The organism is Ruegeria sp. YKSE079, assembly GCF_059612845.1.
The window spans coordinates 1-51,153 of the sequence record NZ_JBXWRJ010000029.1 but is presented as its reverse complement, the minus strand read 5'-3'; the positions used below and the strand labels follow the sequence as shown (position 1 = coordinate 51,153).

Below are 51,153 nucleotides of genomic sequence, written 5' to 3'. Positions count from 1 at the left end.
CTGGCTGGCAATCTCCAGCAGGTATTTTGCGTTGAACCCGATCTCCAGCCGTTCGTCTCCATAGGCGACGGCCAGTTCTTCCTCTGCCGCGCCGCTGTCAGGGGCATTGACCGACAGGATCAGCTTGTCACCGTCCAGCTGCAGCTTGACCGCACGCGAACGCTCCGACGACACGGTTGCGACCCGATCCACAGCCTGCGCGAATTCAGCGGCATCCACTTCCATCTTGCGGTTGTTGGCCTGCGGAATAACGCGGGTGTAGTCGGGGAAGGTTCCATCGATCACCTTCGATGTCAGGGTGATGTCCGGCGTCGCAAAACGCACCTTGGTCTCGCTGACCGAAACCGCGATGTCCATGTCATCGTCTTCCAGAAGCTTGCGCAATTCACCCACGGTCTTGCGCGGCACGATCACGCCGGGCATGTCGGCGGCGTTTTCCGGCAGGTCGGCATCGATCCGCGCCAACCGGTGCCCGTCCGTTGCCACACAGCGCAACACTTTGCCGCCCTCGGAACCGTCAGCCACATGCATGTAGACGCCGTTCAGATAATACCGCGTTTCCTCGGTCGATATGGCGAATTTCGATTTGTCGAACAGGCGGCGCAGCAACGCGGCGGGGGCCGAGAAATTCGACTGGTATTCCGATGACGCCATCACCGGGAAATCTTCCTTGGGCAGGGTCGCCAGCGAAAAGTTCGATCGCCCCGCCTCGACTGTCAGGCGGCCTGCGGCGCTGTCGGCAGTCAGCGTGACCAGCGCCCCATCAGGCAATTTCCGCACGATTTCGTGCAGGGTGGTGGCTGCAACGGTGGTCGCCCCGGCACGTTCCACCTGGGCAGGCGCCTTGTCGACAACTTCTATATCCAGGTCGGTGGCGCGGAACTGCACCTGATCGCCGTCGGCTTCGATCAGAACGTTCGCCAGAATCGGGATGGTGTTGCGACGTTCCACAACGGACTGGGCCTGCGACACGGCCTTGAGCAATGTGCCGCGTTCGATGCTGATCTTCATACCCTCAATTCCTCTGACATAAGCCGGGATAGGCAAACTAGCGGTTTACCCCTGCGGCACAAGGTTTTTTTACGGATTTCTCGGCTGGAATGCACAAACCGTCAAGGGGCAGGTGACTTGCAGGGCACACATCTGTTGCAACCATGAGTCTATCCGCACAAAAAAACGCCCCGGAGCAGAACTCCGGGGCGCAAACCGAACCGAAGGTGAGCGGTGCTCAGGCTTCCAGCGCCCGGCGCAGCATTTCCACGTCTTCCGCGATCTGGCCGTCGGTCACTTTCAGCTCCTCGATGCGTTTGACACCATGCATCACCGTGGTGTGGTCACGCCCGCCAAAGCGGCGGCCAATCTCGGGCAGGGACCGGCTGGTCAGCTGCTTGCACAGGTACATCGCAACCTGGCGCGGGCGCGCATAAGACCGCAGGCGCTTGGGCCCGATGATGTCGCTGAGGCGGATGTTGTAATAGTCAGACACCTTGCGCTGGATTTCCTCGACCGTGATCTTGCGTTCCGAAGCCCGCAGCACATCGGCCAGGCAATCCTGAGTCAGTTCCATGTCGATCTCGCGCCCGACCAGCGAGGCAAAGGCAAACAGGCGGGTCAGCGCGCCTTCAAGCACGCGGACATTGGTCGAAATGCGATGCGCCAGGAATTCCAGAACACCATCGGCAATTTTCAGGTCGGGATATGTTGCGCGATGCATCTGCACCTTGTTTTGCAGGATGCCCAGGCGCAACTCATAATCCGTCGGGTGCAGATCCACGACAAGGCCGCATTGCAGGCGCGATTTGACCCGGTCTTCCAGATCCTTGATTTCCCCCGGCGCGCGGTCGGCCGAGATGATGATCTGTTTGTTCTGATCCACCAGCGCGTTGAAGGTGTGAAAGAACTCTTCCTGGGTCGAATCCTTGCCGGCGATGAATTGCACGTCATCCACCATAAGCACGTCGACGGAACGGAAGAGATGTTTGAAATCCATCATCCGGCGTTCGCGCAGGGCCTGCACAAACCGGTACATGAACTGTTCGGCGGACAGGTAAAGAACGTTCAGATCGGGCCGCTTGGCTTTCAGTTCCCAGGCGATGGCGTGCATCAGGTGCGTCTTACCAAGGCCCACACCGCCATAAAGGACCAGCGGGTTGAAGGTGACCGGCCCGCCTTCGGACACGCGGCGCGCGGCAGCATGGGCCAGTTCGTTCGGTTTACCCACCACGAATGTGTCAAAGGTAAAGCGGGTATCCAGCGGTGCGGCCTGCAGCGAATCCGCGACTGGATTTGCGATGCCATTGAATGCCGTTTGCATCTCTTCCTTCGCGACAGCAGGCTCTTCTTCAGGACTTGCAGGGCGGGCCGGGAAATTGGCCGCAACGCGAAACGCCAGACGCTTCACTGCGGCGCCGGCTGTATTCAGTTCATAAAGAATGAGGTCGGCAAAGTTCTGGCTGACGTAATTGCCCATGAAATTCGTCGGAACAGAAAAAACCGCAACCCCATCCTGCAGCTCCTGAAATTCCAGCGGTTCGATCCACGTGGTATAGTTGTTCTTTCCAACCGCCTTCAGCAACTTGTTGCGAAGCTGTCCCCATTTCTCTTGTGTCATCCAGCGCCTCACGCATCCCAATTGTTGGCTTTTCGCCTTATTCATCATCTTGTCCCCAGCGTTATGGGGTGGATTCACAAGCACAACAGTACCGTTTCGCCGAACAGGATCGGCGAAGATACCCTCCGGGTACGCAATAGCGCAGGCCGAATACTCCGACTACAACATCAAAAACACGAGTTGTGCCCGGAACTCAGGCCAACAGCTACTATCACAGTCTTAGACAGGGCTTGAATTCCGGTTTCCCGAAACTCCAAGCAGACCGGACCCGGCTTTGCGCCAGTATCCGACATTCGCTTCCGTCCTAACCTGATGCCCGTCAGGTTCGCCCGAAAACAGCCTGTCCCCCCAAGCGAGTGAATCGCTGGAACAGTGGTAGCAAGCCGAGGCGCGCGGCGGCAACGAAACTCTGGTATTGACTCGGATTTTTGTCGGAAAGAATCTCTGGGTTTCCTGAGGGCGCGGCTTTCCGGCAACAGCACGAAAAAAGGCGCCGCAGAATCGCGGCGCCCTCAAACTGAGAATCGTCAAAAGTTGACGCAGCGTTAGCCCAGCGCTTTGACGCGGGCCGACAGGCGCGACATTTTACGCGACGCGGTGTTCTTGTGGAAAACGCCTTTGGAGACGCCGCGCATCAGCTCGGGCTGAGCCGCGCGCAAAGCGGTGGTTGCGGCATCCTTGTCACCTGACGCAATTGCTTCTTCGACCTTGCGCAGGAAGGTGCGGATGCGCGAACGACGTGCTTTGTTGATTGCGAAACGCTTTTCGTTCTGACGAGCGCGTTTCTTTGCCTGGGGCGAATTTGCCATGTGTCTCTGACCTTTCGGTTCGGTTTGTCTCGGGTCGCGCACGGCAAATGCCGCACCGGGTCAGGGATCACGGGTGTGATTCTGGCCAAAGCGGGCCGCACGCGCATGTATAGCGGCGCTGACTATCCAAGTTTCCCCGGTTTGCCAAGTCGATTCTTGGGAAAACCGACCAAACATGAAAAAGGCGGGCCGTGGCCCGCCCGAATCGCCGATGACGGGTCTGTTATTTATCCCGGAACTGCGCGGTGCGTTTTTCCAGAAACGCGGTCATGCCTTCCTTTTGGTCCTCGGTCGCAAACATCGAGTGGAACACACGGCGTTCGAACAGCATGCCCTCGCTCAACGGCAGTTCATAGCTGCGGTTCACGGCTTCTTTCGCCGCCATCGCCGTCAGCATGGATTTCTCGGCGATCTTCTGTGCCGCGCCAATCGCTTCTTCGACGAGTTTTTTGGCAGGCACAACGCGGCTGACAAGTCCGGCGCGCTCGGCTTCTTCGGCATCCATGAACCGGCCCGTCAGGTTCATGTCCATCGACTTGGACTTGCCGACAAACCGGGTCAGGCGCTGGCTTCCGCCCATACCAGCGATGACGCCCAGATTGATCTCGGGCTGACCGAACTTGGCGGTGTCCGCGGCAATGATGAAATCGCACATCATCGCCAGTTCGCAACCGCCGCCCAGGGCATACCCGCCAACAGCCGCGATGATCGGCTTGCGGATCGCGGTGATCCGGTCATTGGCATCGGCAAACAGGTTGGTGGTGTAGACATCCACAAAACTCATCTCCGACATTTCCTTGATGTCGGCGCCCGCGGCAAAGGCCTTGTCCGAGCCGGTAATGACGATGCAGCGCACCTTGTCGTTGGCGTCAGCCTCTTCCAGAGCGGTGCACAGCTCTCCCAGAAGTTGGGTGTTCAAGGCGTTCAGCGCGTCCGGGCGATCCAGTCTGATCAGAGCAACGTGTTCGTCGATTTCGACGATGATCGTCTCAAAGGCCATGTGGCATATGCTTTCGGTTGTTCCGTTCAGGGATGATTCCTTACCACGCGAGAATGCGGGATCAAGCTATCTTTGGCATTGCGCGCAGTAAAAGGACGATCGGCCGGATTGGGTGATTCTCTTGATTTCACCGGTGCATTCCGGTGTCCGGCAGGGCAGTCCCTCGCGCCCATAGACATCAAAGCTGTGCTGAAAATATCCAAGCTCTCCATCAGCTTGCCGGAAATCGCGCAGGGAAGATCCGCCCGCCTCGATGGCCTCCTGCAATACCTGCCGAATGATCGGGACCAGCGCCGCGACGCGATCCTTGGAAATTTGCCCGGCCTTGCGACGTGGCGATATCCCGGCGCGAAACAATGCCTCGCAGACATAGATATTGCCCAGCCCCGCGACGATTCCCTGATCCAGAAGGGCGGATTTGGCCGGTGTGTTCTTGTTGCGGAACGAGTCGACCAGGTGCTGCTCGTGAAAGTCGTTGCCAAGCGGTTCCGGGCCAAGAACGGCCAACAGCTTGTGCGCCTCCGACTTCGCAGTCGGCATCAGGTCCATCGCCCCAAAGCGGCGTGGGTCGTTAAAGGTGATCCGCGCGCCGTTGGCCATGTGGAACACCACGTGGTCATGTTTTTGCAGTGCGGGATGATCATGCGCGAATTGCCCCAGCGGATCGCCCGAGACCGTCATCCGGCCCGACATGCCCAGATGGATCAGCAGCGTCTCGCCGCTTGCCAGATCGGCCAGGATGTATTTCGACCGCCGCCGCAGTCGTTCTACCCGCTGCCCGCTCAGCCGTTCGGCCATCCGTTCGGGGAAAGGCCAGCGCAGATCCGGCCGGTTCACATCCGCCTTTTCGATCACCACGCCCTCCATCGCAGGGCTCAGGCCGCGTCTTACTGTCTCGACCTCGGGCAGTTCAGGCATCTTGGATCGCCCTTTTCGGCTTGTTGATCATTCGCAACATCATAGCCAATTTAGGATCTTTCTGCGCCAACTTCTCCAAAAGCTGCCCATAGCCTGACATCCGAGAAACTACGCGGATTTTCTGGCCATCCCGAAATTCAAGATACACGCCCCCTGCAATGGTCTTGCTGATCGGTCGAACCTTGCTCAGCTTTGACAATGAAGCAGACACAACGGGGCGAAACAGCGCACGCTTTTCGATGGTTTCGCCGTCATACTTAATGCGCGTAAAGGAAAACATGATGAGCCACATGCTCATCAGGCTGAACATCACACCCGCGATTACTGAAACCCATGCTCGGGCGTCCTGCAGTCCTTTGGATGCAACGAATATGGCCCCGCCACCAAAGAACACCAAACAGAACAATGCTATGGGAATGACCTTTATCGGCCGCATGATCAGAATTTCTGTATGGCCGATTCCCGTAGGATGCGAGCGTTTTCCCCGCTTGGCCGCAATTTCCCATCCAGCATAGTTCTGTTTCTGAGATCGATTCAGCCCATGTCGGATCAACCGGTACTTCATCCAGGTTATTAAAAGCCCAACAAGAAATATCCCTGTGAACAGCTTCGGATTCGACTGAAAAGCCTGCTGAATGGAAAGAAGGCTCTGCCCAAAGTTTTCAAACATATGACCGCGATGTTTTGTGCGTTTGTGAATCTGAGGCGGACGCTATATCTGGGGCACAAGTGAATCAAGGTGCCCGACATGTCAGAAGACAAGACCACCCATTTCGGCTTCGAAACCGTCCGCGAGGCCGACAAGGCCGGGCGCGTGCAGGGCGTGTTCAACTCGGTCGCCTCGAAATACGACGTGATGAACGACGTCATGTCGATGGGCATCCACCGGGTCTGGAAGGACGCGATGATGGATTGGCTGGCCCCACGCCCCGGACAGCGCCTGCTGGATGTGGCGGGGGGTACCGGCGACATCTCCTTCCGGTTTCTGAAGCGTGCGGGCCACGGACATGCCACCGTTCTGGACCTGACCGAACCGATGCTGGTCGAGGGTCGCAAGCGCGCCGAGGCCGAACAGATGGTGGCAAGCCTTGACTGGGTGGTGGGTGACGCGATGGCGTTGCCCTTCGACAACAACACATTCGATGTCTACACGATCTCGTTCGGCATCCGGAACGTCACCCGCCCGCAAGACGCTCTGAACGAGGCCTATCGCGTGTTAAAGCCCGGTGGCCGCCTGATGGTGCTGGAATTCAGCCAATTGCCCAATGATGGGCTGCAAAAGCTCTACGACCTATACAGTTTCAACGTCATCCCGCGCATGGGCAAGCTGATCGCCAATGACTATGACAGCTATCAGTATCTGGTGGAATCGATCCGCAAATTCCCGGATCAAGAGACCTTTTTGAACATGGTCCGCGCAGCCGGTTTCGAAAACGCCAAGTACCGCAACCTCAGCATGGGTATCGCCGCGCTGCATTCGGGCTGGAAGATCTGACGGATGCGCGGCCCTCACAACATCATCCGCCTGATCCGGACAGGCGCCACGCTGGAGCGCACCGGCGCCATGAACGTCGTGCTCGACGCGTTCGAGGCCCCACGCGCCATTCGCATTCTGGCCCATACGCTTGGCAAGCCGTTCCAGTGGCTGGGCTACAAGGGCGACCCGTCGATGCCGCCCGCAACCCGCGCGCTAACCGCGCTGGGCCCGGCCTATATCAAGTTCGGTCAGGTGCTTTCGACCCGGCCCGACGTAGTTGGCGTCGAACTGGCCGATCAGCTGCGCGTTCTGCAGGACAAGCTGCCACCATTTTCGCGCGCCGAGGCAATGAAAGAGGTCACCAAGGAACTCGGCCGTTCCACGGATGAACTGTTCTCGGAATTCAGCGAACCGATCGCCGCCGCCTCGATCGCGCAGGTCCACAAGGCGAAACTGGCCGATACCGGAGAAGAGGTTGCCGTCAAGGTCCTGCGCCCCGGTATCGAGCGCGCGTTTCGCAAGGATGTCGACGCCTTCTATTTCGCCGCGCGGATTGTCGACCTGTTCGCGCCCGGTGCCCGCCGTCTGCGCCCGCTGGACGTGATCGAACATTTTGACGGTGTCGTTCGTGGCGAGTTGGATTTACGCCTGGAAAGCGCCGCGGCTTCGGAATACGCGGCCAACACCAAGGATGACAAAGGGTTTTGGCTGCCGCCGGTGCTGTGGTCGCTATCGGCACGACGGGTGATGACGCTCAGCTGGGCCGACGGCATCGCGCTGGGCGACAATGACGCGCTGGATGCCGCCAATCACGACCGTGCGGACCTGGCCCGCAGGGTGCTGCGCATGTTTCTGTCGCACGCGCTGCGCGACGGCTTTTTTCACGCCGACATGCATCAGGGCAACCTCAAGGTCGCCGCAAATGGTGACATCATTGCTTATGACTACGGCATCATGGGCCATATCGACGAATATACCCGCCGGGTCTATGCCGAGATCCTGTTCGGGTTTATCCGCCGCGATTACAAACGTGTGGCCGAGGTGCATTTCGAAGCCGGCTACGTCCCTGCCAATCAGGATGTCGACGAGTTTGCCCGCGCCCTGCGCGCTGTGGGCGAGCCGATCTTTGGCATGGACGCCACCCATATCTCCATGGGCCGGTTGCTGAGTTATCTGTTCGAAGTCACCGAACGGTTCGGAATGGAAACCCGGACCGAGCTGATCCTGCTGCAGCGCACAATGGTGGTGGTCGAAGGTGTGGCGCGCTCGCTCGATTCGCACATCAACATCTGGGAAGTGGCCCGGCCCGTGGTCGAGGACTATATCAAACAGTCCATTGGCCCCCGTGCCATGGTCCGCGACCTGGGGAAAACAGCGCTGGTGCTGGCCCGTTTTGGCCCGCGCCTGCCCGGTCTGGTCGAAAACGCGCTCATGGCGCAAACCCAATCGGAAGAAAACAACAAGCCCGGCATCGGCGCGATACTTTGGCCCGCGCTGATTGGTGCCGTCGTCGGTGGCGGTCTGGTGCTGGCGATCAGCGCGTTGATCTGACCGCCGCGCGGGGGCTTGGCGCCCCCGGCGTTTCTTGCATCAAAGCCGCTCGATGGCGAGGGCAATTCCCTGACCGCCGCCGATGCACATGGTGATCAGCGCCTTGGAACCGCCGGTGCGTTCCAGCTCATAAAGCGCCTTGACGGTGATGATCGCACCGGTCGCCCCGACCGGATGGCCCAGCGCGATCGCGCCACCGTTGGGATTCACTATGGCCGGGTCCAGGCCAAGCTCCTTGTTCACGGCCACGGCCTGCGCTGCGAATGCCTCGTTGCTTTCGATCACGTCGAAATCGCTGACTGACAATCCGGTTTTGGCTAAAAGGTTCTGAACCGCAGGCACCGGTCCGATGCCCATCACTTCGGGACGTACGCCCGCAAGGGCATAGCCCAGAATGCGCGCCTTGGGTTTCAATCCCGCCTTTTCGGCAGCACCCGCCGTCGCCAGCACCAGTGCCGCCGCGCCGTCATTGATGCCCGAAGCATTCCCCGCCGTCACCCTGCCATCCTTCTTGAACACGGCTTTCAGACCGGCCAGAGCCTCGGCAGTGGTTGCCTTGGGATGTTCGTCGACCTTGAAATCGACCATGTCGCGTTTGACCTTGACCTGCACCGGCGCGATCTGGCTGTCGAAATAACCGGCTTCGATTGCGGCAGCGGCGCGGGTCTGGCTGGTCAGCGCAAATGCATCCATCTGTTCGCGGCTGACCTGATGTTCATCGGCGACATTCTCGGCGGTGACACCCATATGCCCTGTCCCGAACGGGCAGTTCAGCGCCCCCAGCATCATGTCCAGCGATTTCACGTCACCCATTTTCGCGCCCCAGCGGGCCTGTGTCATGAGGAACGGGCTGCGCGACATGCTTTCCGCTCCGCCGGCAAGCGCGAAATCGGCGTCGCCCACCATCAGGGCCTGCGCCGACGACACGATGGCCTGAGCACCCGACCCGCACAACCGGTTCACGTTCATCGCCGGTGTGCCGTTCGGAATGCCCGCCTGCATTGCAGCGACGCGGGATAAATACATGTCGCGCGGCTCGGTATTGATCACATGGCCGAACACGACATGGCCAATCTGCGCCCCCTCGACGCCCGCGCGTTCCAGCGCCGCCTCGGTCGCGACGGTGGCGAGGTCAATTGGGGCGGTCGAGGCCAGCGCCCCGCCAAATGTGCCGATGGCGGTGCGTGCGCCATCCAGGATTACGATGTCGGTCATGTCTCACTCCTCTCGATTCCGCGCCATTATGCACCTGCAGCATTGCCCTGTCTCATGGGACGTACCGTCACAGCCTGAATTGACAAATGACGCTCAAGGGCGCACAGAATCCGCAATGACGGAAAATACTGACGATATACTGACGCGCCTTCCTGCCCGCCTGAAAGAGGCCCGGCGCGCCCAAGGCCTGTCGCTGGAGGCCGTGGCCAATCTCAGCGGTGTGTCCCGGTCGATGGTCAGCCAGATCGAGCGGGGCGAAAGCAGCCCGACCATCGCGACGCTGTGGAACCTGACACGTGCCCTACAGGTCGATTTCGCGGGATTGCTGGAAGAGACCGATGCAAGCGATCAGATCGAAGTGCTGCGCCACACTGACGTTCCCAGCATCGACAACATGGGGCAGGGGTGCCGCATCAAGATCCTGTCCCCACCCGAAGAGGCCGGCGGGCACGAAGTTTATGACATCTTCTTTGAAGCGGGGGGCAGTTTGCGCAGCCAACCGCATTCACGCGGGTGCCGCGAGCAGCTTACGGTTCTTGATGGGATCGTGACCGTCAAGTCCGGTACTGCAGATCAGAAGCTGGCCGCCGGAGACACGGCGAGATACGCGGCGGATGTTCCCCATTCGATAACGTCGGTCGATGGGCCTGCACGCGTCTTTCTGATCGTGAAAACCGGCTAGAGGTTGTCCGGTCGCTCCGTGTCGGGAAGCGACCGGCAAAAGGTTACTTGCCGCGGTCACCATCGCGGTTGGAAACCTGACCAGCACCTGCGACGCCGCTTTGGCTGCCGACATTGCCCCAACCACCATTGCCGCCGCCACTGACGGCCGAGGCAGTTCCCTTGCCCGGCCCGCCCAGCGCATCGCCAAGCGTGGCGTTGCCGCCGGATACCGACGCCGCCATTCCCTGTGCCAACCCGCTGTTGCCGTTGCCGGTGTTGCCCTGACCGGGACCTGCAAAGGCGATCGGGACGATCATCATGGTAACCGCTGCGGCAGATAGTACGACTTTCAACATTTCATTGTCTCCCTGACTAACAATGCAGTTTCTACGCAGCTGTATGCCTTCCGGATCAAAATTTATTGGGAATGCTTCGGAGTGCGCCAGGTTTTCCTCAAATGGAAATTCGCCAAAAATCGCGCGATATTAAGGCCTTGCATGCCACCAATGTGCTCAAAGCGCATGCCGAGGAAGTGCGCGATACCATCCCTGCGGATCGGCTGTTGGTCTATGAAACCTGCGGCGGTTGGGAGCTGGTGGGCAATTTCCTGGATGTTGGAAATCGTGGCGACCTCTGTCCCCGCACGAACAGCACCAAACAGTTTCAGGAAGACGGCGCGGTATCAAGGCAATAGCGTTCCGTGTTGATGACAAGCACCAAAGCATATTCCGTTATCCGGGAAAATTTTCCGCGATATCGAATTCTCTTATTTCGGAATCAAATCCGTTATGATAGACAGCACGAAAGCGAAGGAGGATTCGATGTCCCAAGATTTCCTGACCCATGTCACCGACACGCTCGCCCAGATCGAGGCCGAAGGGCTTTACAAGCGCGAGCGAATGATCACCTCGCCCCAGGGCGGCGAGATCACGGTTGGCGGGCGTCAGGTCATCAACCTGTGCGCCAACAACTATCTGGGGCTTGCCGATCATCCGGATCTGATTGCCGCCGCCAAAGGCGCGATGGAACCGCGCGGGTTCGGCATGGCCTCGGTCCGGTTCATTTGCGGCACGCAGGATATTCACCGTGAGTTGGAGCAGCGCCTGGCAAAATTCCTGAACAAGGACGACGCGATCCTGTTCGCCGCCTGTTTCGACGCAAATGGCGGCTTGTTCGAACCCCTCCTGGGTCCCGAGGATGCCATCATCTCGGACAGTCTCAACCACGCCTCGATCATTGATGGCGTGCGGCTGTGCAAGGCCAGGCGCTATCGCTACCTGAACAATGACATGAACGACCTCGAAGCCTGGCTGAAACAGGCGCGGGCGGATGGTGTGCGGCATATCATGATTGCCACCGACGGCGTGTTCTCGATGGACGGCTACCTCGCCAACCTGCCCGCAATCCGGGCGCTGGCCGACAAATACGATGCGGTGGTGATGGTCGATGACTGCCACGCCACCGGCTTCATGGGGCCGAACGGTGCGGGCACACCGGACCATTTCGGCGTTGATGTGGACATTCTGACGGGAACCTTGGGCAAGGCACTTGGGGGGGCAATCGGCGGCTACATCGCCGGGCCGCAGCCAGTGATTGACCTGCTGCGGCAGCGGGCGCGGCCCTATCTGTTCTCAAACTCGCTGCCGCCTGCCATCGTCGCCGCCGGATTGGAAGCGATCCGTCTGGTCGAAGAGGGCGACATGCTGCGCTCAAAACTTTTCGGCAATGCCAAGTACTGGCGCACAGGTTTGGAAAAGCTGGGTTTCGACCTGCTGCCGGGCGAGCACCCGATCATTCCGGTCATGCTGGGCGAGGCCACGCTGGCACAGGACATGGCCGCGCGGCTGTTTGACGAGGGCGTTTATGTCTCGGGCTTCTTCTTTCCCGTCGTGCCGCGGGGTCAGGCGCGGATCAGGACCCAGATGAATGCGGCGCTGACCAGGGACGAACTTGACCGGGCACTGGCGGCCTTTGGCAAGGTGGGCAAAGAACTGGGGGTAATCTGATGCGACCCAATACAATGAAAGCCCTGGAAAAATCCAAGCCCGAGGAAGGGCTGTGGATGGTGCAGGCCCCGGTGCCCGAGATCGGCCCGGATGAGGTGCTGATCAGAATAAACAAGACCGGCATCTGCGGCACCGACATCCATATCTGGAACTGGGATGAGTGGGCCGCGCACACGGTTCCGGTACCGATGATCACCGGCCATGAATTCGCGGGCGAGATCGTCGAGCTTGGCCGCAATGTCACCGATCTGAAAATCGGCCAGCGCTGCTCGGGCGAGGGGCACCTGATCAAGACCGACAGCCGTCAAAGCCGGGCCGGCAAATTCCACCTCGACCCCGGCACGCGCGGGATCGGGGTGAACGAACAGGGCGCCTTTGCCGAATACCTCAAACTTCCCGCCTTCAACGTGGTACCGCTCCCCGATGACATCCCGGACGAGATCGGCGCGATCCTCGATCCCCTTGGCAACGCCGTCCACACCGCGCTGAGTTTTGATTTGTTGGGAGAGGATGTGCTGATCACCGGCGCGGGCCCCATCGGCATCATGGCCGCCGCCGTCGCACGCCACGCGGGCGCCCGTCACGTGGTGATCACCGACATCAACCCCGACCGTCTGAATCTGGCGAAACACGTGGTTCCGTCCGTCAGAACGGTCGATGTGACCAACGAAGACCTGCGCGACGTGATCCACCAGCTTGGCATGAGCCAGGGTTTCGACGTGGGGTTGGAAATGTCAGGCTCGCAGGCGGCGCTGGATCAGATGGTCGAGTCGCTGGTGATGGGCGGCAAGATCGCTTTGCTGGGCATCCCGCCGGGCAAATCCCCGGTGGACTGGAGCCGCATCGTGTTCAAGGCGATCACCATCAAGGGCGTCTATGGCCGCGAAATGTTCGAGACCTGGTACAAGATGATTGCCATGCTGCAAAACGGCCTCGACGTCAGCCGCGTCATAACCCACCGGTTCAAGGTCGACGAATTCCGTCAGGGCTTTGCCGCCATGAAATCCGGACTGTCCGGCAAGGTCGTGCTGGACTGGACCTGACAGACAGCGGCTGTGACCATTGCTTAGGCCGTCTCTCTGGCTGAGCAGGCCATGGACCTCTTTTTTGAATGGTGCGGTCAGTTGCCAGAGCAGCACCGACTTTGAAAAACGGCGAGGTTGGCCTCAATCATTGCCGTGATTCGCAAGCATCAATGTGTCGCCACCCTCTCAGGCCTTCTTCCACTTGGCTCTGGTTGTTTCCTTGATCGGCCACTCGCATTTCTTCAGATCAAAGTGATGACAGGCGACCTTGCCGCTGTTGGTTTCGCGCAGGTGATTCAGACAGGTGGCCAGGGCCGCAATCATCCGTTTGTCGGTTGTCAAAGCCACATCAACGGCGCTGCCGGTCAGGTGGTACGAGACCTGTTTCCAGTCGGCCTTCTTCATCATCGTTTCAATAAAGGCCTTCTCGTCACCGCGCTGCCGGATGCCGTCCAACTCTTCCCTTAGCTTCTGGTTTCTGGCCAGATAGTAGTAGTAATTGCCGCGCTTCAGATGCCCGTTCCAACCTTTGTACATGCACTCGGCCTGATATTTCTTTGACCGCAGGCCGGACACAACAAGGATGGGCTTGTCGTAAAAGGCGGAAACCTCGTTGAGAACATCCAAAAGCCGTTTCTTCACGCCCTTGGTCTTGCCGGTCACCTTGCCCTTGGCCTTGGGTTCCGGTTTCTTTTCCGCTTCCTTGGCGGCAACCTTGGCCTCGTCCGCCGCCTTTTTCTGCGCCTCCTTGATCACCTTGTCCGCGATCTTTTTGGCGTCTTCGGGTGTGGCTTCGGCCTTTTTTTCGAACAGGTTCAGAAAGTCGTCATACAGCTCATCGGCATAGGATTCGACCTTGTCAAAGATGTCGCCCCAAATGCTCTTTTCCAGCTTTTCGGACTTTGCCGCCTTTTCGGCGTTCTTGACCGCCTGTTTCAGCGCGCTTTTCTTGGCTTCGACCTTGGCCTGTTCCACCTTTTTGGCATTGGCCTTGGCTTTGGCCGGACCCGCAACAAGCGTCTTGATCGTCGTCTTGCCCGGCGAAATGACATAGTCGGGTTTGAACTTGCACACCCTGAGTTGAAATGCCCCGATCGCGGCCGCAGTCTTCTTGCCGTATTTTCCGTCAACTTTCAGTTTTGGAAACCCGGCGGCCTGAGCAAACGGATTCAACAGGGTCTGAACCTGTTTGACATCCTCGGAATCGTTCGCCTTGTTCTTACCCACAGGCGCCGAAATACCTTTGGCCATGTCCCCCTCCGCCATAAGTATTATGTTCAGAATAGCTCAAAAAAGAGATTCGTGAAAACACGCCCCTTGTCGCGCTGCGCGAAACCTTTTGATCTTTGCCGACTTTCCTATATAGAGGCGCATTCCGTTCCAGAATCCGCCGAGTCCCTGCCCATGTCCGCCAAAGCGCCGATCACTCATGACGTCCTGACCATCCCCCGCAAGCTGCCTGCCGAGGGGAAGGTCAATATTGTGGGCCTCACCCGCGACCGGCTGCGCGAGGTTCTGATCGAACATGGCACGCCCGAGAAACAGGCCAAGATGCGGGTCAACCAGATCTGGCAATGGATTTATCAATGGGGCGTGCGCGACTTTGCCGAGATGACGAACCTCGCCAAGGCCTATCGCGCGCAACTGGCCGAGGCGTTCGTGATCGAAATCCCCGAGGTGGTGACCCGCAAGGTGTCCGAGGACGGCACCCGCAAATATCTCGTCCGCATCGCTGGCGGGCACGAGGTCGAGGTGGTCTATATCCCCGAAGAAGATCGCGGCACGTTGTGCATTTCCTCGCAGGTCGGGTGTACGTTGACTTGTACATTTTGCCACACAGGCACTCAGAAACTGGTACGAAATCTCACATCCGCGGAAATTGTGGGTCAGATCATGATGGCGCGCGACGATCTTGAGGAGTGGCCGACACCGGGTGAACCCAAGAACGAAACCCGCCTTTTGTCCAATATTGTACTAATGGGAATGGGCGAGCCGCTTTACAATTTCGACAACGTCCGCGACGCGATGAAGATCGCGATGGACCCCGAAGGCATCTCTTTGTCCCGTCGCCGCATTACCCTGTCGACCTCCGGCGTGGTGCCGGAAATCGCGCGCACCGCGGTTGAAATCGGCTGTCTGCTGGCGATCTCGTTTCACGCCACAACAGACGATACCCGCGACATGCTGGTGCCGATCAACAAGCGTTGGAATATAGAAGAATTGCTGGGCGCACTGGCCTGCTATCCCAAGGCATCCAACTCGGAGCGTATTACCTTTGAATACGTGATGCTGGACGGAGTGAATGACACGGACGAAGACGCCCGCCGCCTGATCGCGCACATCAAACGCCACAACATTCCGGCCAAAATCAACCTGATCCCGTTCAACGAATGGCCCGGTGCCCCCTACAAGCGAAGCTCGAACAACCGCATCCGGGCGTTTGCAAACATCATCTACCAGGCCGGATATGCCTCACCCATCCGTACGCCCCGTGGCGAGGATATCATGGCCGCCTGCGGTCAGCTGAAATCCGCAACCGAACGCGAGCGCAAGTCGCGCAAACAGATCGAGTCCGAAGCGGGCCTTTGAAAAACAAGATGAAATTGATCTGATCCCGGTCTAGGCTCGTATTCAATATCAACAAGGATTGATTGCGAGGGATTTACTCATGTCACGACGTCTCATGTCGGCCGTTGCCTTGCTTGTCGGCAACGCCGTTGGTCTTTTGCTGGCCGCAGCCATTCTTGCGGGCTTTTCCATCGCGCCGCTGTCCTTCATCGTCGTGGTGGTCATATTTACGCTTGTACAAGTGATCGCCGAACCCCTGATCGCAAAGGTCAGCGAAAAAAACGTGCCAGCTCTCAAGGGCGGTATCGCGCTGGTCGTGATCTTCGTCGGGCTGCTGATCACCGATTTCATTGCCGCCGGGTTGACGATTGGCGGAGTATCGAACCTGCTGGCCGCCACTTTGCTTGTCTGGCTTGGAGCACTGATCGCGGGGATTCTGCTACCGATCTTCGTGTTTAAGGAACTGCGTGAACAGAAAAAATAGGAGGTCTCAATGCAACCCGTCGAGGGATACCCTGACCGCCTGCCACAATTCCTCTGCCGGTTCGCAACCGACCGAAAGCCGAACAAAGCCCGGGTCAACTGCATCACCCCAGCGCGCGCGCCTCTCTGCGGATGTGTGCACTCCGCCGAATGACGTGGCTGGCCGGATCAGAGCGCAGTCATTGATGAACTGTTCGGCCTTGGCCTCGCTTTCCAGAGTGACCGACAACAGGAACCCGAACCGTCTGGTCTGAGTGCTGGCCAGATTGTGCGACGGGTCCTGTGGCAGGCCCGGATAGCGGATCCGTCGGATAGCCGGGTGTTCGGCAAGTTTTCCGGCCAGCAGCCCTGCCGTTTCGCACATCCGTTCAAACCGAACATCCAGCGTTTCCAGCCCCCGGTGCAGCAGCCAGGATTCCTGCGGGCCGGGGATCGCGCCGGACACTCTCCGCCATTCTTCGACGGATTCCATGAAATCTGCATTTCGACTGGCGACATGCCCCATCAGTACGTCCGAATGCCCCCCCATCGCCTTGGTGTCCGAGGACACCACTACGTCGATCCCCAGATCCAGCGGACGCTGTCCAAGCGGTGTCAAAGTCGTATTGTCGGCAATGGTAATGCCTCCCAAAGCGCGAACATCCCGGGCGATAGCCGCCAGATCGACCATATCCAGACCGGGGTTGGACGGGCTTTCTACAAACACAACATCAAACCCTTCAAATCCGCCATCGGCAAAGCTCATGGTTGGACGCTCGATCACTGTGACGCCCAGTTTGGCCAGGAAACGGTCGGCCAAAAGCCGGGTCACATAGTAGCCATCCGAAGGAATCAGCACCCGGTGCCCGGCCTTGACCACGGCAAACAGGGCTGCTGAAATCGCGCCCATGCCTGAAGGAAAGCACACACATGGTGCGCCTTCGAGATGCGCCAGCACATGTTCCAGATGTTCCCATGTCGCATTGTTGACGCGGCCGTATCCTGGAAACCCGTCAGGTGTTCCAGGCAAATGGTACATGCTGCTTTGTACCAGCGGCAGGGCAACAGGGTCGCCCTTGCCTAGCGTGTTGCCGCGAAGGTGGAGCATTTCGCCCAATTTCAGGCCATCCGACACTGATTTGTACATGGCTTTTACCCCTTCGACGATCACGTTCGAACCGCCATAGCATTCAAATTGTGGCCGTGGAAGCACAAGAAATGCCTAAGACTCACCTAAAATCCGGTGAATTTCCGCCCTGTTGAACAATTAGTTTCCATTCAGGGGTCAATGCCATGGAGGGGAAGAAATGGCGCAGGCTAATATTGAAAGAACGGGGATCGAGGCGGGCGTTCTGGACCTGCTTCAGCGTGAGCGGGCGAAGTCGCTGAGCGCGCGGGAATGGAAATTCCGGCTGGCAGGTTTCGGCTATGCGATCAAGGATGTGAAAGGCAAACAGGTTGTGACAAGGCTGCCTGGTGGCGATGAACTTGGGGTTCTTCCGTCGGAACTGCACTAAGCGGTTTCAGACCGAAACCACAGCTGGGCCATTGAATGCGCGCGTCATCACGCCGCCTTCGGTCGCAATGGTATCCTTGCGCATGTGTTCGACTGACTCGCGCACGCGGTTCCATGTGCCTTCGTCCGGATAAACCATTACGATCAGTCCTTCGGTGGGGCTGATCCTGACAAGGTGGCCACTGCTGGCGCCCATCGCCTTGAGTTGGCTGAGCTTTTCTTTGGCCGTCGCAAGCAACGCGCTTTCATCGAGGGTGTCGTCGTAACTCCAGTTGGAAACCGTTACATAAGACATGAGCTCCTCCCTTGGATGCGGTCGAAGCACAGTTTACCACGATTCCCGCTATCTCCCGGGAATTGAATCGCGCGCTGGCGCCGGTTCCCAGTTTTCGATGATGTGCACCGCCTCTTGAGCGGTGTCGACAAAACGGAACAGGTCCAGATCCTCGTCCGATATCGTGCCCGCATCCGCGAGCGCCTCCCAGTTGATGACTTTTTCCCAGAACGCCCGGCCAAACAGCAGGAAGGGTACCCGTTCCATGCGCCCGGTCTGGATCAGCGTCAGCGACTCAAACAGTTCGTCCATCGTGCCGAAGCCACCGGGGAAGATTGTGATCGCACGGGCGCGCATCAGGAAATGCATCTTGCGGATGGCAAAGTAATGGAAGTTGAAGCTGAGTTCCGGAGTCACGAACAGGTTCGGCGCCTGTTCGTGGGGAAGTACGATGTTCAACCCAATAGAACAGCCGCCTGCCTCATGCGCGCCACGATTGCCGGCTTCCATCACGCCTGGTCCGCCACCAGTGACAATCACGTTTTCGCGGCCGCCGCTTTCCTTGGATTTCTCGGTCATCAACCTGGCAAACTCCCGGGCCTCGTCGTAGTATTGAGACAGGTTTGCCAAGGTTTGCGTGCGTGCTGTGTGCTTTTTTGATGGTTCAGGAATGCGCGCGCCGCCAAACATGACAATGGTCGAGCTGATCTGGCGCTCTGCCATCAACATTTCGGGTTTCAGCAACTCAAGCTGCAGACGCACCGGGCGCAGTTCGTCACGGCAGAGAAAGTCGTCATCCGCAAAGGCCAGCTTGTAGGCAGGTGAACGGGTTTGCGGCGTATCCGGAACCTCGCTCGCGGTCGAACGGTCAGTATGGGCGTCGCGGAACGGGCTCAGACGGTGGTCTTCTCTCATTGCTGGGGTATCCCTGCTTGCGTGTTTGTGAAACAGCTATAGGTTTCCCGGACAGAGCGCCAGTACCGCCCCGTGACAAGGATGTGAAAATGGATTGGAAGGCAGAGATTTCAACGGCAACCCAACGGGTTGTCGGCCACGTTCAGGAAACACCGGTGATGCGGGTTGGCGGGTTCGGATTGGACTATCCTGTCGAGTTGAAGTTGGAGCACATGCAGCACACAGGAAGTTTCAAAGCGCGGGGGGCATTCAACACGCTTTTGAGTTGCAGTGTGCCGGCGGCCGGAGTTGTTGCGGCATCGGGCGGCAATCACGGTGCTGCCGCTGCATATGCCGCGCGGACGCTAGGTTATCCGGCGAAAATCTTTGTGCCAGAGATGGCAGGACCATCGAAAATTGCCTTGATCGAAGGGATTGGTGCGGACCTGACTGTGGTGCCCGGCGAATACGCCAATGCATTGGAATTGGCCCGCGAGCATGAAAGGGCAAGCGGTGCGATGCAGATCCACGCCTATGACGCACAGATGACCGTTGCAGGGCAGGGCACCTGTTTTGCCGAATGGGACGCGCAGGGACTGCAGGCGGATACGGTTCTGATTGCGGTCGGCGGCGGCGGGCTGATTTCCGGTGCCTTGGGCTGGTTTCAAGGCGCGCGCAAGGTCGTGGCGGTTGAGCCCGAGACGTCTTGCGCCCTGCATGCCGCGCAGACGGCGGGTGAACCGGTGGATGTCGAGGTTTCGGGGATTGCTGCCAATGCGCTGGGCGCGCGCCGGATTGGCGATATCTGTTTTGGTTTGGCGCGGGGAATCGAAACCGTACTGGTTTCGGATGCGGCCATTGAGCGGGCGCAAGGGGCGCTGTGGCAAGAGCGGCGAATACTGGTCGAACCAGCGGGAGCGACGGCGCTGGCGGCGTTGATGTCGGGTGTTTATCGACCTGAGCCTGGTGAAAGAATGGCGGTTCTGATCTGCGGTGGAAATATCGCGCCTGACCCGTTTTTATCCTGAATTATCGCCTTGAGCATGAGCTTTGCGGGTTTTATCTATAATTCATGACCGCAACGATTGCCGACAAGATTTATGACCGCCTCAGCCGGCAAATCATCACCGGCACGTTGCCTGCGGGTGAAAAGTTGCGGCAGGATCATATCGCGCGCGCCTATGAGACCAGCCACGTTCCGGTGCGCGAGGCATTGCTGAGGCTTGAGGCGCACGGGTTGGCAGAAAGCGAGCCGCGCCGCGGTATGCGTGTGACCGCCTTGAACCCTGCTGAAGTGCGCGAAGTGATCGAGATGCGGGTGGCGCTGGAATCGCTGGCGCTGCAGCATTCGGTTCAAAACATGACACCGACCGCGATCAAGGCGGCAGACGAGGCGCGGGCGGCGTGCGACGAGGCGAAGGATATGCCAACTTGGGAAGCGCGAAATCGCGCCTTTCACCGCTCGGTTCTGACACCCTGTGCCATGCCAAGGCTGCTGCATGCCATTGATGACCTGCATATTGCCAATGCTCGTCATATGTTCGCGCAATGGCGTCAGAAATGGGCGCAGAGAACGGACGCCGATCATGCGGCAATCATTCAGGCGTTGAAGCGTCGGGATGCTCCTTCGGCGATCTCGGTTCTTACCAAACACATTCGCCGTGCCCGGTAGTTAATTAAAATCATTTATAACAACACGTTATGATGTGACTTTTTGTGCCTTGATAATTTATAGATAAAAAATGTAATCCTATTTAAAGTATAGAAATTAAATCTATAAAATGGAGCGATGTATGAAACCCTCTCACCAAGCCGCCCTTCCTTCTTTTGGAGCGTTGAGCCTGTCCGGTCAGGCTCTGCGCATAGCCGTGGGCGTTCTTCTGTTGACACTCAGCGCCAAGGTGCAAGTTCCGTTCTGGCCCGTGCCGATGACGCTCCAGGTAGCCGCGGTCATGGCAATAGCCGCCGCTTACGGTGCTCGTTTGGGAACCGCCACGCTGGTTGGATATCTTGTTGCGGGGGCCGCCGGCTTCCCCGTATTCGCGGGAACCCCGGAAAAGGGCATCGGTCTGGCTTACATGTTCGGTGGCACCGGCGGATACCTGTTGGGCTTTGTTGTGGCGGCCGCGATGGTCGGCTGGGCTGCCGGCAATCTGCGCAGGTTATTTCTGTGGCCCGCTATGCTGTTGGGGTTGGGCGTGGTTTATGGGTTTGGGTTGGCTTGGCTCGCGCAGTTTGTGCCGTCGGATAAGGTGCTGGCCTACGGCTTTACTCCCTTTGTCGCGGGCGATCTGGTCAAAATCACGCTGGCAGCTATCATTGTTCTGGGGCTCCCCGGCGGCCTGATGGCCAAAATTCGCGGGACCAAATCGGATGCTTGATCAGGGCCAAACCCTCCGCAGCGATTGGTCGGTGGACGAGGTGGAGGCGCTGTTGCGCCTTCCCTTGCTGGACTTGGTGGGGCGCGCGAATGCGGTTCACCGTATTCATCACGACCCCGAAGACATTCAAAAAGCCAGCCTGCTATCGATCAAGACCGGTGGCTGTCCCGAGGATTGTGCCTATTGCCCGCAATCGGCGCATCACCGAGAGGTCGAGTTGACCAAGGAAAGACTGATGAACCCGGAGCAGGTTTTGTCGCTTGCCAAACGAGCCAAGGAGGCCGGGGCAGAACGGTTTTGCATGGGTGCGGCCTGGAGACAGGTCCGCGACGGAGAAGAGTTCGACAATGTGCTGGAGATGGTCTCGGGTGTGCGTGCGCTGGGTATGGAGGCCTGCGTGACCTTGGGTATGCTGAAGCAGCATCAGGCCAATCGGCTCGCCAACGCTGGATTGACCGCCTACAATCACAACCTTGACACATCGCCGGAGTTCTATGGCGCGATCATCGGGACGCGAACCTATCAGGACCGACTGGAAACTCTGTCCTATTGCCGGGACGCAGGCATCGACCTGTGTTGCGGTGGCATCATCGGAATGGGCGAAAGCCTGCGTGATCGCGCCTCGATGCTGCAGGTTCTGGCGACCTTCAACCCGCATCCGGAAAGCGTTCCGATTAATGCGCTGATCCCGATCGAGGGCACACCGCTGGCGCATCGCAAAAAGGTCGGAATCTTTGATCTGGTGCGCATGGTGGCAACCGCCCGGGTCATCATGCCCAAGGCGCGCGTGCGCCTGTCTGCAGGGCGGTCTGAATTCTCAACGGCCGAACAAGCGCTGTGTTTCCTGGCTGGCGCGAACTCGGTCTTTTATGGGGATGTTTTGCTGACCGCCCCCAACGCGGGAACTGGCAACGACCGCGAAATGTTTGCGGCGTTGGGCGCCCTTGGCGACGACTGACGCAAAGGGGCCAATGAGCGTCGCATTGCGTCTTGGCCCCTGCTTGCTTATAGGCCACACCAACGTGACGAGATTCTGCAGGGAGTAGACCCATGTCCAACGCGCAGCTGGAAGCCGCCATCGAAGCCGCCTGGGAGGCGCGCGACACCGTCACGCCGTCCACCGGCGGCGAAACCCGTGAAGCCATTGAGGCCACGCTGAACGCGCTGGACAGCGGCAACCTGCGCGTGGCCGAGAAGATGGAAAACGGCGACTGGCACGTGAACCAGTGGGCCAAGAAGGCCGTGCTGCTGGGGTTCCGGCTGAAAGACATGGAGCAACAGGATGGCGGCCCGCAGGGCGGCCATTGGTGGGACAAGGTCGACAGTAAGTTCAAGGGCTGGGGCGACAATGAGTGGACCGCCGCCGGGTTCCGGGCAGTGCCAAACTGCATCGTGCGTAAATCGGCCTATATCGCGCCGGGTGTGGTGCTGATGCCGTCGTTTGTAAACCTCGGCGCTTATGTCGACAGCGGCACCATGGTGGACACTTGGGCCACCGTCGGGTCTTGCGCCCAGATCGGCAAGAACGTGCACCTGTCGGGAGGTGTCGGCATCGGCGGCGTGCTGGAACCGATGCAGGCGGGTCCGACCATTATCGAGGACAACTGCTTTATCGGGGCACGTTCGGAAGTGGTCGAGGGCTGCATCGTGCGCGAAGGCTCGGTCCTGGGCATGGGGGTGTTCATCGGCAAGTCGACCAAGATCGTCGACCGCGACTCCGGCGAAGTGATGTATGGTGAAGTGCCGCCTTATTCGGTGGTGGTTGCAGGCTCGATGCCATCTAAGAATGGGATCAACCTGTATTGCGCCGTGATCGTGAAACGGGTGGACGAAAAGACCCGCTCGAAAACCGGTATAAATGAGTTGTTGCGCGACTGAACTGGCCGTCACCAAGGGAGTTAATGGGCCACCAAGAAAGGTGCGCAACAGGATTTCAGACTGCCGACTTGCCTGCCTTGAGCGGATTCGGTTGACCGGTCAATGCCGCAAGGGTAAGGCGGCTGCATGGAAAAGAAAAAGAAGGCATCGCGCCAGCAGGTTTATACGCTGCTGGTCCAGATCGGTCGCAAGGAAGGCGATGGGCTGCCCAAAGATGCAACTGGAGCGGCTCTGATGTGCTATGCCAGCGGCGTGGACGAGGCAGAGGCGGTGCGCGAGACGGTCGCGATCCTCAAGCAAGCCGATACTGCCCCGCTGGACGTTACCGGTTACGGAACCTTGGAAGAGCGTGAGGCGGAAGGTCACGAGATCGACGCTGAAGAGCGTGCCTTGATGCAGAGGGCGCTGGAAGAAAACGCAGTGATCGTGGCGCAGATGACGCCGTTTTACGACGAGGTCGGACAGATCTGACGGTCAGTTCCTGACACCGAACCACTTGCGATAGATCTTGTCATAGGTGCCGTCTTCGCGCAGCGCCAAAAGTGCCTGATTGACGTCTTCGACCAGCGGAGAGCCAGACGGGAAAGCGATCCCGTAATTCTCCCTCAGGAACACATTACCGGCCATCGTAGCCTTCTTGCGTCCATCATGGGTGGCATAATATGACAGAATGGGCGCATCGAACACAACCGCATCCAGTTCCCCTTCCTCGAAATCAGCCAGCAACGGCGTCAACCCGTCGTAACCCGCATACTCAAGTTCGCGTCGTTCGAGAAAACTCGCGGCGGTGGAGTTGCTGATCGTTCCGACCCGTTTGCCATACAGATCGTTGATCGAATTTACTGCGCCGCTGATGGCATCGACGGTCATGACCGAAGTGATCTTGGCGGTGAAAACCGAAACAATAAAGAGGGAAGAGACGACCAGTATCACGCCAAAAACCCGGCCGAATGCAGTTCTCGGCACACGTTCCTCGAACCCGCCATTCACCACTAGGTTCAACGCCCACCAGAACGAGGGAAACCAGGCCTCGTGCAGTTTGCGATCGAAATAGGGTTGAGCGCGTCGCTCAAAATACCACATTACCATTCCACCGCCCAAGAGAACGCCGAACGCCAACCCAATGGCAATGAACAGTTCTCGGACCAGCAATGCATTGAGCAGCGAAGGGCTGCGCGCGGCATCGGACGGCACCATTATCTGCAAGCCCGCCTCGAATATCGGCTGGCTGAAATCCATTCGCGTTTCGCGCGAAGCGGTAATCGAGATATTGGCGATGGCCAGTTCCGCATCGCCCTTTTCGACGGTTTCCAGCATGTCGGAGAATCCGTCGACCCTTTTGATGGTGTAGGCAGCATTAAGCGAGCGTGCGAGCGCGTTTAACAGGTCGATGGAAAAACCTGTATCCGCACCATCCTCGATAAATGAAAACGGCGGACGGGTCACTGTCGTGACCGTCAGTGTTTGCGCCTGGCTTTGCTGGGACAGAACCACGATAGTCAGGCATAGTATGGCAAGAAGTGTGCGCATCGCTGTGTATCACCTGTTTGCGGCCCTCTATCGCAATTTGGGTCAGTCGGGCAAGGTTAACGCCAGTTCACTCGGCGTTGTTTTCGGTTTTTTGTGGTAGAATTTGTCGTTTCATCACGCTTTTAGGAATTCCGTGCCCAAGGGTTGGCAATCTGGACGATTCATAGAATGTGTGCTTTTAACCCGAACCCTGAAACGAGAGTGACCCGATGACGCCAACAGACGCAGTACAACTGACAGCCGAACTGATCCGCTGCCCTTCGGTGACACCCTACGAAGGTGGCGCTCTGATTCTGTTGGAACGCGTGCTCGCCGAGGCCGGGTTCGTTTGCGTTCGGGTTGACCGCGGCAGCGTTAGCAACCTGTTTGCACGTTGGGGCGACAAGGCGCACGCCCGCAGTTTTGGGTTCAACGGGCACACGGACGTGGTTCCTGTCGGTGACGAGGCAGCGTGGAGTGTCTCTCCATTCGGGGCAGAGATACGGGAGGGAACCTTGTATGGCCGAGGTGCGACAGACATGAAGTCGGGCGTCGCAGCGTTTGTTGCTGCCGCAGTGGATTTCGTGCGGCAGACGCCGCCGGACGGTGCCATTGTCCTGACCATCACCGGAGATGAAGAAGGGGACGCCATAGACGGCACAACCGCACTGCTGGACTACATGGATCAGGCAGGCGAGCGCATGTCGGCTTGTCTGGTGGGTGAACCGACCTGCCCGGACCACATGGGCGAGATGATCAAAATCGGTCGGCGCGGGTCGATGACAGCATGGTTAACGGTGACCGGAGTGCAGGGGCATTCGGCCTATCCGCACCGGGCCAAGAACCCCCTGCCGGCGATGGCGCGCCTTATGGATCGTCTGGCGAGTCACAAGCTGGATTCCGGAACCGACCATTTCGACCCCTCGACTTTGGCGGTTGTCACGATTGACACTGGAAACTCGGCCACAAATGTCATTCCGGCACAGTGCAAAGCCGCGATCAATATCCGGTTTAATGACCTCCACTCAGGTGCGAGCCTGACTGAATGGCTGCAAGGCGAGACCGATCATGTTGCCGGGGAATTCGGTGTTCAAATCGATGTGAAGGTCAAGATATCGGGCGAGAGTTTCCTGACACCTCCCGGTGAGCTGTCCGATCTAGTTGCAAAAGCCGTAGAGGCCGAAACCGGCATATCGCCCGTTCTGTCAACTACGGGCGGGACCTCGGATGCCCGTTTTGTTATGACCCACTGCCCGGTGGTCGAGTTCGGTCTGGTCGGAAAAACCATGCACCAGGTGGATGAGTGCGTCGAGGTTGCGCAGATTCACCAACTCAAGGCAATCTATGCCCGTATCTTGCGTGACTATTTTTCCTGACCGATGCAGAAAACACTGGTCATCATGGTCAAGGAGCCTCGTCCCGGTCGCGTCAAAACGCGGCTAGGGCAGGACATGGGCATGGTGAGGGCGGCATGGTGGTTTCGGCATCAAACGCGCGCGCTGATCCGGCGGCTGCGCGATCCACGCTGGCGGATCGTATTGGCCGTTGCGCCGGATCGGGAGGGTCTGGCCAGCCGGGTCTGGCCCGCTGATTTGCCGCGATCGCCGCAAGGCTGCGGGGATTTGGGTGCCCGAATGACCCGGCAATTGCGGTCCGTGCAAAACGGCGCCGTCTGCCTGATCGGGGCAGATATTCCAGGCGTTGGGCGTGATCATGTGAGACGTGCATTCGCGGCCCTTGGCGGGGCCGACATGGTCTTTGGCCCGTCAGTTGATGGCGGGTACTGGCTGGTCGGGGCACGGCATGCACGTGTTCTACCGCGGAGCCTGTTTCGGGATGTGAGATGGTCGACCGAGCACGCATTGGCGGATACTCTGGCATCCGTTTCCGGCTGTCGGGTCGCATTGGTGGATCGGCTTAGGGACGTGGACACGTCATCCGATCTGGAAGCGACCATGGTGACCGGGCGGGCTTCGTCGCTTTTGCGATGACGAAGGTTTGCGGTCGTGCTACGGCGGAAACATGACTCGCATTCCTTCCAAGCAGGAGATTCTTGAATGGATCTCGGCGCACCCAACCCTGACCTCGAAACGCGATATCGCCAAGGCCTTTGGGATCAAGGGCTCGGATCGTATTGACCTCAAGCGTGTTCTCAAGGAACTAGAGGTCGAAGGACATCTGGAAAAACGCCGGCGCAGCTATCGCGACCCGGATCGTTTGCCGCCAGTCAGCGTTCTGCAAGTCAAAGCGCCGAACGCCGATGGCGACCTGTTCGCCCGGCCGTTGGAATGGCATGGAGAAGGGGTTGAACCAATCGTGGTGGTCATCCCACGTGCAAGTGACCCGGCGTTGGGCGAAGGCGACCGGATTCTGGCGCGCCTGACTCTTGTACACGAGGAAGATCACAACTATGAGGCGCGCCTCATCCGCCGTATCGGTGCCAATCCGCGCCGAATTGTCGGCATCTTCCGGAAAGGCGCTGAAGGCGGCCGCATTGTTCCTATCGACAAGGCGGGTCAGACCGAGTGGCTGGTGCCGGAAGGGGCCGTGCATGGGGCCAAGGACGGTGAACTGGTCGAGGCTGAACAAGCAGGCCCCAAGAACCGCATGGGACTGCCGCGTGCGCGCATTGTTGAACGATTGGGCGATCCGTCTGCGCCCAAGGCGGTGTCGTTGATCGCCATTCACCAGCATGGCATTCCTGACGATTTTCCGGATGCGGTGATCGAAGAAGCAGACAGCTGCAAACCTGCGGGCCTGGAAGGGCGCGAAGATCTGCGCGACATGCCGCTAGTCACGATCGACCCATCGGATGCGAGGGATCGGGATGACGCCTGCTATGCCCATGCAGATGACGATCCGAAGAATCCCGGCGGACACGTCATCTGGGTCGCTATTGCGGACGTTGCCGCCTATGTCCGACCCGGTACGGCGTTGGACCGAGAAGCCCGAAAGCGCGGCAATTCGAGTTATTTCCCGGATCGCGTAGTGCCCATGCTGCCGGATCGGTTGTCAGGCGATTTGTGTTCGCTGCACGAAGGCGTGCCGCGCGCCTGTATTGCCGTCCGGATGCAGATCGACGCCGATGGCAACAAGCTTGGCCATCGTTTCGTGCGAGGTCTGATGCGCTCGGCGGCCGCGCTGAACTATGCCGAGGTGCAGGACGCGATAGACGGCAATCCGAATGATCGCACAGACCCATTGCTAAGTGACGTTCTGAAGCCGCTCTATTCCGCTTATCATGCGTTGAAAGCGGCTCGCGAGGCGCGGCAGCCGCTGGATCTGGACCTGCCCGAGCGCAAGATCGTGTTGGGGGACAACGGCCATGTCGAAAGCGTTGCCTTCCGGGAACGGCTGGATGCGCACCGACTGATCGAAGAGTTCATGATTCTGGCGAATGTCTCTGCCGCCGAAACCCTGATCGCCAAGCGGCGTCCGCTGCTGTTCCGGGTACATGAGGAACCGGCGCCAGAAAAGCTTGAATCCTTGCGTGAAACCGCTCAGGCTGCAGGGCTGAACCTGGCCAAGGGACAGGTGCTGCAAACCCGGCACTTGAATGCGCTGCTGAATGCGGCGGCGGGAACGGATGAGGCGGAGCTGATCAATCTCAGCACCCTCCGTTCGATGGCGCAGGCTTACTACAGCCCGGAGAATTTTGGCCATTTCGGGTTGGCCCTGCGAAATTACGCGCATTTCACATCCCCGATCCGACGATACTCGGACCTTATTGTGCATCGGGCGCTGATTTCGGCGCATGGGTGGGGCAAAGATGGTCTGACCGAGGATGAAATTGATCGCCTTGAGGAAACCGCAAACCACATATCGGATACCGAGCGCCGGTCTATGATGGCCGAACGTGACACGACAGACCGATATCTTGCAGCCTATCTGAGTGAGCGGGTCGGCAACGAATTCACAGGCCGTATCAGCGGCATAGCGCGCTTTGGGGCGTTTGTTAAGCTTGATGAAACCGGTGCTGACGGGTTGATTCCTGTGCGCTCGCTCGGGCGTGAATTTTTCCATTTCGACCGCGAGGCCGGGACCCTGATGGGCGCCGACACCGGACTGCTGATCGCAATTGGCCAGCGTGTTACGATACGACTGACCGAGGCGATTCCGGTGACCGGCGGGTTGGAGCTGGAATTGCTGTCCATCGACGATCAAGTGGTTCCAAGAGGACGTGGGCCGGCCCGCCGTGGGGTGAAAAGGAAAATCGCCAGTACCAAGCGCAAGAAAGACAAGATCAAGCGAAAGATTGAACGCAAGCGCCGCCAGAGATGAAAAGTAGCTGAAAGAAAAGTCACTGGCAGCGGGAGAACGGCCAAAAAGTTGCAGGGCGGATGAAATTGTCCTTTGTTCTCAGGCGTCGATGCGCGCACGACGTGCGGGCGGCGGAGTTTTGCGAAACAGAACATTGACTGCTTTGTGAAAAGTCGGATTCGCGATACCCTGTTATCGAGCAGATAATCGGGAAATCCGGAATGAAAATGTGCATCAACGGCGTTGCCCTGGCCGCAATTTGGGCAACAGGCGTGTCAGCGGACACATCGCAACAATCGAACCGGCCAAAGGTGCGGGCCGATCAGGCCGTCATTCACTTGGCATCGGCTGACCTTACGACGTCGCTGCGCCCGATTTTGCGCCCGGTCGAAGAGGTAGAGCAAGTGAGTGCAAGTGTGTCGAACGCACGGTTCCAGGCATGGATCGGGGCATTCAAGTTGCGTGCGCGAGATCAGGGCATCAATCATTCGACTCTGGATCGGGCTTTTCAAAGCGTGACATATGACGCGGATGTAGTGAAGCGTGATCGTAACCAATCCGAGTTCACAAAGACGATCTGGGACTATCTGGACAGCGCGGTTTCGGATGTGCGAGTGCAGAATGGTAGAGCAGCACTTGCGAAACACAATGCAACGCTGGAACGGATCGAGGCTAAATACGGTGTCGAAAAAGAAGTCGTATTGGCGATTTGGGGACTGGAAAGTGCCTATGGTTCCTTCAAGGGAAACAACAGCACGATCCGGTCATTGGCGACGCTGGCGTTCGATGCGCGCCGTGCGCAGTTCTTTGAGGCGCAGTTGCTCGCCGCGCTCAGGATTGTTCAGGCAGGGGATGTAGCGCCTTCGGATATGACGGGCAGTTGGGCTGGCGCGATGGGGCATACACAATTCATGCCAACGTCCTATCTGGAACATGCCGTCGATTTCACCGGGGATGGAAAACGAGACATCTGGTCGGACGACCCGTCGGACGCGTTGGCGTCGACGGCGTCATATCTGGCAGGGTTTGGCTGGACCAAGGGACAACCCTGGGGTGTCGAAGTCGTGCTTCCCGAAGGGTTCGACTATTCCAGTGCCAAACGCGACTACACACAGGCGCCGTCGGATTGGGCTGCATTGGGGGTCGTCGGGACCGATGGCAAGTCTGTCGCTGATTTCGGACCTGCGTCAATACTGCTGCCAGCGGGCGGTCAGGGCGCAGCTTTCATGATCTTCGACAATTTCGAAGTGCTCGAACGCTATAATTCCGCCGATGCCTATGTCATTGGCGTAGGGCATCTGGCGGATCGGATCGGAGGCGGTGCCGCGATTCAAGCAAACTGGCCACGTGGAGATCGCGCCCTATCCTTCTCCGAGCGAAAAGAATTGCAACGGCGACTGACGCGGGCCGGGTTCGATACGGAAAAGATTGATGGGCGTATCGGGCCGCTGACCATCAACGCGGTCCGATCCTATCAGTTGGCAGAAGGCCTGTTGCCGGATGGCTATCCTTCGCTGCAGCTATTGAACCGGCTAAGATGAAAAGGGGCCTTTCGGCCCCTTTGTCTTAGGTCGGTGACATGCCTCTGAGCCGTTCCGAGCGGCGCCGCAGCATCTCGACCGTAGTCAACAGACCAATCGAGATCACCACAAGAATTGTCGCGACCGCCAGAATGGTCGGTGAGATTTGTTCGCGCAAGCCGGTGAACATCTGCCAAGGCAGCGTCTTTTGACCGGCGGAGCCTACGAACAGAACCACGACCACTTCGTCGAACGACGTGATGAATGCGAACAATCCGCCGGAAATAACTCCGGGGAGGATCAGAGGCATCTGGATTCGGAAGAAGGTCGTCACCGGCCCCGCACCCATATTCGCGGCTGCCCGAGTTAGCGATCGGTCAAAACCAACCAGCGTGGCCGTCACCGTGATGATGACAAACGGAATGCCAAGGGCCGCATGGGCCAAAACCACGCCGAAATACGTACCTTGCAGGCCGATCCGGCTGTAGAAAAAGTACATGCCAGCAGCCGAGATGATCAACGGCACAATCATCGGGGATATCAGGACCGCCATGATCGCACGCCGGAACGGCACGTGGGGTTGGCTGAGACCAATGGCTGCCAGTGTGCCGAAGCCAACCGAAAGCAGTGTCGCCATAGGAGCAATTTTCAGCGAATTCCAGAGCGCCTGTTGCCAGTCATCGTTTGTGAAGAAGTCCTGATAGTGTTTCAGCGAATAGCCGGCAGGATCAAAGCGCAGCATCTCCGGAGTAAAGGTGAAAAAGTCCTGGGCATTGAAGCTGAGAGGCATCACCACAAGGATCGGAGTGATGAGGAACACGAAAATCGCGCCACAGATCACCCGGAAAGTGTAGTGCCAAAGCACCTGTCCTGGTGTCAGATAGGGGGCCAGATGCGCCCGGTAGCGCGACGTTGCCAGCCAAAAGATGAACCAGCCGGCGAACCAGCCGAACAGGGCGCCGACCACGGCTGCTGATAGACCACCAAGCGCGAAGCCCGCGACAAGAAAGCCTGCAAATATGATCCAGCGCAGCGTTTTTTCCTTGCCGGCCATACCTGCAAGGAAAAATCCCAAGGCAGCAAGAAGCGCCGCGCCGACAACGATGCCGATCACGCCTGATCCCTGCGCTGTGCCGACGAAGAGACCAAAGAAGGCCCCGGCAGCGCCGGCTACGGCGGCAACGAATCCTGGGGTTTGAGGTTGGACGGGTGTTAGTGCCATGATTTCTTACCCCAGCTTCACGTTGTCGATGCCCACGATCTTGTCGTAGGTCCAGTAGAGCAGCAGAACCACCGCCAGCAGGATCGTTCCGAGCGCCGCGGCCAGACCCCAGTTGAGCGAGGACGAGATGTGGAAAGCGATCCGGTTGGAGATGAAGACACCCTTGGTGCCGCCAACGAGTTCGGGCGTGATGTAGTAGCCGATGGCGAGGATGAACACGAGGATCGAACCTGCGCCGATTCCTGGCACCGATTGCGGGAAATAGACCCTCCAGAATGCCGTCCAGTTGGTAGCGCCCAAAGACTTGGCCGCACGCAGATATGACGGGTTGATTGTCTGCATCACTGAATACATCGGCAGGATCATGAATGGCAGCAGGATGTGGGTCATCGCCACGATGGTGCCGAACTGGTTGTTGATCATCACCAATCGCGAGTCATCAGCGACCAGTCCCAGCCAGACCAACGTTTCGTTGATGACGCCCTGTTGCTGCAACATCACTTTCCAGGCAGAGGTACGCACCAATAGCGACGTCCAGAATGGCAACAATACGAGTATCATCAGGATGTTCGCTGTCCGGGTCGGAAGGTTGGCCAGAATCCATGCCACCGGGTAACCCAGAACGATGCAAGCGCCGGTAATCACAAGCGACATGATAAAGGTACGGATGAACAGTGTGATATAGATGCGCTCGTTTTCCGGGCGGGTTTCGACACCATCGTTACCTTTGCGCAGGTCGACAGAGTTCAGGAAATACCCATTGGTTATCTTTGGCGAGTAGGTCTGGATGGTGCGCCAGACTTCGACATCGGCCCACCGGTCGTCGATTTTGAGGAACTGCTCCTTGAAAGGACCATCACTTTCGGTATCCCACTTGCTGACGCGTCGACCAGCTTTTCGAAACAGAGAAGAAATCCCGGGGTTTTCATAGTTCAGACGCGATCCCACGCGGGTATGCAACTTGGCTTCGGCGGCAACCTTCATGTCTACCGCCATTGCGGCGAAAACCGCCTCGTCCGGCGCTTCACCTGTATTCGGGTCCCAATCCCGTAGAGCAACGACAGTATTGGGCAGAGTGTCCGCAACGATATTGTTCTCTACCGAACGGAACAACATGTCCACAATCGGCAGGATGAAGGTCAGCAACACGAAGAGCAGGAGTGGCGCAATCAGCATGAGCGCGCGCATTTTTTGCATTCGCAATGCCCGTGCCAGACTTCGCTTTAGCGGTGTCCCATCAGCGGCCAGAACGCGGCCGGTATGCGTAGTATCGCTCATCTACTTTCCCCGTTGCTTGCTGCCCGTTCACAGCATGAGCGGTCTTGTTTGACCGTCGTTTTTCGTAAATCTGCAAGGAGGCGACGCGCCCCCTTGCAGATTTGGTATTGGCTTACTTCGCCAACCAGGCTTGGAATTTTGCGTTCAGGTCGTCACGGTTGTCTGCCCACCACTCGTAGTCGTAGATATGAGTGTTGGAAGCATTCGCAGGATCGGTCGGCATGTGCGGAGCCATGTCGATTCCCAGTTCTGCGTGCTGGCCAACCAGCGGTGCCGAAGACTTGCGGGCCGGGCCGTAGGAGATGTACTTGGCTTGATCCGCCAGACGCTGAGTATCGGTAGCGAAAAACAGGTAGTCCAGCGCGCGTGCCTTGCGCTCGGGGCTCAGGCCTGCGGGAATGATCCAACCATCAAGGTCGAACGACTGCATGTCCCAAAGCATACCGATCGGCTGCCCCTGTTCGGCAATAGCCGAGAACAAACGACCATTGAAGGTCGATCCCATGACAACTTCGCCGTCGGCCAGGAGCTGTGGGGTTTCCGCACCAGCGGTCCACCAGACCACTTGGTCCTTGATTGTGTCGAGTTTGGCCAGTGCCTGCTCAACGCCTTCGGGCGTGCTGAGCGTGTCATAGATGTCTTCTTTGGCAACACCGTCGCAGTAGAGGGCCCATTCCATGTTGTCGATCGGGCGTTTCTGCAGCGAACGCTTGCCCGGATACTTTTCAAGGTCAAAGACGTCGCAGACGGTGGTCGGCGGAGTATCCCCAACCAAGTCGGTGCGATAGCCGAAAGTTGTCGAATAGACGATCTGCGGAACAAAGCAGTCGGAAACGATCAGTTCGCCAAAGTCCTCAGTTGCCGGCGTCCCATCGGGAGCCGCGGCGAGAATCGCATCGTGATCCAGTTCTTCCGCCAAGCCTTCGTCGCAAAGGCGCATGGCGTCCGATGCCACGACGTCAACGACGTCCCAGGTGACATTGCCGGCTTCGTTCATTGCCCGGAGCTTTGCGACTGCTTCGGCCGAGCTTTCGTCGTTGATGATCTTGACGCCGGTCTTTTCCGAGTACGGAGTGTGATAGGCGTTCTGCTGCGAGGCAGAATACGCGCCGCCCCAGGACACGATGGTCATTTCATCGGCCATGTCCTGCGCAATCGCGGCAGGAGCAATGAGTGCCGTCGTAGCAACCAGAGTAGAGAGTTGCGAAAGTTTCATGTTTATCTTTCTCCTTGTTGAACTTGGTTCTTGTGGTGGATTGCGCGCCGAAGTGGACAATCCAGCGCGCAAGAGCGCCTTGTTAAGCGTCAAGTGCGCGGCAGTCCTCGGGAAGCCAGCCGATCTCAATCTGCTGGCCCGGCTGCAAGCGGACTTGGTCCGGCGCGTTACGGGTTTTGATGACGAATTCATCGTTCCCGGCAACGCGCAAACGTGTGCGGAAGATATCGCCCATGTAAATGAACTCCAAAACTTCGGCGTTCAGTGTGTGGGCGCCTTTCTGCAAACGTTCCTTGTTGTATTCAACTCGCTCTGGACGAATGGAAACCCGCGTGCGTTCCCCCGGTTTGCTTACGTTGACCGGTTTGCAATCGATCAGACCGCCGCCGTCCAACTGGACAACTGCGATACCGTCCTTGATTTCCTTGACTTCGCCTTCTAGCGTATTGTTCTCGCCGATGAACTGGGCCACGAAGCTGTTGGACGGTTCCTCGTACAGAGTATCTGGTGGTGCGAGTTGTTGGATAACGCCGTCGTTGAACACCGCGACCCGGTCGGACATTGTCAACGCTTCGGTCTGGTCGTGGGTCACATAGACCACCGTGATACCCAGGCGGTGCGCCAAGTGGGTGATTTCGAACTGCATCTTTTCCCGCAGTTGCTTGTCCAATGCACCCAGAGGTTCGTCCATCAGAACCAGTTCCGGTTCGAAAACCAGAGCGCGGGCCAAGGCGATCCGCTGTTGCTGACCACCTGAAAGCTGCGCCGGCCGGCGTCCACCGAATGCGCCCATTTCGACCATGTCAAGCGCGCGCTTGACCTTCTCTTCGCGCTCGGACTTGCCCATATTTCGGACTTCCAGCGGGAAAGAGAGGTTTTCGGCAATCGTCATGTGCGGGAACAGGGCATAGTTTTGAAACACCATGCCGATGCCGCGTTTATGAGGTGGGATGTTGTTAATGGAAACGCCACCAAGCCGGATGTCGCCGTGAGTGGCAGTTTCGAAACCGGCCAGCATCATAAGGCAAGTGGTTTTTCCGGAACCCGACGGACCGAGCATCGTCAGAAACTCGCCTTTGGGCATTGTTAGATTGAGATCTTTGACGACCAGAGTCTCGCCGTCATAGCTTTTTTGCACGCGCTCAAATTCGACGAACGCGCTGTTGTTCGAAGCGTCGGCCAAGTTGTCTCCCCATTTGCTGTTAGGCAGATTTCCTCTGCGCTTTTTGTGATCTAATCACACCAAGCATAACGAGCGCTAGGCATGAAATTAATAAATTTCGGTGACCGAAAGTAAGATTTTCGTCATTACCGCGTATAGGGTCACTGATTTCTGTCGTTGGAATTTGAATGCAGCTTTGGTATGCGGCAGCGACTCAGAGCGACACTGTTGTGCAACAATGCGACATTCTTTGGATGTGTATCCGGTTTTGGTTGCACACAGGAAGAAGCTGCCGTTGCACAAGTTGCAAGAATTGGGCCGGTCATTCGAAATGACCGGCCATGCCTCAAGTTGTCCTGGCTTTTTGGCCGAGTGTTACGCAGCTTCCTTCAAAAGATCCCTGTCAAGGATTTCGGCATAAGCTTCGTCCAGTGACTTGCGGATGCGGACAAACATCTCGTCGATCTCTGTATGGGTGATAACCAGCGGCGGAGAAATGATCATGCGGTCGCCGACATGACGCATGATCAGGTTGTTTGCAAAACACTTGTCGCGGCAGATGTATCCGATCGTACCTGGTTCGGACGCAAATTTTGCCCGTGCCTCTTTGTTGGGGGTCAGGGCAATCGACGCCATCATACCGACGATCTTGGCTTCTCCAACCAGTGGATGATCGATCAGGGCTTCCCACTTTTCCTTGAGGTATGGGGCGGTCACGTTTTTCACACGCCCGACAATGTCTTCTTCCTCCATGATGCGGAGGTTTTCCAGAGCGACTGCTGCGGCAACAGGATGGCCCGAATAGGTATAGCCGTGGTTGAATTCCACACCTGCAATCACTTTGGCAACCTCGTCGCAAACGATCGAGCCGCCTATTGGTGCGTAGCCCGAGCTGAGGCCTTTGGCGATGGTCATGATATGCGGTTTGATGCCAACAGTTTCCGAGCCGAACCAGTTGCCAGTACGACCGAAGCCACAGATCACTTCATCCGCGATCAAGAGGATTTCGTATTTGTCGCAAATCCGCTGGATTTCAGGCCAATAGCTGTCGGGCGCCACGATCACACCGCCCGCGCCCTGAACCGGTTCGGCAATAAAGGCGGCAACGCGGTCTTCGCCAAGCTCGAGAATGGCTTCTTCCAATTCACGTGCGCGTGCAAGGCCGAATTCTTCGGGGTCCATGTCAGTGCCTTCGGCCCACCAGTTGGGTTGATTTATATGGTGGATGTTCGGAATCGGGATGCCGCCCTGAGCGTGCATTGCCGGCATCCCGCCGAGCGAGGCAGAGCCGACGGTGGAACCGTGATAACCGTTCTTGCGGCTAATGATGATATTCTTGCCAGATTTACCTTTGCTGTCCCAATAGGTACGCACCAATCGAATGTTCGTGTCGTTGGCTTCGGAGCCGCTCCCAGCAAAGAACACATGATTCAAGTCACCAGGCGCCAGGTTAGCGATCTTTTCCGCCAATGCGATCGCAGGAACATGGGTCGTCTGAAAGAACGTATTGTAATAAGGCAGTTCCCGCATCTGCCGCGCGGCAACCTCCGCAAGCTCGTCGCGGCCATAGCCGATGTTTACACACCACAGGCCTGCCATGGCGTCCAGAATCTCTTCCCCCTCACTGTCGGTCAGAAACACGCCTTTGGCGCGGGTGATAACGCGCGCGCCCTTTTTTGCCAGTCCGTCGTTTTCAGTGAACGGGTGCATGTGGTGGGCCGCATCAAGGGCCTGAAGCTCGGCTGTGGGCATGTGATTGGTGATCGTGGACATCGTGAAATCTCCTGCGGAATCTGTCGACCTTCACAATATGATCAAATTTGGCGAAGTCAATCGAATCACTTCGCAATGATTATTTTGAGAGAGCGCCCGCCATAAGTTCCATGCCTTGCTCGACATCATGGGCCATAGCCCGTCCGACGCCTGCGGCGTCTTTATTGCGTAGGCATTCCACTATGTCTTTGTGTCGATCCGGAAGGCTGTGCGTGCCGAAGCGACCGCACACGACGCGCAAAGAGGGGCCGAATCGTAGCCACAAACGTTCTGCCAGATCGCACAGGACAGGAGCGTCGGCATGGCTGTAGATTGTTGTGTGAAACGCATAGTTGTTCAGTAGATACCCGCCAACATCACCAGCAGAGATGCACTCGTCAACGCGGCGATCGATGTCTTCCAGGGCATCTATTTGCTTGGGGGTCATAAGACCTCCGGCACGCCTTGAAAGCTCTGATTCAATTACTTTTCTTGCGAAGATCAATTGCTCGATATCGCCCTTGCTCAAAATGGGAACGCTGACCCTGCGATTTCCCTGAAAAACCAGAGCCCCATCGGATATCAGGCGTCTGATCGCCTCTCGTACCGGAGTCATTCCGGCACCCAGCGAATCAGTCAGCCCTTGAATCGTCACAGGCTGGCCGGGAACCATCTCGCCGAACAGGATTTGTGATCTGAGCACGTGATAAACTTGCTCATGTGCGGGGCGTTTTTCGTCGCTTGAATTTCGGTCAGAAGCTCTATTTTTGATCATATTCAAAAGGTTTATCCTGATCTTGTTGGTCTCGGAATGCAGCGCACGACGCCGCTTGAAACCATAAACTGTATTGCCGTGGAACGCAAAACTTGATCAAATCCAAAAAAACGGGATGATAACGGTACATTCGCAGGGAGAGAAACATGACATTCAAATCGCTGACACTCACGACCGTATTCGCGTTGGGGACCTCGGCTGCATTCGCCGAAGAGGTGCGCGTCTACAACTGGTCGGACTATATCGACGAGGATTTACTGGCCAAGTTCCAGGAAGAAACCGGCCTGACGCTGATCTACGACGTATTCGACAGCAATGAGGTTCTGGAAACCAAGATGCTCGCCGGTGGCTCGGGTTATGACGTTGTGGTTCCGTCGGGAACGTTCTTGCAACGTCAGATCCAGGCCGGGGCGTTCCAGAAGCTGGATACCAGCAAGCTGCCCAATGCAGACAATCTTTGGGATGTAATCCAGGAACGGACTGCGGGATATGACCCCGACAACGCCTATTCGATAAACTACATGTGGGGTACCACCGGGATCGGTGTGAATGTTGGCAAGGTGAAGGAGATCCTGGGAGAAGATGCGCCCATCGATAGCCTTGAACTTGTGCTGAACCCGGACAACATGTCGAAGCTGGCGGGATGTGGTGTGCATTTCCTGGATGCGCCGGCAGAGATGATTCCAATGGTGCTGAAATACATCGGTGAAGACCCGGATAGCCACGATCCGGATGTAATCGCCAAGACCGAGCCGGTATTCATGGCGATCCGGCCTCATATCCAGAAATTCCACAGTTCCGAATACATCAATGCGCTGGCAAACGGTGATATCTGCGTCGCTGTCGGGTGGTCTGGCGACATCCTGCAAGCGCGGGACCGTGCGGCTGAAGCCGATAATGGGGTGGAAATCGCTTATCACGCGGCCAAAGAAGGCGCGCAGATGTGGTTTGACCAAATGGCAATTCCGGTTGACGCTCCGAATCCAGACGGCGCACACAAATTCCTGAATTTCATTCTCGATGCCAACAACATGGCAGCAGCATCAAACTATGTCTATTACGCCAACGGCAATAAGGCGAGCCAGGAGTTCCTGGAAGAGGATGTGATTGGCGACCCGGCGATCTACCCGGACGAAGCGACCATGGAAAACCTCTTTATTACAACGCCCTATCCGGCAAAGACCCAGCGCGCGGCGACGCGCCTGTGGACCAAGATCAAGTCGGGAACCTGATCTTGAGGGGCGGAGTGGGTTTTACCTTCTCCGCTATTTCTATCGGTGAAGTCAACTTAACGGGGGTCCGTTTTGAATTCTTCCGTCTTTGCGCCGTGGGAAGATCCACAGGCGAAACCATTGATCCAGTTTCAGAACGTCACAAAACGGTTTGGTCAGTTCACTGCGATCGACAATCTTTCGCTTGATATCTACGAGCGGGAGTTCTTTGCCCTTCTGGGTCCATCCGGCTGCGGTAAGACCACCATGATGCGGATGCTTGCGGGTTTCGAAAAACCCACCGAAGGGCACATCATGCTGGGTGGGAAGGATATCGACCCTATTCCGCCAAACAAAAGGGCGGTGAACATGATGTTCCAGTCCTACGCTTTGTTTCCGCATCTCAGCGTTTGGGACAACATTGCCTTTGGCCTTCGCCGCGACAACATGCCGAAACTGGATCTGGAAAACCGTGTCGAAGAAATGCTTCGCCTGACCCGTCTGGAACAGTTCGCCCGCCGCAAACCGCACCAGATTTCTGGTGGTCAGAGACAGCGAGTGGCTCTGGCCCGGTCCTTGGCCAAAGCGCCCAAACTTCTGTTGCTGGATGAACCCCTCGGAGCGCTTGACAAAAAGCTGAGGCAGGACACCCAGTTCGAACTGATGGACATCCAAGAAAAAACGGGCACCACCTTTGTGATCGTTACCCACGATCAGGAAGAAGCGATGACCGTCGCCAGCCGCGTCGCAGTGATGGATCAGGGTAAACTGATGCAGGTGGCCACGCCGGACAAGATCTATGAAAACCCTGCGTCGGTTTATGTGGCTGATTTCATTGGAGACGTGAACATCATCGAAGGCCGGGCAACGCCCGACGGCGAAGATACTTACAAGGTCGATTGGGCCGACGGGCAAGCACCGATCATAACCAGATCAGCTCAGACGTTTGCCACCGGTCAGACCTGCCATCTGGCGATACGGCCGGAGAAAGTGACGATTTCAGCCGAGCGTCCTGCAGATGCAGCCAATGCCGTTCAGGGTAAAGTGCACGACATTGCATATCTGGGCAACTTGTCGACCTATCATGTTGAGCTACCGAACGGCACGATCATCAAGGCGCAGACGGCCAATACACGCCGTATCTCGCGCCGCTCCTTCACTTGGGAAGACCCTGTCTGGCTGTCGTGGACAGCTACGGCTGCGGTGCCGCTGGCAGACTGATGCGTCGCTTCGTCCTGATCGCCGTCCCGTATTTCTGGCTTTTGGCGCTGTTTCTGGTGCCTTTCGCCATTGTTCTCAAGATATCGCTGTCGGACACGGCGCTATCAATACCGCCTTACGTTCCGCAATTCGACTGGGCTGAAGGCATCGGGGCCTTCCTTAGCGAGCTGGATTTCGAAAACTTCATCTTCTTGACCGAGGATGCCTTGTACTGGAAGGCTTATCTGTCGAGCCTCAAAATCGCGATCATCTCGACATTCCTGACATTGCTCGTGGGGTATCCCATCGCCTATGGCATGGCCCGGGCGCCCGAAGAATGGCGTCCGACGCTGATGATGCTGGTGATTTTGCCGTTCTGGACGTCGTTCCTGATCCGGGTTTATGCGTGGATGGGTATTCTGAGCAACGAGGGTTTCCTCAATCAACTGTTGTTGTGGACGGGAATTATCTCGGAGCCACTGACGATCCTGAACACACAAAAAGCTGTCTATGTCGGTATCGTCTACACCTATCTGCCCTTCATGATCCTGCCTATCTATTCTGCGCTCGACCGGCTTGACGGCTCGTTGATCGAAGCCGCTGAGGATCTGGGGTGCTCTCGTACACAGGCTTTCTGGCTCGTCACCGTGCCGCTGTCGCGCCCCGGCATCATCGCCGGGTGTTTCCTGGTGATGATCCCGGTGATCGGCGAGTTCGTGATCCCGTCGCTTTTGGGAGGGTCCGGAACGCTGATGATCGGCAAGGTTCTTTGGGAGGAATTCTTCTCGAACCGCGACTGGCCGGTTGCGTCGGCCGTGGCCGTGGTGCTGCTCCTGATCCTCGTGATCCCGATCGTGCTATTCCAGCGCAACCAGCAGAAACAGGCGGAGGCGGAAAAATGAACAGGCTTAGCTGGTTCAACGTTGTCTCGCTGACGCTGGGATTCGCGTTTCTTTATATCCCGATGGTCATCCTGATCATCTTCAGTTTCAACGAAAGCAAACTGGTTACCGTGTGGGCCGGGTTCTCGACCAAATGGTATGGGGAGTTGATCCGCAATGAAGCATTTCTGGATGCGGCGTGGGTGACGCTGCGGGTGGCGGTGTTTTCGTCGACGCTCGCAACAATTCTCGGGACAATGGCAGCGTATGTTCTGGTGCGCGGTGGCCGTTTTCTGGGCCGAACAGTGTTTTCTGGCATGATCTATGCCCCGCTTGTAATGCCTGAAGTAATCACTGGCTTGTCGCTACTGCTTTTGTTTATCGGCATTGGTCTGGATCGAGGTGTTTTCACAGTCGTGCTTGCACATACGACGTTCTCGATGTGCTACGTTTCTGTCGTGGTCTCGTCGCGTCTGGTGACGTTTGACCAATCCTTGGAAGAAGCTGCACTTGATCTGGGTTGCTCCCCGGCGCAAGCCTTTCGTTTGGTAACACTCCCGATCATTGCGCCTGCGGTGATATCGGGCTGGTTGCTGGCGTTTACGCTGTCGCTGGATGATCTGGTCATAGCGTCGTTTACCACCGGTCCTTCAGCCACCACCTTGCCGATCAAGATCTTCTCGGCGGTTCGTCTGGGGGTCAGCCCGGAAATCAATGCCTTGTCCACCATCATGATCGGCATCGTGACCGTAGGGGTTATCGCCGCGTCGCTGGTGTCCAAACGCGCGATGGTCCGGCAAAAACAGGATGAACAGGCAGCGGCTCGCGCGCAATGAAGCGGATCTTTCCAGACTACACCTATGGGCCTGGTCCGCGGAACGGGTGCTGGTGGGATCAGACAATTCAGGCGCCGTCTTGGCCAGTTCTCGAAGGTGATCTTGAGGTGGATGTGACCATCGTCGGCGGGGGTTTCACAGGCATCTCGGCGGCGTTGCATCTTGCTAAAGCCGGTGTTTCGACTGCCGTGCTTGAGGCCGAAACACCGGGATGGGGTGCATCCGGGCGCAACGGCGGGTTCTGTTGTCTCGGCGGGTCCAAGTTGAGCCAAGATGCCATGCGGCGTCGATATGGCCGCACCGCCACCGAAGCATTCGAAGCGGCAGAGGTCGAGTCCGTGGAACTGGTGTCTCGATTGTTGCAGGATCACGGAATCGACGCTGACAAACACTCGAGGGGCGAAACGCAACTGGCCCACACGGCGCGGGCAATGGATGCCGTGCGACGGCGGGCGGAAGCAGGGGGCGTTGTTCATGAACGCAAAGATCTGGCGGCATTGGGATTTGGTGGCCAATTCTTTGGCGGCTACACCTATCCCGTCGGTTTTGCTTTGAACCCCCGAAAATATCTGTTCGGTCTTGCCTTTGCGGCACAACAAGCGGGGGCGAGGCTTTTCCAGAAAAGCCCCGCGCTTTCGATCCAAAGCAGGGCGGCGGGCCATACGGTGGCGACCGCGAACGGACGGGTTACATGTAAAGCCATTTTGATTTGCACGAACGGGTATTCAAGCGAGGACATGCCGGATTGGCTGGCCGGTCGGTACATGCCCGCCCAATCCACGGTTATGGTGACGCGCCCGCTGACAGAAGTCGAGCTTGAGGCGCAAGGCTGGACATCGGATCAGATGGCCTATGACACCCGCAATCTGCTGCACTATTTCCGGCTCATGCCGGATCGGCGGTTCCTGTTCGGAATGCGCGGTGGATTGCTTTCGTCCCCAACCGCTGAGCGTGCGATCCGAGTAAAAGTCAGGCGGGATTTCGAACGTATGTTTCCCGCTTGGGCAATGGTCGAGGCGACAAATATGTGGTCGGGGATGGTGTGTCTCGCGCGCAGCTTGACGCCTTACGTCGGCCCTGTTTCTGGTCTAAACGGTGTGTTCACGGGTTTTGCCTATCATGGCAACGGCGTGGCAATGGGCACTTATGCCGGGCGCGCCTTGGCGCGTTTGGCAATGGGACAGCCTTCGGGTCTCCCCGGCCCGATGTCACGACGCCCGGAGAAGTTCCCGTTCGGTCGCTGCCGTCGTATACTGATGCCGCCGGCCTATGCCGCGATGGGGCTGGCCGATCTGTGATCTAGAGATCGCTCAAAGCGTCCAGTTCCAGCTGCAATCCGGTCTCGTAGTCCTTGGCGCCGTTTCGACTGCGCCACAGGCAATAGGCAGCCATGCGCCAGCCGAACCAGTGGCGCAATTCATGATATCGCGCGACAATATCGACATCGTGATACGCGTCCAGAAAACACTTGATTTCGTCTTGGCTCAGCGGTTGTCCCCGGTAAAGCCACTGCATGGCAGGTGACAAAAAGAGCGCCAAATCTTCGCAGGGGTCGCCAAAGGCGGGACATTGCCAGTCTATGAGCGTCGCACGCTTTCCTGAGATCAGTATGTTGCCCGCGACCGGGTCGCCGTGAATCAAGCGTCGGTCGGACAAGGGGGGAACATCCCTGTTGGGGCGGCGGAGCATCACTACGTCTCGGTCATCCGGTTCGCAAAGGTTCAGGATATCCTCGGCATGGCGTGCCAGGTCATCGCTTCCGTTACATCCTTCGGGAACGGGGATCGTGACATTGCTGCTGTGTAGTCTGTTCAGAAGATGTGCCACGGTCTCGGGGTTTTCGCGCCAGGGTGATCCGGGTGCATGATCATAAAGCACCCAGCTTTCTGCGCCGCAGACACCAGTAGCCCTCAGTTGTGGAACAAAACCGCTACTCTTGAAGACACGCAGGCATTCCGCTTCAAGCCGAGCGTCATTGCGAAACAGGGGATTTGCAAAACCGCTTTGATACAGTTTGAGAACCTGATCCGAATGCTGGCCCGCGAGTTTCCAAACCCGGTTGGTCCTCCCGCCATATAGCGTTTCGAACCTGTCGCCGGAGCAATACACGCCCAATTGCAGCAGGTCCTTGATCAAAGCGTCCGGAGGAGGCGAGTCCACGGTCAAGGTGAGTTCCTTGTATTACGGTTCGGCATTGGCGATTTTTCGCCACCGTTTGACCTGTCCTGTCCATTAGATCAACTCTTCGCTCGCACCGATGCGACATCTGAGGGCAAAATCGTCTGCCCGCCGGAAAGCACAAGAGTAATTTCGCCACCTGCCACCTGCGCTTCAAAGACTTTTTCACTCACCGCCGCCAGAGAGTTTTCGACCAGTACATCCTTGGCATAACTTTCGACCGCAAAAGAATAGAGGCCGAAAGGAACAGCGTTTCCGCTGCTGTCCTGGCCGTTCCAGACGACGGATTGTGTAGTGGTGGAGAATTCGATTCGGTCAACGGTTGCGCCGTTTGAATCGACGATTTTCAGAATAGCTTTGTCGGCATCGGGTACACGAGGCCAGGATATGGTCACCGGCTCGCCTTGGTAATTTGCAGGTGCAACTGCAGTAACCTCCAGTCCGACCCAACCTGCCAACTCTGAAAAACCGGGCTGTCCCAGTTTTGCGACGAGTACCGACAGGGTTTCATTAGTTTTCACCTGCTGTTCGACCATTGAAAACTGTGCCAGCTGTGCCGCATATTCAGACGAGCCGATAGGTTCCAGGGGGTCCTGGTTTTGCGCCTGTGCAGTCAGCATCTTGAGAAATGTCTCGAAATCGGATGTAAGTGCGGACGTGCTTGATGCTGATGTGGTACCAGAAGTTCTGGTGTTCGTAGGCAAGATTGGTTCGATAGTTCCAGACATTATTCAAATCCTCAGATCAAGACCCGATCCCGCAACTCGAATGGGTCGGGTATCGAAGATTTCACGGTCGTCACTTGAGCTCTCCGGATTTGGTGTCTTTTCCTTTCTGGACGAGCCTTGATCGCGATTGTGAAAATCAAAAGAGATAGAGTTATACCCCAGTTCGCGAAACTCGGCGGAAAGCTCTGAAATATGGCGGCGCATCAGGTCCAGCGTTTCGGCGCGATCACCCGTGATCGATAAAACCAAGACGTCGTCCTTTGTGCTCAACCCCATGGAAACGCGCCCCAACTCTTGGGGATTGAGGGTTATTTCGATCTTGTCAGTCCCGGGCTTAGCGGAAATTGCGGCGGACAACTGTCCGCCGATGAACCGCACTGTCTCGACCCTTGTCGTCGGCATGTAACTGTTTTCTTTTGACAGCCCGACTTGCGTCACGTCAAACCCGCTAATGGTGTCATCACTGTGCGAACTTGGCCAAAGTTCGGAGTGCGCACGATCAGTATCCAGCAACCGTTCGAGGTTTGAAACGCCAAAGGACATCGCAGACATTTGTACTGGTTGAGCCATCACTTTGAAGCCAGTCGCCAGAGAGCTGTCCGCTTTCTCAGCAGGCGTGGGTGAGGCAGAAGCCGTGACATCTGTTCTGATCTTTTCTTCCGAATCGTGGCTGGTCGCCAGATCCGCCGCAGCGACCTTGGTGTTCTCGAGTTTTCCCGCCACTTTGACAGTGGCCTCCGATACGGCTGCCCCGCTGTTCTCGGAGTCCAGAATTGCGCCAGCGCGGATGGCCGCTAGCGATTGTCGCGCGCGAAAATCTGCATCGCTTGTAACCGCAGATAGAAATTGACTGCCCGGGCCAGCGAACTCTGGTGCTTTCGTGTTCTTTCCTAATTCAGGTTCTGCCCGAGATCGGTCATCCTTCTGTACGACAGAATTTAAGGGGTCGGGCGGCTGTTCCGCGTCGTTGGTCAAGGTGACCTGGTCTTTTCCTGAATTTGGCGCACCCGCACCCGCGTCTGCATTGGGTTTCCCAGAAATTTCGAATGCACGAGCATCTTCGAGACGTTCGTCACCCGGGGTTTGTGCTCCTGTTGATAAAAACTGCAAATCATCCTGACCCAGCTTCTCATCCGGTGTTTCCGAATTCTCTGCGTCGGGCAAATGCGCGGTATCGGACGACTCTGCCGTGCTATTGTCGTCAGCCGCTTTCATGAAACTGTCGAAGGGCCTTGCGTCTTTTGGGGGCTGTGCGGCGTCCCGCGACAGAGCGGTTTCGGGCCGGCGCTCTACAGCCGGGCCAGAGCCGGTCGGATTTATGGGGCTGATTGTGTTCATTGCCACCTGCGCAATTGTTGATCGCTCCAGATTGATCCCCAACCGGTTATTTTTTTTTTAACCGCCATACGATTTCATCACCCCGTTTGAACGTAATTTTCGAGGTGTCTTATGCAGATTTCGCGACACGCACCGTCTGTGCCTTTTGACAGCGCAATTCCTCACCAGGCCCAAGCCGCCTGGAAAGCGGCGCAAGATGTTGAAGCGACCTTTCTGGCAGAAATGCTGAAATCCGCAGGCCTAACGAAATCAGGCGGTGCTTTTGGCGGTGGGGTAGGAGAAGAACAGTTTTCATCCATGCTTGTTCGCGAGCAAGCGGAACATATGACCAAGGCAGGCGGTATCGGCCTGACCGAAATGATTTTCAACGTTTTGATGGAGGCTGAGAATGGCACACGACAGTCGGAATGACCTGATCAGCGCGCTATTTGAGGTGTTGGAGAAAGAGCAGGCCATATTGATTAAGGGTCGACTTGATCAGTTGGAGGCCCTGACGGAAAAAAAAGAAAGCCTGATCAACGAATTAAAAAATGGTCAGGACGGCGAAACGGGCGCGCTGCGCGGACTACAAAGCCAGATCGAAAGGAATCAGTTCCTGCTGCAGGGTGCGATGGAAGGTATTCATAATGTTGCCTCTCGCATCGCGGAAATGAATCGCGTCAAGCAAGGGTTTGAGGTGTATCAGCGCGATGGTCGCAGAGATCGTTTTGCAATACGCAATGACCGAACCCTGGAAAAACGGGCATAGATCGGCGTTGATTCAAATTGACCAAATGAAGGCCGCACCCTTTAGCAATCCATTAGGACATCATCGCCCAATTTGAGGGTGCACCTAACGAACGGGTGGCGCGATGTCCTCAAGGTCAATCGCAAAAGTCAGAAAGACACCAAGCCCGCTACTCCGCGCGGGATGAAACAGGGTGACAAATCACCCATGGAAAGAGGAAATAAAATGTCCAGTATTCTGACGAACAATGGCGCAATGGTCGCGCTGCAGACCTTGAAGGCGGTCAACAAGAACCTCGGCATGACCCAAAGCGAGATTTCGACTGGCAAGTCTGTCGCCTCCGCCAAGGACAACGCGGCGGTGTGGGCGATTTCAAAGGTCATGGAATCCGATGTAAAGGGGTTCAAAGGGATTTCCGACAGTCTGTCGCTGGGGGAATCGACCGTGGCGGTGGCGCAAAACGGTGCCGAATCCGTGACCGATCTGCTGACTCAGATCAAAGGCAAGATCGTTGCCGCACAGGAAGAAAACGTCGACCGTGGAAAGATCCAGACCGACATTTCTGCGCTGCGGGATCAGATCAACTCGGTAGTCGGCGCTGCACAGTTCAACGGCCTCAATCTGCTGACCAACAAGGATACGGCCGCTGGGTCGGGCACAGTTCAGGTTCTCAGCTCGCTGGACCGGAACCCGGATGGCACGGTGGATGTCAGCCACATTGACGTCGGTAAGTTCGATTTGGGCATCGAAGCGACTGATTGGTCGGTTGGTACCGCTGCGGCGGCTGGATCGGGCGCAACAATCAGTGGCGGTCTTGATGCTGCCTCTGCAGTCGCATTGACTGGCGCCGCAACCGCACCCACGACCACTTTGGTCGTCGACAGCGTAACGGCCGGAACCGGCATCCAGATCAACATTTCAGGTGCTGCGGGTACGGTTGGGGCGGCTTTCGATGATGCGAGCCGGGACGTATCCTATGTGGCCCGTGATGGTGACACGCAGGCTGACGTTGCAAACGGGTTGGCCAAGGCGTTCAACGAACGAGTCGCTGCGGCTATTGAGGACGGCACGCTGTCCGCAGGGTCCAGCCTCGCTGCGTCGGTTTCTGTCGCGTCCGATGGCGTCGCTACGATCACCTTCACAGGTGAGACTGGCACCGGCAACAATGTGTCGCTTCAGGCAATTGAAACTTCGGATGTTGCGATTGGGGGCGGCCTTGAGGGGCTGGCTGGTATCGATGTGTCCACCGAAGCCGGCGCAAAAAGTGCGCTGACTGAAATCGAAAGCCTGATCCAGACATCGATCGATGCGGCAGCCTCGTTCGGCTCGGCTCGCGGTCGGATCGAAACGCAGTCGGATTTTGTCTCCAAGCTCAGCGACTCGCTGAAGTCCGGAATCGGGGCGATGGTCGACGCGGATATGGAAGAAGCTTCGGCCAGATTGCAGGCTCTGCAAACCCAGCAACAGCTTGCGGTTCAGTCGCTGTCGATCGCCAACCAAGCGCCGCAGACGATTCTGTCGCTGTTCCGCTGATTGTGGATCCTCGCCGGAGCGCGGAAACGCGCTCCGGCAACAAAACCCAGCCTGAGAGAAATCGGAAGGATCCCAAGTGACACCGCAAACACTCGCTCAGAAAGCTTATGCGCAGGCGCATGTGCCGATCAGCACCCCGCGAGATACGGAGTATGACGCGATTTCGCGCATTACACACAGACTGAAATCAGCAGCTTCCAAACAGAATGTCGAGTTCGGCCGATTTGCAGAAGCTCTGCACGAAAACCGGAGGCTCTGGACCCTACTTGCTACAGAGGTTGCGGATAAGGAAAACGCGTTGCCTGAGGACTTGCGGGCCAGAATCTTCTATCTTGCCGAGTTTACCCATTACCACAGCGGCCTGGTCTTGTCCGGCAAAGCCACAGTGGATCCGTTGGTAGAAATCAACCTTGCGGTAATGCGGGGGTTGCGCCGAGTGGAGCTTGCGGCATGACAGGGCTGGTTCTCAAACTTGCGCCGAAAGAACGGGTTCTGATCAACGGCGTCGTGATCGAAAACGGCGAGCGCCGAAGCCGATTTTCGATCATGACACCACAGGCGAATGTGCTGAGGCTGCGCGATGCCATTCACCCCGATCAAGCCACAACCCCGGTTAGGCGTGTGTGTTATGCAATACAGCTTGTCCTGTCGGGGGATATGAGCGGGGAAGAGGCACGCCTGTCACTGCTTCGTCGTGTCGAAGAGTTGAGCCAGGTGTTCACCGATCCTGACAGTCGGTCGATTCTGGCAGAGGCAACTGATGCCCTTATTTCCGGGCAGTTTTACAGATGCCTCAAATCGCTGCGCTCACTCTTGCCTCGCGAGGAACGGTTAATGGCGTACCGGCAATGAGCTTTCGGCCCGTAATACCCTCGGATGGCTTGGTTGGGTGGCGGTTTTTGCAGCGCACTTACCTCACCCAATTTCAGGCTTTCTCCAAATCACCGAGGCTGGAGCGGGAATCGCAGTATTTCCTCGAAAAGATCCCAAGTATCAAATCGGCCAAAGACCTGGTATCCGACCGGCAATTGCTGCGGGTTGCTTTGGGGGCTTTTGGGTTAGAGGAAGATATCAACAACACCTACTTTATTCGCAAGGTTCTCGAAGACGGAACCCGCGCGGATGACGCGTTGGCGAACCGGCTCTCGGACCAAAGATATCGTAACTTTTCGGCCGCTTTCGGATTTGGTCCCGGAGAGACGGCGACAACCAGAACGTCCGCGCAAATGGCAGAAATCGTTCGCAAAAACCTGTCGTCCCGTTTTGAAATTTCTGTTGGTGAATCCAACGAGTCCATGCGGGTGGCACTGTACGCACAGCATGAGTTGCCGGCGCTGGCTGGGGGTCCGGGTAGGGAAGATGCAAAATGGTTCCGACTGATGAGCCTGCCGCCCTTGCGCGAAATGATGGAAACGGCGCTGGCGTTGCCGTCCACATTTGCGCAACTTGACATCGACAAGCAACTAGAGGTCTTCAAAGATAAACTGCGTGCCCGAACCGGGTCTTCTGACTTGTCGCAATTCACCCAGCCGCAAAAGCTGGCAAGCCTGACCACTGTTTTCCTGGCGCAATCGCAGATATCAACGTTTGCCACAGGAACCAACTCGGCCAGCATCGCGCTGACTTTGCTTCGACGCGGCCGGTGATGATTGTTGCGCTGCTCCCGAAAAGCTAGTCGATTCAGCCGGAAAGATTGAAAATCAGAACTAAAGCTAGTCGTGCCCCATTCCGGCGGAGTCGGCTTGAGTACGAACCGCATACGAAACAACCGGCTCTGACACGTTGTGAAGCTGCACTTTTCCCAACGGCGTCACGTCGGAACAGGACGGTTCGATGTCTTGTGAAACGACAATTCGGTGGCCGGCAGTTTTGCCGTAATCTCCTAACCGAGCCGCGATATTGGCGGCCTGACCTATGACGGTGAAGTCCAGTCTCTCTTGCGAGCCGACATTGCCAAATGTCACGCGACCATAGGAAAGGCCGATTGCGCAATCGCACCGGGCGCCCACGCCAGTGGCACGCAACGCGGCCAAGCGTTCGACAATCTCGACTGCCGAGCGTTGCGAGTGAATTCGCGCCATTGCCGGGTCATCACCAGCCGGGAAAACGGCCAGCACCGCGTCGCCGATGAACTTCAGAACTTCACCACCATGCTCGTGCACGATACCAGAGACGGTTTCGAAAAAATCATTCAACAGCTTGATGTATTCTGCTCGCCCCAGTTTTTCTTCCAGCATGGTCGAGCCGCGCAAATCGCAGAACATGATCGCGGCATCAATCTCATCCCCGTCTCCGCGCCGGATGTCTCCACCCAATACCCTCGCGCCGGTGCGTTTTCCAACATAGGTTTCCAGAAGAGTCTGTGCGTTTTCGCGCTGTGTGAACACTTCGTAGAACCGCCCGATGATGGCCGAGCATTCAAACACCAGCCCGAGATTTTCCGTGGTAAACCCCTGCGGATGATCACATGTCAGCGTTAAAACATTCGTCCGCCCGTCGGAAAACGGCATCGGCATGGCGACATAGTCGGTCGCCCCCTTGGCGCGCAGATCCTCCATGATCGGAAAGCTGTTTTCGGG

53 protein-coding genes are annotated in these 51,153 nt (G+C 57.4%); 30 read left to right on the top strand and 23 right to left on the bottom strand.

The window, feature by feature from the left end; all coding sequences use genetic code 11:
* From dnaN to AC2FMY_RS20350, 6 genes are all read right to left on the bottom strand, one after another.
* Positions 1-1,011 (bottom strand): DNA polymerase III subunit beta (gene dnaN / locus AC2FMY_RS20375; protein ID WP_496807965.1); only part of this gene is annotated, 1,011 nt, incomplete at its 3' end.
* Between the two features lie 217 nt (positions 1,012-1,228).
* Positions 1,229-2,611 (bottom strand): chromosomal replication initiator protein DnaA, encoded by a 1,383-nt coding sequence (gene dnaA, locus AC2FMY_RS20370; protein WP_480748955.1) that lies wholly within the window; start codon positions 2,609-2,611, stop codon positions 1,229-1,231.
* Between the two features lie 545 nt (positions 2,612-3,156).
* Entirely contained in the window at positions 3,157-3,420 is a 264-nt protein-coding gene (gene rpsT / locus AC2FMY_RS20365) for a 30S ribosomal protein S20 (RefSeq protein ID WP_480748954.1), read from the bottom strand.
* Between the two features lie 223 nt (positions 3,421-3,643).
* Positions 3,644-4,420: an acryloyl-CoA hydratase gene (gene acuK, locus AC2FMY_RS20360; protein WP_480748953.1), complete on the bottom strand. Its 777-nt coding sequence runs from the start codon at positions 4,418-4,420 to the stop codon at positions 3,644-3,646.
* Positions 4,421-4,486: 66 nt separating this feature from the next.
* On the bottom strand, positions 4,487-5,338 hold the full coding sequence (gene mutM, locus AC2FMY_RS20355; RefSeq protein WP_496745397.1) for a bifunctional DNA-formamidopyrimidine glycosylase/DNA-(apurinic or apyrimidinic site) lyase: 852 nt from the start codon (positions 5,336-5,338) through the stop codon (positions 4,487-4,489).
* Positions 5,331-6,008: a hypothetical protein gene (locus tag AC2FMY_RS20350; RefSeq protein ID WP_496745395.1), complete on the bottom strand. Its 678-nt coding sequence runs from the start codon at positions 6,006-6,008 to the stop codon at positions 5,331-5,333. Before AC2FMY_RS20350 ends, mutM begins: the two co-directional genes overlap by 8 nt.
* A gap of 78 nt (positions 6,009-6,086) precedes the next feature.
* On the opposite strand from AC2FMY_RS20350, the gene ubiE reads away from it, so the two are divergent.
* Positions 6,087-6,833 (top strand): bifunctional demethylmenaquinone methyltransferase/2-methoxy-6-polyprenyl-1,4-benzoquinol methylase UbiE, encoded by a 747-nt coding sequence (gene ubiE, locus AC2FMY_RS20345; protein ID WP_496807964.1) that lies wholly within the window; start codon positions 6,087-6,089, stop codon positions 6,831-6,833.
* A 3-nt stretch (positions 6,834-6,836) separates the two neighbouring features.
* On the top strand, positions 6,837-8,366 hold the full coding sequence (gene ubiB / locus AC2FMY_RS20340) for a 2-polyprenylphenol 6-hydroxylase (protein WP_496745391.1): 1,530 nt from the start codon (positions 6,837-6,839) through the stop codon (positions 8,364-8,366).
* A gap of 39 nt (positions 8,367-8,405) precedes the next feature.
* Here ubiB and AC2FMY_RS20335 read toward each other — a convergent pair whose 3' ends face one another.
* The gene (locus tag AC2FMY_RS20335) at positions 8,406-9,581 is read right to left on the bottom strand and encodes an acetyl-CoA C-acyltransferase family protein (protein ID WP_496807963.1); all 1,176 of its coding nucleotides are present in this window, start codon (positions 9,579-9,581) and stop codon (positions 8,406-8,408) included.
* A 115-nt stretch (positions 9,582-9,696) separates the two neighbouring features.
* Here AC2FMY_RS20335 and AC2FMY_RS20330 point away from each other — a divergent pair, with 115 nt between their 5' ends.
* Positions 9,697-10,263: a helix-turn-helix domain-containing protein gene (locus AC2FMY_RS20330; RefSeq protein WP_480748947.1), complete on the top strand. Its 567-nt coding sequence runs from the start codon at positions 9,697-9,699 to the stop codon at positions 10,261-10,263.
* A gap of 43 nt (positions 10,264-10,306) precedes the next feature.
* Here the strand turns inward: AC2FMY_RS20330 and AC2FMY_RS20325 are convergent, their stop codons facing one another.
* Positions 10,307-10,600 carry a hypothetical protein gene (locus tag AC2FMY_RS20325; RefSeq protein WP_480748946.1) on the bottom strand — a complete coding sequence of 98 codons (294 nt, stop codon included), beginning with the start codon at positions 10,598-10,600 and terminating at the stop codon, positions 10,307-10,309.
* 101 nt (positions 10,601-10,701) lie between these two features.
* On the opposite strand from AC2FMY_RS20325, the gene AC2FMY_RS20320 reads away from it, so the two are divergent.
* From AC2FMY_RS20320 to tdh, 3 genes are all read left to right on the top strand, one after another.
* Positions 10,702-10,938: a sulfotransferase gene (locus AC2FMY_RS20320; RefSeq protein ID WP_496807962.1), complete on the top strand. Its 237-nt coding sequence runs from the start codon at positions 10,702-10,704 to the stop codon at positions 10,936-10,938.
* Between the two features lie 127 nt (positions 10,939-11,065).
* Complete coding sequence (locus tag AC2FMY_RS20315; RefSeq protein ID WP_480748944.1) at positions 11,066-12,250, top strand: glycine C-acetyltransferase; 1,185 nt, start codon at positions 11,066-11,068, stop codon at positions 12,248-12,250.
* 14 nt (positions 12,251-12,264) lie between these two features.
* Positions 12,265-13,293: an L-threonine 3-dehydrogenase gene (gene tdh / locus AC2FMY_RS20310; RefSeq protein WP_496745414.1), complete on the top strand. Its 1,029-nt coding sequence runs from the start codon at positions 12,265-12,267 to the stop codon at positions 13,291-13,293.
* 168 nt (positions 13,294-13,461) lie between these two features.
* On the opposite strand, the gene AC2FMY_RS20305 is transcribed toward tdh, so the two are convergent.
* The gene (locus AC2FMY_RS20305) at positions 13,462-14,526 is read right to left on the bottom strand and encodes a peptidoglycan-binding domain-containing protein (RefSeq protein WP_496745386.1); all 1,065 of its coding nucleotides are present in this window, start codon (positions 14,524-14,526) and stop codon (positions 13,462-13,464) included.
* 153 nt (positions 14,527-14,679) lie between these two features.
* Here AC2FMY_RS20305 and rlmN point away from each other — a divergent pair, with 153 nt between their 5' ends.
* Together rlmN and AC2FMY_RS20295 are read left to right on the top strand one after the other, a co-directional pair.
* Complete coding sequence (rlmN, locus tag AC2FMY_RS20300; RefSeq protein ID WP_496745384.1) at positions 14,680-15,864, top strand: dual-specificity RNA methyltransferase RlmN; 1,185 nt, start codon at positions 14,680-14,682, stop codon at positions 15,862-15,864.
* 79 nt (positions 15,865-15,943) lie between these two features.
* A complete protein-coding gene (locus AC2FMY_RS20295; RefSeq protein ID WP_496745382.1) occupies positions 15,944-16,327 on the top strand; it encodes a hypothetical protein in 384 nt (127 codons plus the stop codon).
* 6 nt (positions 16,328-16,333) lie between these two features.
* Here AC2FMY_RS20295 and AC2FMY_RS20290 read toward each other — a convergent pair whose 3' ends face one another.
* Positions 16,334-17,452 carry a cystathionine gamma-lyase gene (locus AC2FMY_RS20290; RefSeq protein WP_496745380.1) on the bottom strand — a complete coding sequence of 373 codons (1,119 nt, stop codon included), beginning with the start codon at positions 17,450-17,452 and terminating at the stop codon, positions 16,334-16,336.
* Positions 17,453-17,612: 160 nt separating this feature from the next.
* Between AC2FMY_RS20290 and AC2FMY_RS20285 the strand changes: the two genes are divergently transcribed.
* Positions 17,613-17,822 (top strand): hypothetical protein, encoded by a 210-nt coding sequence (locus tag AC2FMY_RS20285; RefSeq protein WP_496745378.1) that lies wholly within the window; start codon positions 17,613-17,615, stop codon positions 17,820-17,822.
* 6 nt (positions 17,823-17,828) lie between these two features.
* Here AC2FMY_RS20285 and AC2FMY_RS20280 read toward each other — a convergent pair whose 3' ends face one another.
* Positions 17,829-18,116, bottom strand: a complete 288-nt coding sequence (locus AC2FMY_RS20280) for a hypothetical protein (RefSeq protein ID WP_496745376.1) — start codon at positions 18,114-18,116, stop codon at positions 17,829-17,831.
* A 48-nt stretch (positions 18,117-18,164) separates the two neighbouring features.
* Positions 18,165-19,010, bottom strand: coding sequence for an LOG family protein (locus AC2FMY_RS20275; RefSeq protein ID WP_480748937.1), 846 nt, complete (start codon positions 19,008-19,010; stop codon positions 18,165-18,167).
* An 89-nt stretch (positions 19,011-19,099) separates the two neighbouring features.
* Here AC2FMY_RS20275 and AC2FMY_RS20270 point away from each other — a divergent pair, with 89 nt between their 5' ends.
* The 6 genes from AC2FMY_RS20270 to AC2FMY_RS20245 all read left to right on the top strand — a co-directional run bounded on the left by AC2FMY_RS20270 (position 19,100) and on the right by AC2FMY_RS20245 (position 23,719).
* A complete protein-coding gene (locus tag AC2FMY_RS20270) occupies positions 19,100-20,017 on the top strand; it encodes a threonine/serine dehydratase (RefSeq protein ID WP_496807961.1) in 918 nt (305 codons plus the stop codon).
* A 44-nt stretch (positions 20,018-20,061) separates the two neighbouring features.
* Positions 20,062-20,661 carry a GntR family transcriptional regulator gene (locus AC2FMY_RS20265; protein ID WP_480748935.1) on the top strand — a complete coding sequence of 200 codons (600 nt, stop codon included), beginning with the start codon at positions 20,062-20,064 and terminating at the stop codon, positions 20,659-20,661.
* Positions 20,662-20,782: 121 nt separating this feature from the next.
* Positions 20,783-21,370, top strand: a complete 588-nt coding sequence (locus AC2FMY_RS20260; RefSeq protein WP_496807960.1) for a biotin transporter BioY — start codon at positions 20,783-20,785, stop codon at positions 21,368-21,370.
* Positions 21,363-22,328 carry a biotin synthase BioB gene (bioB, locus tag AC2FMY_RS20255; RefSeq protein ID WP_480748933.1) on the top strand — a complete coding sequence of 322 codons (966 nt, stop codon included), beginning with the start codon at positions 21,363-21,365 and terminating at the stop codon, positions 22,326-22,328. The genes AC2FMY_RS20260 and bioB overlap by 8 nt, the downstream gene beginning before the upstream one ends.
* Before the next feature lie 92 nt (positions 22,329-22,420).
* Positions 22,421-23,248 (top strand): 2,3,4,5-tetrahydropyridine-2,6-dicarboxylate N-succinyltransferase, encoded by an 828-nt coding sequence (gene dapD, locus AC2FMY_RS20250; RefSeq protein ID WP_496745370.1) that lies wholly within the window; start codon positions 22,421-22,423, stop codon positions 23,246-23,248.
* Positions 23,249-23,374: 126 nt separating this feature from the next.
* Positions 23,375-23,719, top strand: coding sequence for a DUF8846 family protein (locus AC2FMY_RS20245; protein ID WP_480748931.1), 345 nt, complete (start codon positions 23,375-23,377; stop codon positions 23,717-23,719).
* Positions 23,720-23,722: 3 nt separating this feature from the next.
* Here the strand turns inward: AC2FMY_RS20245 and AC2FMY_RS20240 are convergent, their stop codons facing one another.
* Positions 23,723-24,778: a transporter substrate-binding domain-containing protein gene (locus tag AC2FMY_RS20240; protein ID WP_496745368.1), complete on the bottom strand. Its 1,056-nt coding sequence runs from the start codon at positions 24,776-24,778 to the stop codon at positions 23,723-23,725.
* A gap of 209 nt (positions 24,779-24,987) precedes the next feature.
* Between AC2FMY_RS20240 and dapE the strand changes: the two genes are divergently transcribed.
* The 4 genes from dapE (at position 24,988) to AC2FMY_RS20220 (ending at position 30,558) form a co-directional block, all read left to right on the top strand.
* Positions 24,988-26,133: a succinyl-diaminopimelate desuccinylase gene (gene dapE, locus AC2FMY_RS20235; protein WP_496807959.1), complete on the top strand. Its 1,146-nt coding sequence runs from the start codon at positions 24,988-24,990 to the stop codon at positions 26,131-26,133.
* A gap of 3 nt (positions 26,134-26,136) precedes the next feature.
* Positions 26,137-26,748, top strand: coding sequence for a TIGR04282 family arsenosugar biosynthesis glycosyltransferase (locus AC2FMY_RS20230; protein WP_496745364.1), 612 nt, complete (start codon positions 26,137-26,139; stop codon positions 26,746-26,748).
* 31 nt (positions 26,749-26,779) lie between these two features.
* Positions 26,780-29,038, top strand: coding sequence for a ribonuclease R (rnr, locus tag AC2FMY_RS20225; RefSeq protein ID WP_496745362.1), 2,259 nt, complete (start codon positions 26,780-26,782; stop codon positions 29,036-29,038).
* A 200-nt stretch (positions 29,039-29,238) separates the two neighbouring features.
* Positions 29,239-30,558, top strand: a complete 1,320-nt coding sequence (locus AC2FMY_RS20220) for a lytic murein transglycosylase (RefSeq protein ID WP_496745361.1) — start codon at positions 29,239-29,241, stop codon at positions 30,556-30,558.
* A gap of 25 nt (positions 30,559-30,583) precedes the next feature.
* Here AC2FMY_RS20220 and AC2FMY_RS20215 read toward each other — a convergent pair whose 3' ends face one another.
* The 6 genes from AC2FMY_RS20215 to AC2FMY_RS20190 form a co-directional block, all read right to left on the bottom strand.
* Positions 30,584-31,759: an ABC transporter permease gene (locus AC2FMY_RS20215; protein WP_496807958.1), complete on the bottom strand. Its 1,176-nt coding sequence runs from the start codon at positions 31,757-31,759 to the stop codon at positions 30,584-30,586.
* Positions 31,760-31,765: 6 nt separating this feature from the next.
* Entirely contained in the window at positions 31,766-33,037 is a 1,272-nt protein-coding gene (locus tag AC2FMY_RS20210) for an ABC transporter permease (protein ID WP_496745357.1), read from the bottom strand.
* Positions 33,038-33,149: 112 nt separating this feature from the next.
* Positions 33,150-34,253, bottom strand: a complete 1,104-nt coding sequence (locus AC2FMY_RS20205) for an extracellular solute-binding protein (RefSeq protein ID WP_480748923.1) — start codon at positions 34,251-34,253, stop codon at positions 33,150-33,152.
* 82 nt (positions 34,254-34,335) lie between these two features.
* Positions 34,336-35,436 (bottom strand): ABC transporter ATP-binding protein, encoded by a 1,101-nt coding sequence (locus AC2FMY_RS20200; RefSeq protein WP_496746841.1) that lies wholly within the window; start codon positions 35,434-35,436, stop codon positions 34,336-34,338.
* A 354-nt stretch (positions 35,437-35,790) separates the two neighbouring features.
* The gene (locus AC2FMY_RS20195; protein WP_496746844.1) at positions 35,791-37,188 is read right to left on the bottom strand and encodes an aspartate aminotransferase family protein; all 1,398 of its coding nucleotides are present in this window, start codon (positions 37,186-37,188) and stop codon (positions 35,791-35,793) included.
* 79 nt (positions 37,189-37,267) lie between these two features.
* Positions 37,268-37,942 (bottom strand): GntR family transcriptional regulator, encoded by a 675-nt coding sequence (locus AC2FMY_RS20190; protein ID WP_480749072.1) that lies wholly within the window; start codon positions 37,940-37,942, stop codon positions 37,268-37,270.
* A gap of 146 nt (positions 37,943-38,088) precedes the next feature.
* Here AC2FMY_RS20190 and AC2FMY_RS20185 point away from each other — a divergent pair, with 146 nt between their 5' ends.
* The 5 genes from AC2FMY_RS20185 (at position 38,089) to AC2FMY_RS20165 (ending at position 43,368) form a co-directional block, all read left to right on the top strand.
* Positions 38,089-39,174 (top strand): polyamine ABC transporter substrate-binding protein, encoded by a 1,086-nt coding sequence (locus AC2FMY_RS20185; protein WP_496746847.1) that lies wholly within the window; start codon positions 38,089-38,091, stop codon positions 39,172-39,174.
* A gap of 72 nt (positions 39,175-39,246) precedes the next feature.
* Positions 39,247-40,374: an ABC transporter ATP-binding protein gene (locus AC2FMY_RS20180; protein ID WP_480748919.1), complete on the top strand. Its 1,128-nt coding sequence runs from the start codon at positions 39,247-39,249 to the stop codon at positions 40,372-40,374.
* Entirely contained in the window at positions 40,374-41,255 is an 882-nt protein-coding gene (locus AC2FMY_RS20175) for an ABC transporter permease subunit (protein WP_480748918.1), read from the top strand. Before AC2FMY_RS20180 ends, AC2FMY_RS20175 begins: the two co-directional genes overlap by 1 nt.
* Positions 41,252-42,070: an ABC transporter permease gene (locus tag AC2FMY_RS20170; RefSeq protein ID WP_480748917.1), complete on the top strand. Its 819-nt coding sequence runs from the start codon at positions 41,252-41,254 to the stop codon at positions 42,068-42,070. The genes AC2FMY_RS20175 and AC2FMY_RS20170 overlap by 4 nt, the downstream gene beginning before the upstream one ends.
* Positions 42,067-43,368: an NAD(P)/FAD-dependent oxidoreductase gene (locus tag AC2FMY_RS20165; protein WP_496746849.1), complete on the top strand. Its 1,302-nt coding sequence runs from the start codon at positions 42,067-42,069 to the stop codon at positions 43,366-43,368. The genes AC2FMY_RS20170 and AC2FMY_RS20165 overlap by 4 nt, the downstream gene beginning before the upstream one ends.
* A gap of 1 nt (position 43,369) precedes the next feature.
* Here AC2FMY_RS20165 and AC2FMY_RS20160 read toward each other — a convergent pair whose 3' ends face one another.
* The 3 genes from AC2FMY_RS20160 to fliK all read right to left on the bottom strand — a co-directional run bounded on the left by AC2FMY_RS20160 (position 43,370) and on the right by fliK (position 46,356).
* Entirely contained in the window at positions 43,370-44,230 is an 861-nt protein-coding gene (locus tag AC2FMY_RS20160; protein ID WP_496746905.1) for a phosphotransferase family protein, read from the bottom strand.
* Positions 44,231-44,307: 77 nt separating this feature from the next.
* Entirely contained in the window at positions 44,308-44,976 is a 669-nt protein-coding gene (locus AC2FMY_RS20155) for a flagellar hook capping FlgD N-terminal domain-containing protein (protein ID WP_480748915.1), read from the bottom strand.
* Positions 44,977-44,979: 3 nt separating this feature from the next.
* Positions 44,980-46,356: a flagellar hook-length control protein FliK gene (gene fliK, locus AC2FMY_RS20150; RefSeq protein ID WP_496746853.1), complete on the bottom strand. Its 1,377-nt coding sequence runs from the start codon at positions 46,354-46,356 to the stop codon at positions 44,980-44,982.
* Between the two features lie 180 nt (positions 46,357-46,536).
* Between fliK and AC2FMY_RS20145 the strand changes: the two genes are divergently transcribed.
* The 6 genes from AC2FMY_RS20145 to AC2FMY_RS20120 all read left to right on the top strand — a co-directional run bounded on the left by AC2FMY_RS20145 (position 46,537) and on the right by AC2FMY_RS20120 (position 50,220).
* The gene (locus AC2FMY_RS20145) at positions 46,537-46,725 is read left to right on the top strand and encodes a rod-binding protein (protein WP_496807957.1); all 189 of its coding nucleotides are present in this window, start codon (positions 46,537-46,539) and stop codon (positions 46,723-46,725) included.
* A complete protein-coding gene (gene flgN / locus AC2FMY_RS20140; RefSeq protein ID WP_496746858.1) occupies positions 46,703-47,062 on the top strand; it encodes a flagellar export chaperone FlgN in 360 nt (119 codons plus the stop codon). The genes AC2FMY_RS20145 and flgN overlap by 23 nt, the downstream gene beginning before the upstream one ends.
* Positions 47,063-47,266: 204 nt before the next feature.
* Positions 47,267-48,574 (top strand): flagellin N-terminal helical domain-containing protein, encoded by a 1,308-nt coding sequence (locus tag AC2FMY_RS20135; RefSeq protein WP_480748911.1) that lies wholly within the window; start codon positions 47,267-47,269, stop codon positions 48,572-48,574.
* 76 nt (positions 48,575-48,650) lie between these two features.
* Entirely contained in the window at positions 48,651-49,028 is a 378-nt protein-coding gene (gene flaF, locus AC2FMY_RS20130; RefSeq protein WP_480748910.1) for a flagellar biosynthesis regulator FlaF, read from the top strand.
* Entirely contained in the window at positions 49,025-49,426 is a 402-nt protein-coding gene (gene flbT, locus AC2FMY_RS20125) for a flagellar biosynthesis repressor FlbT (protein WP_496746861.1), read from the top strand. The genes flaF and flbT overlap by 4 nt, the downstream gene beginning before the upstream one ends.
* Positions 49,423-50,220 (top strand): DUF1217 domain-containing protein, encoded by a 798-nt coding sequence (locus AC2FMY_RS20120; protein WP_496746864.1) that lies wholly within the window; start codon positions 49,423-49,425, stop codon positions 50,218-50,220. The genes flbT and AC2FMY_RS20120 overlap by 4 nt, the downstream gene beginning before the upstream one ends.
* Positions 50,221-50,286: 66 nt before the next feature.
* On the opposite strand, the gene AC2FMY_RS20115 is transcribed toward AC2FMY_RS20120, so the two are convergent.
* Positions 50,287-51,153: adenylate/guanylate cyclase domain-containing protein (locus AC2FMY_RS20115; protein ID WP_496807956.1), on the bottom strand; the 867-nt coding region annotated here is incomplete at its 5' end.

Bases quoted from the DNA above. Each gene is read 5' to 3' on its own strand.
- AC2FMY_RS20210 (WP_496745357.1), bottom strand. From the start codon at position 33,037: ATGAGCGATACTACGCATACCGGCCGCGTTCTGGCCGCTGATGGGACA.
- AC2FMY_RS20330 (WP_480748947.1), top strand. From the start codon at position 9,697: ATGACGGAAAATACTGACGATATACTGACGCGCCTTCCTGCCCGCCTG.
- AC2FMY_RS20260 (WP_496807960.1), top strand. From the start codon at position 20,783: ATGAAACCCTCTCACCAAGCCGCCCTTCCTTCTTTTGGAGCGTTGAGC.
- AC2FMY_RS20270 (WP_496807961.1), top strand. From the start codon at position 19,100: ATGGATTGGAAGGCAGAGATTTCAACGGCAACCCAACGGGTTGTCGGC.
- AC2FMY_RS20220 (WP_496745361.1), top strand. From the start codon at position 29,239: ATGAAAATGTGCATCAACGGCGTTGCCCTGGCCGCAATTTGGGCAACA.
- AC2FMY_RS20195 (WP_496746844.1), bottom strand. From the start codon at position 37,188: ATGTCCACGATCACCAATCACATGCCCACAGCCGAGCTTCAGGCCCTT.
- mutM (WP_496745397.1), bottom strand. From the start codon at position 5,338: ATGCCTGAACTGCCCGAGGTCGAGACAGTAAGACGCGGCCTGAGCCCT.
- rpsT (WP_480748954.1), bottom strand. From the start codon at position 3,420: ATGGCAAATTCGCCCCAGGCAAAGAAACGCGCTCGTCAGAACGAAAAG.
- ubiE (WP_496807964.1), top strand. From the start codon at position 6,087: ATGTCAGAAGACAAGACCACCCATTTCGGCTTCGAAACCGTCCGCGAG.
- dapD (WP_496745370.1), top strand. From the start codon at position 22,421: ATGTCCAACGCGCAGCTGGAAGCCGCCATCGAAGCCGCCTGGGAGGCG.
- AC2FMY_RS20165 (WP_496746849.1), top strand. From the start codon at position 42,067: ATGAAGCGGATCTTTCCAGACTACACCTATGGGCCTGGTCCGCGGAAC.
- AC2FMY_RS20315 (WP_480748944.1), top strand. From the start codon at position 11,066: ATGTCCCAAGATTTCCTGACCCATGTCACCGACACGCTCGCCCAGATC.
- AC2FMY_RS20295 (WP_496745382.1), top strand. From the start codon at position 15,944: ATGTCACGACGTCTCATGTCGGCCGTTGCCTTGCTTGTCGGCAACGCC.
- tdh (WP_496745414.1), top strand. From the start codon at position 12,265: ATGAAAGCCCTGGAAAAATCCAAGCCCGAGGAAGGGCTGTGGATGGTG.
- dnaA (WP_480748955.1), bottom strand. From the start codon at position 2,611: ATGACACAAGAGAAATGGGGACAGCTTCGCAACAAGTTGCTGAAGGCG.
- AC2FMY_RS20240 (WP_496745368.1), bottom strand. From the start codon at position 24,778: ATGCGCACACTTCTTGCCATACTATGCCTGACTATCGTGGTTCTGTCC.
- rnr (WP_496745362.1), top strand. From the start codon at position 26,780: ATGACTCGCATTCCTTCCAAGCAGGAGATTCTTGAATGGATCTCGGCG.
- AC2FMY_RS20275 (WP_480748937.1), bottom strand. From the start codon at position 19,010: ATGAGAGAAGACCACCGTCTGAGCCCGTTCCGCGACGCCCATACTGAC.
- bioB (WP_480748933.1), top strand. From the start codon at position 21,363: ATGCTTGATCAGGGCCAAACCCTCCGCAGCGATTGGTCGGTGGACGAG.
- AC2FMY_RS20170 (WP_480748917.1), top strand. From the start codon at position 41,252: ATGAACAGGCTTAGCTGGTTCAACGTTGTCTCGCTGACGCTGGGATTC.
- AC2FMY_RS20175 (WP_480748918.1), top strand. From the start codon at position 40,374: ATGCGTCGCTTCGTCCTGATCGCCGTCCCGTATTTCTGGCTTTTGGCG.
- ubiB (WP_496745391.1), top strand. From the start codon at position 6,837: ATGCGCGGCCCTCACAACATCATCCGCCTGATCCGGACAGGCGCCACG.
- AC2FMY_RS20245 (WP_480748931.1), top strand. From the start codon at position 23,375: ATGGAAAAGAAAAAGAAGGCATCGCGCCAGCAGGTTTATACGCTGCTG.
- AC2FMY_RS20280 (WP_496745376.1), bottom strand. From the start codon at position 18,116: ATGTCTTATGTAACGGTTTCCAACTGGAGTTACGACGACACCCTCGAT.
- dapE (WP_496807959.1), top strand. From the start codon at position 24,988: ATGACGCCAACAGACGCAGTACAACTGACAGCCGAACTGATCCGCTGC.
- flbT (WP_496746861.1), top strand. From the start codon at position 49,025: ATGACAGGGCTGGTTCTCAAACTTGCGCCGAAAGAACGGGTTCTGATC.
- AC2FMY_RS20205 (WP_480748923.1), bottom strand. From the start codon at position 34,253: ATGAAACTTTCGCAACTCTCTACTCTGGTTGCTACGACGGCACTCATT.
- acuK (WP_480748953.1), bottom strand. From the start codon at position 4,420: ATGGCCTTTGAGACGATCATCGTCGAAATCGACGAACACGTTGCTCTG.
- AC2FMY_RS20155 (WP_480748915.1), bottom strand. From the start codon at position 44,976: ATGTCTGGAACTATCGAACCAATCTTGCCTACGAACACCAGAACTTCT.
- AC2FMY_RS20185 (WP_496746847.1), top strand. From the start codon at position 38,089: ATGACATTCAAATCGCTGACACTCACGACCGTATTCGCGTTGGGGACC.
- AC2FMY_RS20145 (WP_496807957.1), top strand. From the start codon at position 46,537: ATGCTGAAATCCGCAGGCCTAACGAAATCAGGCGGTGCTTTTGGCGGT.
- rlmN (WP_496745384.1), top strand. From the start codon at position 14,680: ATGTCCGCCAAAGCGCCGATCACTCATGACGTCCTGACCATCCCCCGC.
- AC2FMY_RS20120 (WP_496746864.1), top strand. From the start codon at position 49,423: ATGAGCTTTCGGCCCGTAATACCCTCGGATGGCTTGGTTGGGTGGCGG.
- AC2FMY_RS20305 (WP_496745386.1), bottom strand. From the start codon at position 14,526: ATGGCCAAAGGTATTTCGGCGCCTGTGGGTAAGAACAAGGCGAACGAT.
- AC2FMY_RS20265 (WP_480748935.1), top strand. From the start codon at position 20,062: ATGACCGCAACGATTGCCGACAAGATTTATGACCGCCTCAGCCGGCAA.
- AC2FMY_RS20320 (WP_496807962.1), top strand. From the start codon at position 10,702: ATGGAAATTCGCCAAAAATCGCGCGATATTAAGGCCTTGCATGCCACC.
- AC2FMY_RS20335 (WP_496807963.1), bottom strand. From the start codon at position 9,581: ATGACCGACATCGTAATCCTGGATGGCGCACGCACCGCCATCGGCACA.
- AC2FMY_RS20215 (WP_496807958.1), bottom strand. From the start codon at position 31,759: ATGGCACTAACACCCGTCCAACCTCAAACCCCAGGATTCGTTGCCGCC.
- AC2FMY_RS20325 (WP_480748946.1), bottom strand. From the start codon at position 10,600: ATGTTGAAAGTCGTACTATCTGCCGCAGCGGTTACCATGATGATCGTC.
- AC2FMY_RS20135 (WP_480748911.1), top strand. From the start codon at position 47,267: ATGTCCAGTATTCTGACGAACAATGGCGCAATGGTCGCGCTGCAGACC.
- AC2FMY_RS20290 (WP_496745380.1), bottom strand. From the start codon at position 17,452: ATGTACAAATCAGTGTCGGATGGCCTGAAATTGGGCGAAATGCTCCAC.
- AC2FMY_RS20190 (WP_480749072.1), bottom strand. From the start codon at position 37,942: ATGATCAAAAATAGAGCTTCTGACCGAAATTCAAGCGACGAAAAACGC.
- AC2FMY_RS20230 (WP_496745364.1), top strand. From the start codon at position 26,137: ATGCAGAAAACACTGGTCATCATGGTCAAGGAGCCTCGTCCCGGTCGC.
- AC2FMY_RS20350 (WP_496745395.1), bottom strand. From the start codon at position 6,008: ATGTTTGAAAACTTTGGGCAGAGCCTTCTTTCCATTCAGCAGGCTTTT.
- AC2FMY_RS20285 (WP_496745378.1), top strand. From the start codon at position 17,613: ATGGCGCAGGCTAATATTGAAAGAACGGGGATCGAGGCGGGCGTTCTG.
- flgN (WP_496746858.1), top strand. From the start codon at position 46,703: ATGGCACACGACAGTCGGAATGACCTGATCAGCGCGCTATTTGAGGTG.